Source organism: Planktothrix rubescens CCAP 1459/22 (genome assembly GCA_904830895.1).
GTDB classification, from domain to species: Bacteria; Cyanobacteriota; Cyanobacteriia; order Cyanobacteriales; family Microcoleaceae; genus Planktothrix; species Planktothrix agardhii.
Genome location: LR882958.1, coordinates 4564217 through 4621887 on the forward strand (window position 1 = coordinate 4564217; position 57671 = coordinate 4621887).

Below are 57671 nucleotides of genomic sequence, written 5' to 3' on the forward strand. Positions count from 1 at the left end.
TGTTTTAATTGCCGCAGTTCGGACGTTGACGGCTGAAGGTCAGGAGTCCTTAGAAACGGCGGTTTCTGAACTACAACGCAGTAGCGATCGCCTTTTAGGTAGCCAAATTCGGGCAAATGATTTACAAAGTGCTAGAACAATGGTTTATGAAGCCATTGAGTTAGTTCAAGGAGCAATTAATCGTTTAAGTACCGCTATTGAATTACCGGAATTGGTACAATTAGCCAATCAACAAGAAGTCTGTAATTATGCCCTTGATATTCTGATTCAAGTTAATACCCATAAAGCTGAAATCGATCAGTTATTAACAGATGTCTTGGTCGATTGGCAATTAAACCGACTCCCTCGAATTGATCGAGATATTCTCCGCATTGCCGTTGCCGAATTAATGTATTTAGATTTACAAGAACAAGTTGCAATTAATGAAGCTATTGAACTGGCAAAACGCTACAGTGATGAAGAAAGTTTTCGCTTTATTAACGGCGTTCTGCGTCGATTTGTCGATAAATTAAAAGCTGGGGAACAGGGAACAGGGAATAGGGAACAGGTAATGGGTAATGGGTAATGGGTAATTACGAATTACGAATTACGAATTACGAATTACGAATTACGAATTACGAATTACGAATTACGAATTATGAATGGGTTTTGGGTGATATTCAGCGAGCGAGGACGCTCTCACTGCTTCTGATCCCCCTGCCTTTCTGCTCCTCCACTTTTCAATCCTTAATATTAAAAAAAAAGTATGGTATTTAATTGGTTTCGTCGTCAATTTAATGAAAAAACAGATCAAAATCAAGAACCGGAAACGGAGGTTCAATCCGAACCAGTCAAAGTAGATCAACCTACTGAAACGGCTGATAGTTCGGAAGAAAAACCTCAAATTTCTGAGGATTATTTACAGTGGGCAAAGGCAGCTTATAAAAATATTCAGAAACAACAAGAACCGGAACCGGAAGTTGAACCGGAAGTTGAACCGGAAGTTGAACCGGAAGTTGAACAGACCGTTTTAACCCAGGAAATTCAAGAAGTAGAAACGGAAGCCGACCCCCCCAACCCCCCCTTGTCAATGGGGGGCATTACTGAACCAACAGTTGCACCCGAACTCGTTAGCGCACCTGAAACCAACCTCCCAGAGACAAAAACCCCCCCTGCTCCCCCAGAATCAACAGAACCCCTACCTTTTTGGGCAGCATCAACCACAGAACGCCAAACCCGCCTAGAACGGCTGAAAGAAACCGCCATTGAACCGGAACCCGAAGTCAGCGAAATGGCCTCTGGGGAAGCGGGAATGGTGTTTGATGAGGTCTTTATGTGGTCGGCCCAGGTCTTAGCCGATCAAGGTCGCCGTCCCGATCAAGTCGCCTTAGAAGAAATTACCTGGTTACAGAAACTCTGGAAAGCTTTAGGAAGGACACGGCGCAACTTACTCAACCAATTAAAAGCCATTGTCGGTCAAGGGCCATTAAATCAACAGGCAGTTGATGAAATTGAGTCTATGCTATTACAGGCGGATGTCGGGGTTGCAGCCACCGATCGCGTGATTGAGGCCCTACAAAATAAACTCCGTCAAGAAGCCCTCCCCCCTGAACAAGCGATCGCCTACCTTAAACAAATATTAAGAGGAATTTTAGAAGAACCCTTTTCCCAGGGCTATCCGATTAGTTTCGCACCGGAAAAAGATACGCTCAATATTTGGTTAGTCACCGGAGTCAATGGGGCGGGTAAAACTACAACCATCGGCAAAATTGCCCATTTAGCTCAAAAATCCGGTTATCGTTGTTTAATCGCTGCTGGGGATACCTTTCGGGCTGCGGCCGTTGATCAGGTGAAGGTCTGGGGAGAACGGACGGGTGTGGAAGTCGTGGCGAACCCTGGAAAAAATACCGATCCGGCGGCGGTGGTTTATGATGCCATAGAAGCGGCAATATCTCGAAATACGGAATTGTTAATTATTGATACGGCTGGTCGCTTGCAAAATAAAAAGAATTTAATGGAGGAACTCAATAAAATCCGTCGAGTCATTGATAAACGCGCTCCATCAGCTAAAATTCAATCTTTGTTAGTATTGGATTCTACCTTGGGTCAAAACGGTTTACGCCAAGCCGAAGTTTTTTCAGAAGTGGCTCAATTAAGTGGGGTAGTATTGACAAAACTCGACGGAACTGCTAAAGGTGGTGTTGCCCTAGCTATTGTCCAGCAACTTGGCTTACCGATTAGATTTATCGGAGTTGGGGAAAGTATTGAAGATTTACGCCCGTTTTCCAGCTACGAGTTTATCGAAGCCCTCCTCAGTGGCTAGTTTAATAATTACAAATTACGAATTACGAATTACGAGACAATTAGCTAACTCCTAATTTATTAATCCATTAACTCCTAATTTATTAATTCGTAATTCGTAATTGACAATTCGTAATTGATAATTCGTATATTTATCCCGTGAGGTTTTAGATGACAGCCTTGCCCCTCCCTAAACGCTCCGATCAATTTGCTGACTCGATTACGGGTTCTGCAACACCGGAAACGACGCCAGTTTTTGCCCTCAAGGAAATGGTGGCGCGTTTGCATCGAGAACAGCAAAACGTGAACGAGTTGTTAAGTTCCTTGGGGTATGCCCTGCGTAGCTTCAACAACCTGAATCAATTTTTAGAGTTAACTCCCTTAGTTGCTAGTCGGGTGACGGATTCTGATGGGGGAGCTTTAGTATTATTTAAACCTAATGGACAAGTTCGGTTTCAACGGCTCCATTGTCAGGAAGGACGTCAATGTCAGGATATTCGGCAAGCGATCGAAGCCGTAACCCGACAAATTACCTCGCTCTCATCTACAGGAAGGTTAGAAGACTTATCGGAATCGGCATTACAAACCTATACGGCAAATTTAGATTATCAAGTTAGTCGCTATCTTGGCCCCGAGGTGCAGTTATTCGGGACACCGATTTTGGTGAATAATATCGAGCGCGGACGGTTATATGTTTTTAGTCATGATGTTAATTATGTTTGGACACCAACCCGTCAGAAATTAATCCGTTTAGTTGCTGATCAAACGGCCGTTGCTATTGCCAATGATGAGTTAGCAACTTCCCTACGGGAGAAGGAACGTTTAGATCGAGAATTAGAAATTGGGGCGGAAATTCAGTTACAATTATTGCCTCGAAAATGCCCAACTATTCCGGGTTTAGATATTGCCGCCAAATGTCAAACGGCGAACCGAGTGGGGGGGGATTATTATGATTTTATTCCCTCTAATTTTGACAAACGGGGTGATTATCTTTCTGTCTATACTGATGAACGCTGGAGTATTGTCATCGGCGATGTCATGGGTAAGGGAGTTCCGGCGGGTTTGATTATGACTATGACCAGAGGAATGTTGCGGGCTGAGGTATTAAACCGCCATTCTCCTTCCTTGATTTTGGGGCATTTGAATCAAGTTATGTATGCGGACTTGGAAAATTCTAGCCGCTTTGTTACCTTGTTTTATTCGGAATATGATCCGGCGACTCGAATGTTGTCCTATAGTAATGCGGCTCATCATCCCCCGTTATTATGGCAGATTGCAACTAATAATATTATCAGGTTGGATACTTTGGGAATGTTGATTGGATTAGATGCGAATAGTCGCTATTATGAAGATAAAATCCAACTTTATCCGGGGGATACAATTATTTATTATACCGATGGATTTACGGATGCGATGAATCAACGAGGCGATCGCTTCGATGAGGAAAATCTTAGCCAAGCATTCCATTGGGCGTGTCAGAATTGTAGAAATCCCCAAGCAATTCTGGATTATTTGTTTGAACAAGTTCAACAATTTATTGGTGCAGAAAACCGGAATGGGGATGATATGACCCTCGTAGTGTTGCAAGTTCAATTGAGCAATGGAGGCGATAATGATGATTGTTTTGATGCTGAATCCTCTTGATGGGTTTAATATCCTTGATCACGGTTTAAATTTGTTCGCTCACGGAACAATTTTAGCTCAACAAGTGAATGTAGATATTGTTGGCGATTTCGTCAGAACGTGGAACCATATCGTTAAAAGCGGGCAAATTTGGGCATTTTTTGCTGGTGTTTTTGCGGGATGGGCAATTAGAAGTTTGTTACCCTAAATTGTAGAGTGAGAAATGTTTGGGGGAGTCGTAGCGATCGCCTTTTGTTTGCTAGACTGGGGGCGATCGCGCACTTAGAAATTAGGTGCGATCGCCATTACAAAGTGTTAACTTTCCAGACAATTTATATAGAAATAACTTGAAACTGATTAGACGAAATTAAATTAATATCAATCCCATTTAATCGAGCTAATTCTTCTCCGGTATTGGTTAAACTAATAATAGCGGTATTTCCCTGTTGATTTAGGGTAAGTTGATCGAAGGTTAATTCTTTACTGAGTCCTAGGGAATCTAACTCTGGATTAAAGTCAAGAATTAAGTCACTTCCGCTATTAATTGATAGTACAAATATATCTTGACCTGCTCCTCCAATTAAGGTATCATTCCCGGTATCTCCCCATAACAGATCATTCCCAATTCCTCCTATTAAAGAATCATCTCCACTTCCTCCATAAAGGGTATCATTTCCAGCACATCCATCTAAAATATCCGTACCCTCATTCCCGAATAGCAAATCTTGATCATCTCCTCCACAAATACTGTCATCTCCAATATCTCCAAATAGAATATCTGCACCCTGTTCACCTTTGAGAATATCCTGACCTTGACCTCCAAATAAACTATCATCTCCCGACCCACCATCGAGAAAATCATCTTCTGAATTTCCGAATAAAATATCGTTCCCTTCTCCACCCATTAAGATATCATTTCCTAAGTTTCCAAATAGCAAATCGTCGCCTTCATCCCCTTGTAATGTATCATTCTCTTTGCCACCATAAAGGCTATCATTCCCCAAATTTCCCTGGATAAAATCATTATTGCGATCGCCAAATAGCAAATCATTATCTTCATTTCCGTCTAAAATATCATCGTCTTCTCCCCCATATTGGGTATCGTTTCCTAACCCTCCTCGGAGAATATCTGCTCCTTGATTTCCGAATAATAAATCATTGCCATTTTCGCCATTTAAGTTATCTACTCCCGCCTTTCCTGTGAGGGTATCATCACCTTCAAAACCCGTGATTTGATCATTAAAATTACTTCCAATTAAGTTATCATTTCCTGCTTGACCATCAAAGGTTTGTTCGACAGGATTTTGTGTTTTTAATGGGTCTATATTGGGCGTAGGAAATTGATCACACAGACATTTATCTTCACCAACAGGACTCGGTGTTGGAATTGGAGTTGGAGTTGGTGTTGGTGTTGGACTTGGTGTTGGTGCGGGACTTGGTGCGGGAGTTGGACTTGGACTTGGTGCGGGAGTTGGACTTGGTGTTGGTGCGGGGGTTGGACTTGGAGTCGCAGTCGGACTTGGTGTTGGACTTGGTGTTGGACTTGGGGTTGGAGTCGGAGTCGGACTTGGTGTTGGACTTGGTGTTGGACTCAGAGTTGGTGTGGGAGTTGGAGTCGGAGTTGTAATTGGAGTCGGTGCGGGGGTTACAACTGAAAACTCATAAGCACCACTATCAATAATTGCTGTACCATTTTGATCGCCATCTGTTGGGCGAGGTTGACCGAGTTGATCCGTTGTGGGTGAATTATTGTTATTTCCCGTATCAATAGCGGGACTTCCTGTTAACAACGGATGAATTAACATCCCATTAACTGTTTGCAAATTTCCCAATAAAGCATCAGCAACTAATTTAATATTAGGAGTTGCTTTAGTATCATTGGGGTTTAATTCATTGGTTTGAATATTACCGCCACCATCATTATACACAGTTCCGGTATGGTGTTTAACGTTCCAAGTATTTCCCCCATTATTAGCAACATTTTTGGATAAAATTGTATTTGTTAAGGTAACATTTGTACCGCCTCCCCAAAATCCACCTCCTTGAAATCCGGCATAATTATTGGCAATTGTTGTATTAATAATATTAGTCAAATTAGTACCATTGGCGAGGGTCATTGCACCTCCTAAACCACTATTTCCGTCGGTAGATTCAGATCGATTTCCTGAAAAAGTGCTATTTGTAATGGTAGTAGGAGAGGTTTCACCCACCCATAAACCACCTCCTTGACTATAGGCTCGATTATTAGCAAATGTTGTATTATTTAGGGTTAATTCAGCATTTCCAGAACGTATTCCTCCTCCTAAAGAATCGCCTTTATTATTGGTTTGAATTATATTATTAATAATCGTGCTATTTTCTACAATAATTTTATCGGGAGGATAGGCAAATAGAAATAATCCTCCCCCCTGTCCAGAACCCGTATTTCCATCAAATACGGAGTTATTAATTCTAATAATTCCACCTATTGCTCCTGGTGTAGCATTGGCTCCAGAGGCGTTTGCGCCATCGGTATAAATGGCTCCACCTGCGCCGTGATAGTTACTTGAACCATTTGCAACTGTACCGCCTGGAACAGAAGTATTGTTAATAAATTTGGAATTATCAACAGTTAAATTACCCAATAAATGATTAATTGCACCGCCATTTATTCCTTTATTATTGGTGAATTGACTATTAGTAACTGAGAGAGAACCTGCGCTTTTTGTTGCGATCGCACCTCCCCCCCTTTCACTCCCGCCTAATGTGCCATCATTATTATTAAATTTGCTATTAATAACAACCGTATTACTCTTAAATCCAGTATAGATTCCACCTCCAAATTGAGCGATATTATTATTGATTTCACTATCTTCTAAAGTCAGGTTGGTTGAACCTTGCATCCGAATTCCACCCCCCGCACCCGCTTCATCAATTCCCTGAGCTTTTCCATTAGTGATAATCAGGTTTTTTAGGTTTATATTAGTAGGTTGAAATTGAGGACTAACCTGGAGTTCAAAGACGCGAAATTGATTGTCTCCGCTAATAGTAATTTTACTAGGAGTTACACCTGAAATAAGTCCATCAACGGTAATACTTTGATTGATATTTAATTGACCACTGGTGAGTAAAATAGTCGGGTTAGGTTGATTAGCTAAACTAGAATCAAATTGGATTATATCTCCAGATTGAGCTAGGGCGATCGCTTCTCTTAAAGAACCAATCCCATTATCATTTAAGTTAGTAACAATCAAGTTTGCCATTTTATTTCATCCTCAATTTATAAAATTTTTATAATATTTTATCCTTCAAAATAGTTCAAAAAATTGGTTTATATTTTGAAGGATGAATTTAGTATTAATTAGGATTAAAAGCCAAACTAATAAAATCTTCAGAAGTCAGTAAATTAGGATTAAATCCTTTTAAAGTAGCTAAAACTTCTCCCGTACTTGAAACTTGAATTAAGGTGTTATTGTCAACGAGAGTAAACTGCAATTTTTCAAAGGTTAATCCTCCTGTTAAACCGATAAAATCTTCTCCATCGGTAAAGTCATCAATCCAATTACTACCTTGATTTTCTCCTAAAACAAAAGTATCTTGTCCTTTCCCTCCCCATAATAAATCATCTCCCAAATCTCCACTAATAAAATCATCTCCATCTCCTCCTAAAAGGGTGTCATTTCCTTGACCACCATAGAGAGTATCATTACCCGTTCTTCCCTTTAAGAAATCATCCCCTAAATTACCAAAGATTAGGTCATTATCTTCCCCTCCACAAATCGTGTCATTATCCTGTCCTCCATATATCGTATCGTTTCCAGATCCTCCTTGTAATAAATCATCTCCTTGATTTCCAAATAAAATATCGTTGTCTTCATTCCCAACTAAAGTATCATTTCCTAAATCTCCAAAAAGAGTATCTTCACCTTGATTTCCCCAAACCAAATCATTCCCTTGACCGCCATAAATAATGTCATTTTCATTTCCTCCTTGAAGGTTATCGTTTCCTAAATTTCCCCAAATAATATCCTGACTATCTTCGCCTAAAACAAAGTCATTACCCTGTCCTCCGTAAATACTATCATTTCCCAAATCTCCGGTGATATAATCATCTCCTTGATTTCCAAATAAAATATCATTTCCAAACCCGCCATCTAAATTGTCATTTTCTTCTAAACCATAGAGAATATCATTAGTATCTCGACCTAAAATTCCATCTGCTTCAGGTGTCCCTAACCCATTCGTTTGTTCGGGGTCAAAAATAGTATTGACAACGATATTTTTAGCAGGTGTAATATTAGGAATATCGATACATTGATCTTGTAGTTCAAGTCCGCTCGTTCCCCCTGGTGCTGGAGTCGGTGTGGGAGTTGGAGTTGGTGCTGGAGTTGGACTCGGAGTTGGAATCGGAGTCGTTACGGGAGTTGGAATCGGAGTTGGTGTGGGAGTTGGTGTCGGACTCGGACTCGGAGTTGGTGTGGGAGTTGGAGTCGGAGTTGGACTCGGAGTTGGTGTTGGAGTTGGAGTTGGTGTTGGAGTTGGTGTGGGAGTTGGTGTGGGAGTTGGAGTCGGAGTTGGACTCGGAGTTGGACTCGGAGTTGGTGTCGGACTCGGAGTTGGTGTCGGACTCGGAGTTGGTGTCGGACTCGGAGTTGGTGTCGGACTCGGAGTTGGTGTTGGACTCGGAGTTGGTGTCGGACTCGGAGTTGGAGTTGGTGTTGGTGTGGGAGTTACCACTGAAAACTCATAAGCACCAATATCAATAATTGCTGTACCATTTTGATCACCATCAATAGGGCGAGGCTGACCGAGTTGATCCGTTGTGGGTGAATTATTACTACTTCCCGTATCAATAGCGGGACTTCCTGTTAATAACGGATGAATTAATACCCCATTAATGGTTTGTAAATCTCCTAATAAAGCATCAGCAACTAACTGAATATTAGCAGTTGCTTTAATATCATTCGGGTTTAATTCCGTCGTTTGAATGTTTCCCCCACCATTGTTAAGTTGAGCGGTAACGTGATGGTTTGTATTCCAAGTATTTCCGCCATTAAATGCTTTATTTTTAGATAAAAGTGTATTAGTTAAGGTAACATTTGTTCCTCCAGACGATATTCCTCCACCTAAAAAACCTGCATAATTATTAGCAATTGTTGTATTAATAATACTGGTGGGAGTTGTCCCATTAGCCAGAGTAATTCCTCCTCCAGATCCCCCTTTTCCATCTACAGATTCAGCCCTATTTCCTGAAATGGTACTATTAATAATAGTCATCGGAACCTGTTCCCCAACCCACAAACCACCGCCTTGAATCAAGGCTTTATTATTGGCAATGGTTGTATTTTCAAGGGTGAATTGCCCATTATTTCCCGGTCTAATCCCTCCTCCATAACTATCACCTTTATTGTTAAAAATAACACTATTATTAGTAATCGTGCTATTTTGAACAATCATTTTATCGGGAGAGTAACCATATAAATATAACCCCCCCGCTTGTCCGGCTGCGGTATTCCCATCAAATACAGAATTATTAATCTGAATTGTTCTTAATGTTCCTTCCGACTTAGCTCCATCGGCAAAAATTGCACCCCCATAACCATTAGAAATATTAGCGCCAAGATTGATATTTGCCCCGGGGACAGAAGTATTATTAATAAACTTAGTATTCTGAACATTTAAGTCGCAAATTACACTATAAATAGCTCCGCCATTAATACCTTTATTATTGGTAAATTCACTATCAATAACCGTCAGATTCGTTTGGCTATCAGTGGAAATTGCCCCGCCACCTCGTTCACTTCCTCCCGGTGTTCCATCATTAGTATTAAATTTACTATTAATAATGGTTGTACTGGTTCTATACCCAGCAAAAAGACCACCTCCATACTGAGCTATATTATTATTAACCTGACTATTTTCTAAGGTTAAAGTGTTTAATGTTTTAACTCTAACTCCTCCCCCTGCACCCTCTTGAGCAATACCTTGGGCATTACCATTGACAATAATTAGGTTTTTAAGAGTTGTATTTGTGGGTTGAGATTGAGCATCAGCTTGAATTTCTAAGACGCGAAATTGATTTTCACCACTAATGGTAATTGGAGTTGGAACTGTACCTGGAATCAGTCCATCAATAGTAATACTTTTATTGATATTTAATTGACTACTGGTGAGTTTTATGGTAGGATTAGTTAAACTTGCTAAACTTGGATCAAATTGGATAATATCTCCGGGTTGAGATAGAGCGATCGCATCTCTTAGAGAACCCGCTCCATTATCATTTAAGTTTGTAACAATTACGGCAGCCATTACGAGTTATTCCTAATTTTAGGTATAATTTCCAGACAATTATCTTTTCAATCACAGTTCATAAATATCCGGTTATCTAGGATATTTTTTTTCCATCTTCTAGCCATTTTTACCGAAGGCTAAAGTCAGTAAAATTAGCGATCAAAAATTCCAATAAAATTGGACAGCAAATTTCAACCTTTGATCATTTTGATCTAAGGGTTGAGAAAAACACGATAGTATTATTAGTCTATAAAAGACTAAAACTATATTATAAAATTGAGCAAAACTTTTAATTTCTGAAAAAATCCCATTCTGGTGTTGATAAAGAAGGGATTTAACCTCATTTTTAATAGCAAAAACTATCCTAGAAGTATTTCCTAAGTACAAATTCAGCCAAACGAGGGTTAAATTAAAATTTCCAGAAAAGCACAAGGTTGAAACAGTAGGCATTTTTTAGACTCTCAAAGGGTGCATATTAGTAGATACATCCCCATCATGATTTAGTCAGGCTACACTATATATTTGACGAAAACCCCTGAATTAAAGTTTCCTTATTTTCAAGATTAACAATTAACTCAGATTCACCCTGTCAAAATGAATCGTATCTCCGAGAAATTATGTAGAAAAACCCCAATAAAAAGGAGCGAGTTGTCACCCACTCCCTTAATTTATCGCAGTCGCCCCTAACGGTTAGGACATAGACTGATGGAGCAAACTCAGATTTTCCTCTGTGTTGCGGTATTCTCGGCTCTTCCGATTCTGGCCAAGCTTAATCCCGATTAAAGGCAATCAGCAAGCGTAGAATGAAGATAAATAGGTTGATGTAGGTTAAATACATCGATAATGCGGCGGACAAATACTGTTTGTCGGTGTAAGCCCGGGGAAGCAAATAGAAGTCAACAACAGCCGCCCCCACAAATAATAGAACTCCCAAGCCAGAAATCCCAATTTCCAACCAAGAAGGGGTAATGATTCCAAAGAAACCGAGGACAAATTGGGCTAAAATCACCACGAATAGGGAAATAATTCCTAGACGGATGGTTTTGCTCAGGGCCATACCATCGGATTCTGAAAGGTTAGACCCAATCGAACGCGCCCCGATAAAGGTGACTCCACATCCTAAAGCCGCCACCCCAATTCCAGCCATCCCAACACCACTTGTGCCCAAAGCCAGGGCGACTAGACCTGTGAGAGTATAGCCCGTCAGTAGGCTATAGGTTGCTAATAGGGGTAAAGCCGCCTGATTATTACCCTTGTTGGCGATACCCGAAGCCACAAAAAATAAAGCGATTTGGGCAATGAAGGCGACCCAGAAGGTCGTCATAAACAATCCAGGGTTAGCCGCAGCAACATTCAGACCCCCAAAGGTGCCCAGGGCTGTAAGAATTAACCCGCCTCCCACATAGGGTAAGGCGTTAGCAATCACATTTGGGCCAACAATAGCCTCATTTTTAGCCTCTCGTACAGCTTGACGAAAATTACTGGTACTGGTCATATTGTCCTTCCATAATCAACACTACCTCCTTATAATTTAGCGAACCCTGGGAATTTGGGGTAGATGTTGATTTCCACCTGGTCAAGAAAAACACTTGGGATTCTTTTTCTTCACTTCGGCTTTTTCTGGAGGCCTTGAAATTTAACGGGTGTGGAGGGATTCGAACCCCCGACAGACGACTTAGAAGGTCGCTACTCTATCCACCTGAGTTACACACCCAATCCAGAATCATTTTATCTTATTCCTTGTCAATTTTTAACATAGTTTCAAAAGACTTTTCCTCAAGTCCCTGAAAAAAGCCAAAGGGAAAAATTTCTGATCAAGACTGCCCCTAGTTAAGCCCAGTGCAGGATTATTAATCCCGATGCTCTTTTATTTCCGTCTTGTTAGTGCCTATGTTATGATCAGTGGTGTTTTAAACAGAACTGCAACCCAGATTAATATTAATGCAGACTGTAAGGGTGCAACAAGTGTTATTCATGATCGTACCATAAATAACATTGAGATTGGATCGGGGTGAAATTGCCAGGGGTGCCTTGACTACGCCTTTAAGAATCCAGGTTTGGAGTCTTAAAAATCTCAGTGAATCAGCGCACAGCGAATTTACCGAGAGAGTCAAAGCCGGGTGCCATGACAGGAATAGGTGCAGAAGTGTCATGTTTATATTAAAACGAACGGATGTTGAAATAACCATGGTTCAACACCCTAACCGGGAGCAGCAGATTCCTGTTTTGAATTATCAGGGACAGACATTTCGCCTGATGAAAACGTTTGAAGCCAAACAAGCAGATGATGCCAGGGCTTTATGGCGGGATCTCACTGATAATAAAGGAAAGGCTTGTGTTCTATTAGAAGAACCAGACCGATATAGTGTCTGGGGGAAAGTCCGTTTAGACCAGCTTTTGAAGGAGGGTCACAGCCCAACAGACAGCAAATTGCCGATTCTGACTCAAGCCTGCTTGCTGTTATTGCAAGCGGTTTACTTTGATATTGAAGACTTGCTAGGATCAAAACAAGCGGTTTCCTTTCAAAAAGATTTGACCAAAATTTTTCAAAAGTTCAAGTTTCCCCAAACTGATGATTCCAAGGCTATAGAAATTCTACTGACTGTCAACCCCCTGGAGAGCTTCAAAATTCCCTCTTGGCAAGAAAATCACCTCAGCACCTTGCTGCAAGAACTTTATGAACTGGGAAAAAACTATTTTGGCAATACCAGTTTTGTAGAGGGAATAGAAGAAGTGCTAGAGGATATGGCTGATGATGATCGCGAGCAGTTTGTCAATTGGCTGCATCAGTCATCTTTGAGCAAGCAATGGGTGATGAGTTAACCCAAATATAGACTAGCTGTTCTGACCTAAATATGGGACGCTAGATTAAAGACAATTGTTTGAATGCTGAAGTTAACAACGATTAGCCTCTAAACTTGGTCTTGATTCTTTAAATTGCTAGGTATTTTAATCCTATGGGTAGCACTTCACAAGAAAAGTCCTCCTTATTTGCCACCTTGTTTTCATCACAGGGTATGGTAATTGCCGGGATTGTGTGGGCTGTTCTTGCCTTGTTATTTTTTCTGCTGTTTAGTGTAACGGTACAAGGAGAGGAGTTACCCCTGTGGTACTCCATCGGAACCTATTTTTTTGAATTGGGGGCATTTCTAGCCGCCTCCTTTGTCTGTTATCGAAACTGGCAAAGTCCCCAGATGGTAAGCGGTCGTAATGTTTGGCTCTGTATTGGGTTAGGGGTATTTTTCTACTTTGTCGGGGGTGTCCTGTTTGGAGTGTGGGAACTGGCTTGGCATTTAGATCCGGCGGTTTCCATTGCCGATGGTTTTTACGTTCTCAGCTATCTTTTTCTAGCCTCGGGAATGATTCTAGCCGTCGTCTCTAAACGATTGGATTTAGATATTAATCAGTGGTTAATTTTATTCGGGGTAGCCCTGGTGGGAACTACATTTGGAATGTGGGTTGCCAGTCCTAACTTATTTGGATTACTCGGTTCTCCCGAACCTGTGGCTATTGAACAATCGGTTGCTACTCCTACTGCGAAGGCTCCGGCGATTTCCGGGCCTAAAATTGAAAAATCTTCAGCCCAAACTTCCCCCGAAACAGAATCAGATCAGGAGACTTCTTCTGCCCCTCTATGGGTAGAGGCAATTGATAGTAAACTAGAACCCCTGGCTTTTGGGTTCAATTTGTTCTACATCATCGGGGATGTTTTCCTGTTGATTTTAGCAACGGCCTTGATTTTAGCCTTTTGGGGAGGGCGGTTTTCCCAGTCCTGGCGGATGATTGCCTTTGCCATTTTCTCCCTCTATATTGCTGATATGTATTTCAAATGGGCTGACTCCAGAGGGTCAGGGGACTATGAAAGTGGCGGTTTGTTAGAAGTCTTCTTTGTATTCACGGGGGTTTTATTTGCCGTTGGAGCGATTTTGGAGTATGACATCTCAACCCGTTCTCGTCAAAGTCGCCGGAGCCGACGCACGGCTAAAGGTTAATTGGTGGAATAGTTGAGGTTTCGATCTTAACATGAGGATTCATAGAACTCTCGTTCAATCCTTCTCCGGTGTGTCAATCACACCAAGCCGGGTAGGAAATCCCTTGGCTTTATGTGAACCTTAATCCTTCGATATCAAGTGACTCCCAACTCAATGACATCCACGAAACTTTCCCAATCAGAAAAACAGGAAATTATTAGGCTCTATCAGGACGTGCCAGAGGAAACAACTATTACTCTAGCAGAACGCTATGGAGTCAGTAGCTCAACGGTGAGACGAGTCTTGCAAAGTGCTGTTCCTAAAGATGTCTATGATATTCTGACGACCCAGAAACAGCGTCTTCATCGTGCGGGGAAACGTTCCTCGGAAGATGTAGTTGATGGGGATGAATCTCAAAGGGAAGTTGACTCGCAAACACCCGAACCTATCAGTCGGGAATCTACCCTAATTTTGCCTCGAAAGCGTAAGCACTCATCTACTTTTGATTCGGAGGTGTTGAAGTCCGATGCTTCTAATTCCCTAGAGCCAGATTCTCTAAAAATTTCTTCGTCTAATTATCAGTTATCAATTCCTGGCTTAGAGGGGCTGTTCTCACCTGATCGGCTCGAAGTCAAGGGTCGCGTTTTTGGGGACTATGACCCAGATGAGGATCACGAGGAAGATGGGGAAGACACCAATCGGGATCGAGGAAATGAAGGAGACGATAATGATGATGGTGAAGACTATGGAGACGAGTTTGCAGACGATGAGGGGGATGAAGATGATGATACAGAGCCTCGGGGTCTATTTTCCCATTCTCTGGCCAGTGGAGGTTCTGTACTCGTTAAAATTTTGCCTTTAACAGAAACTGTACTCCCGAGAACCTGCTATTTAGTGATTGACCGATTCTCGGAATTGATTGCTAAACCCTTGAGGGCATTTAGTGAGTTGGGAAGGATTCCAGAGGAAGAAGTCCTAGAACAAACCCTTCCTGTTTTTGATAATCACCGCATCGCTAGTCGTTTTTCTGGACGCAACCAACGGGTATTTAAAGTTCCCGATGGCCGACTTCTGAGAAAAGCGGCTCCCTATTTACAAGCCAAAGGAATTACCCGGCTATTAATTGATGGCCAGGTTTATCGGTTTTAATGGGGATTGATTCACACTCGGTCTATCTATTTGGTTCCTGTTAATAGACCAAAACGAATCAGTCCGGTGTCATAGCCTCGACTCATCAGGGGTAAGGCTAGGGCGGCTTGAATCGTTGTTGGGCCACTCAATAACAAGCCAACGATGGCATTAAGGTTAAAGGCGGAATCGATCACCGTATTCCAAAAGGGAGCAACGGCCTTTGACCAGTCAGCCGTTTGAATATTTTTAAACCCTTGATCCGTTGCGATCGCTTCATATTCAGGCAAAGCAATCACATATGGTAAGGCATAAACCCGATATATTTCTGCTAAATGCCGACGTTCTTCCTCGGTGAGTTGTCCAGCATTTCCCCCCAAGGGACGATGACACCAAGTGGCCATTAATAAGGTTCCGCCCGGTTTCAAGACTCGATAGGATTCTCGCAAAAACTGAATTTTATTCGGGAAGTGTTCGGCACTTTCTAAAGACCATACCAGATCAAAGCTATTGCTCTCGAAAGGCATTTCTAAGGCATCGGCTACCAAAAACTTCGTTTTCTGCTCTAACCGAGCTTCCAAGGCACGTTCTGTGGCTCTTTTAGCTTGGACAGGACTCAGGGTAATTCCAGTAACATCCGCCTGGAATTTGTCCGCTAAATATAACGAACTTCCTCCAATTCCACAGCCGACATCAAGTATTCGAGATCCTTGTAAATCCTCTTGGTCGGAGGGTGTTAGTCCCCAGTTTAGAAATTCTTCAATTAAGTCAATTTGAGCTTGACGGCGTTCTTTTTTCAGGGTTCCATCCAAGCCATAATATCCATGATGCAGATGTTCTCCCCAAATCTCCTCCCACAAACCGGAAGAAGAATCATAGAATTGCTGAATTTGTTGATAGAGTGTTGAATTCATCTGAATCATTAAAAAATTTTACTGACGCCCTTAGAGCAGCATCTCTACAGTATGATTCTACTTATCGCAAATTGCCCGTTTTCAACTAAAAGATTAACCCTAAATTCCCATTACCCATTACGATTACCCATTACCCAAAACCCATTACCCATTACCCATGACAGTATCTCGAACAATTGGTTTAGGTTTCCTGGCGGTAATTGCCCTGGGAACAATTTTACTGATGTTACCGTTCTCCTTGAGTGCCCGAACTTGGGGTAATCCTCTAACGGCCTTATTTACATCAACATCTGCGGTTTGTGTGACTGGATTATCCGTTGTGGATGTGGGCAAATTTTACTCATTTTGGGGTCAGTTTATCATTGTATTGCTAGTTCAGGTGGGAGGATTAGGATACATGACTGTCACCACCTTTTTATTGTTGGTATTGGGTCGAAAGTTTCGCCTCAAGGATAAATTAGCTCTACAACAATCCTTAGATGCTTCAGGAATAGCAGGGGCCGTTCCTTTATTAAAATCTATTGTAGCAACCACCGCCCTATTTGAAATAACTGGAGTTTTTCTATTATTATTGGTATTTGTTCCTGATTTGGGATGGAGTCAGGGATTATGGTTTGCAATTTTTCATAGTGTAAATGCCTTTAATAATGCCGGGTTTGGCTTATTATCTGATAATTTTATTCGCTATGTTCACTCTCCCATATTAAATTTTATTATTACTTTTCTAATTATTTGGGGAGGTATGGGCTATCAAGTAATTCAAGAACTTTACTTATGGATTGGTAATCGCTTGTCTAAATATCCCCTGCGTCGTGATTTTTCGGTTCATTTCCGAGTTGTGACTTCCACAACTATTTTTCTATTAATCTTAGGAACAGTTTTATTATTCTTCACTGAACATCGAAATCCAGGAACCTTAGCACCCCTTAATTTTCCTGATCAAGTTATGGCAGCTTGGTTTCAATCGGTGACGACCCGAACGGCCGGATTTAATACCATTAATAATGGGGAATTGACCGTTGCTGGATTATTTGTAACAATTATTTTAATGTTTATTGGAGCCAGTCCAGGGGGAACCGGAGGAGGGATTAAAACCACAACCGTTAGGATTTTAGCTAATTCTACTCGTTCGGCTTTACAAGGGCGAGAAGAAGTTATTTGTTATAAACGTCAAATTCCACTGCCGTTAATTTTAAAGGCAATTGGGGTTTTATTTGGTTCGTTTATGGTGATCTGTATCTCGGCGATTCTGATCTCTTTAAGCCAACCTAATATTGATTTTGACTCCATTTTGTTTGAAGTCGTTTCTGCCTTTGCCACGGTGGGATTATCTACGGGAATTACAGCCAGTTTAACCCCCTTGAGTCAATTAATTATTATTACTACAATGTATGTAGGACGAGTTGGTGTAATTTTATTAATGTCGGCTATTTTAGGTGATCCGAAACCGACGTCCATTGACTATCCCGAACAAAACCTTTTAGTGGGTTGACACATTTCTTTAAAGATAAATAATATGAACTTTTCATCTTGGAATTTTTTACGCAATCTCAGAAACGAAAAAAAACAATTTGCTGTGATTGGATTAGGTAGATTTGGGAGTGCAGTTTGTTCAACGCTGTACAAAAGTGGTTATGAAGTTTTAGCAATTGATCAAGAAGAAAAACGGGTGATTTCGGCATTAAGTGATCATATTGCGTCCCATGCTTTGCAGTTAGATTCTACTGAAACCTCCGCACTCAGAGAAGCCGGAATTTTTGAATTTGATACGGTTATTGTCGCTGTCGGGAGTTTCTTAGCCGAAAGTATTACCACTACTTTAAACTTAAAAGAAGGCGGTGTGCCGAATGTAATTGCTAAAGCATCTTCGGAAACCCATGTTAAGTTATTAAATAAAGTCGGCGCGGATATGGTAGTGTTTCCTGAACAGGAAATGGGGCAACAATTAGCCCGACAATTGACTCGTCCCCGTTTACTTGATCAGTTTGAACTTGATGCGGAACATAGTATTGTAGAAATGATTGTTCCCGATGAATTTGATGGTAAAACGATTGCTGAATTAGAGCTCCGTCGCCGTTATGGATTAAATCTTTTAGCGATTAAAAATGAAGGGGATAAAATGGAAATAAACCCCCTTTCTAATCGTAAACTTTACAAAGGAACCATGATTGTTGTCGTTGGGTCTAATCAAGATATTAACCGTTTAGTCGGTTAAAACAGATTCCTCAGATTAGAGGTTTGTTGAATTTGTCATCTGTAATTAATTCTCTGGTGGATTCTGTTGAGGGATGATTTTACCTAAACTTAAATCGTCTAAATCTATCCCTCTTAAACCTTTTTGTTCTAGTTGGTTAAATAATCGAGTTAATTGATACCAAACCAATCCGGCCATTAACGCCGTTAAGGGAATAGAAAACCCATAGGCGAATGTTTCTGAAAAGGCAAAAACTTCTAAACATGAAGCCAGAAAAATACAAATTCCCAACCCAATTCCCAGAAAGGGAAACAGTATGGGAAAGCCTCGTAAATTGGCGAGATTACGACTAGAACGATTTTTCGACCATTCTTTTAAAAGTTGTTTGAGATTCACAACAAAAGCCGTACAACAGGTTATTCCAATGAATAAACCCCCAAGGAGTAAAACTAAAGGCGGATTAGCAGAATTATACATAGAGAAGGGAGCAGGGGAGCAGGGGAGGCAGGGGGAGCAGGGAGAGCAGGGGAGGTAAACTCTTTCTATTACCTATTACCCATTACCTATTATTGACACTCTCAGGTCTGAAGACACGCTCGATTCTGCGGACAGAATTAGTTTAATCTAATTCTCGCTACGACTGCCGCATATCGTCTACTGAGTTGATTAAGCGACAAACCTAATCTTCCCGATACTTTTTTTAAAATATTAGCTGCACCATTTAAGTCAGCATTAACAACAAAACCATCAGATGTCCGATAAAGACCACGCTTAATTCTATTCCCAGATGCTTTCCACCCCATCAGTTTTTCACCGTATTTGGGTAGGGAGTCCCCATCTAAGAAACTAGCTTTTGAAGTGTAGGCTTCCTCAGTTTCAATAAACCTAATCCCGTGTAAATCACAAAGTTGTTTTACACGGGATTTTAATTTACCCAAAGGCATTTGAACAAACTTTTGATTATTCAAATTCCCTAAATTTGCATCAACTTTAAACCCTTCATTCCAACCCATCACTAAAGTTCCAATGCCATATTTAAGACAGTGGTTAATAATTAGTTTTGCAGCTTTATTAATCCCGTCACGCATTTGGTGATTACGTTTACGAGTTACACAGTCTAACCAATTATCCCAATATCCTTGGGGTTTACCTTCTTGGCGGGTTGATACCTTTTTATTCCAAAGTTGATTTTTAGCTTTCAAATCTCTAGCATCAATCAAAAAGGAATTCCCTAAAGTATCAACACAAGCTGCCAAATTATCAGCAGTTCCTAAATCAATAGACAACGCTTGGTTAATATCTAACTCATGGTTTTGTTTCTCTACTTCGTAGGATACGTCTAAATAAAAAGCACCATTTTTAGGAAGAATCGTGAACTCTTTAACTTTGGAATAGTCAAGATTTGATGGCATAGGTAAGAAAAATTCAGATACGCCAAACCATCTTTTAACTGTTAATCCCAGAGAAAATCTAAGTTGACCATTAATTAATGCTGGTCTTTGCCCTCCAGAATTAGGATAGGCAACTTTAAATAGTTTAGAACCTTTGAGATAACCGGGAGGTTTAGGTCTAAAATGTAGCTGACTTTTCTTGTGTAAATCTCTCAAATTCTTGAAAGATTTGAATGCTTCTGTTACCGACATTAAAGTTTGCTGCATCGGTGTTGATGGCATTGATTGTGCCAGCAAAGATTTTGATACCGATGGTTCAAAAGCCAGATCAAACTTTCCTGTTAGTAATTTACCTGTCTTAAACAATGTTTGACGGGCAAAATAAATTCCCGTGTTGTACAATTTACCGGATTGTTGACAAAGGTATTCTAGTAACGCACAGGTTTCCAGGTCGGGAGACAACAAGATTTGCTGTACTCCGATTGTTTTACTTGCTTTAGTCATTGACTCGACTATTACGACCATGTTGGTTTTTTTATGATAGCATTACTAAATATTTCTAGGGGAATAAATTCCCCTGGGTCGTGTTTCCTCTGGTGGTCTGAAGACACTGAGTTTCCACATTCCCATCCTTTTCTTATGATAACTGACTAATCGCACTCCAAGCCACATCGAATAAACGATTGGGTTTTAAATCCGGCTGAATTAAAGTCCATAACCGTTGAACTTCTGTGGTATGGAGACGATCATCTTCGGTTAAAGCCGAAATAATTTGACGGCGGAGGAAATCTCCCTCATCAGACATCAAATATTTTAATCCTAATTGAGCCGTAGGTAACAGATCAAAATTCCGATCTGATCGGGCGATCGCAATCATATTTTCTAATCTTTGCCATTGTAATTTACCATCTTTAAACAATACTTCAATTAAACGAAGTCGTAGAGCCGGGGTTTCACCATTTAATAATCGACGCGCCACATAAGGATAGGCAACATCCACAATTTTGAAATCTGGATTTAAACTTAAAGCAATGCCTTCTTGAGTCACCAAAGAACGAATAATTAAGGCAAATTGGGCGGGAACTCGGAAGGGATATTCATACATTAATTCTGAAAAACTATCGGTAATAGTTTTAAAATTAAAATCCTTAACACTCGTGCCAATTATATCCCCCAAGACCATTTCCAAGGCAGGAATAATCGGTTTAATATTAGTTTCAGGAGACAAAAATCCTAATTTCACAAAATCAAGTGCCAGTTGATCATAGTCTTTATTAATCAAATGCACCACGGAATCAACCAAGGTTTCTTTAGTATTCTGTTGTAACTGATCCATCATGCCAAAATCAATAAATGCCATGCGACCATCGGGCAGGACAAATAAATTTCCGGGGTGCGGATCGGCATGGAAAAAACCAAATTCTAATAATTGTTTTAAACCACTGGTTACGCCAATTTCAATCAAGGTATCCCGATCTAATCCCGCGGCTTTAATTCGTTCCGTATCGGTTAATTTAAACCCATTAATCCACTCTAAAGTTAAAACACAAGTGGTGGTGTAACTCCAATAAATCGAGGGAACTTTTACCAAAGGATCATCGGCAAAATAGGTGGCAAAGCGTTCCGCATTCTGACCTTCATTAATATAGTCAATTTCCTCAAATAACTTAACCCCAAATTCATCGACAATTAGGCTTAAATCATGTCCTAAATTCAAAGGTAGCCAAGGAGAAAGCCATCCTGCCGCCCAACGCATTAAATATAAATCTAAGGTTAAAACGGGTAATAAATTCGGCCGTTGTACCTTAACTGCAACTTCTTCCCCAGTTCTGAGTCGGGCATGATAGACTTGACCCAAACTTGCTGCGGCTATAGGTTCGGGAGAAATCTCGCTATAAATTAGATCTAAATCCTGCTCTAATTCTGCTTGAATAATTGCCATCGCCTGATCATGATTAAAGGGCGGCAATTGATCTTGAAGTTTGGTTAATTCCTCTAAAAAATCCTTTCTAATTAAATCGGGACGGGTAGAAAGCGCTTGGCCGACTTTAATATAGGTCGGGCCTAAATCCGTGAGAACGTGGCGCAGGTGGATAGCTCGTTGGGGGGTATGTTCCACGTCCCCATGTTGCCATTTATCCCACAATAACCCCAGAATAAACCCGGTGAAATACCAAATCACCATAATTGTCCGTCCGATGGCTAACCAGGGGCGACGACGATGGTAGCGGGCAATTTCCTCTGGGTCATAGCGTCGTCTGGATTTGACTTGCTGTGGGTTCACGTTTATCGTATTCCTCCTAATGGTGAGATTTTTAGAGTTGGGATCGAAAACAAGAATTGTGAATTTTTTTATCGTTTTGTTACTGAATAGTATACAAACAATCGCGCCCACCGCACGTTTCTAAAACTGCGGAATTTGAGTCAATCCGATACTTTTTTGCTAACGTTTGCTAACAAATACATAAGTTAAGAATTGTCTTAACCAAGGCGTATCAACCAATGCACGAAGGAAAATCCCTCGCGCACCATTTAGATCCCTGTCCATCTTTAATTGGGTAGAATTCGATTTAATCGTTTTCGCTCCACCCAAATTATTGATAATTTCGCCCGTCCATGACACTGTTTTAGAAGTGTAGGCTTCGTTACAATCAATCACAACTTTATGGTTTTCCCAAGATTTCCACTTCAGAAATTGCTTAAACTCATAATGACTTAGAGTCAACATTTGTCTGACAGATTTATTTCTAAGTTTACGTCTTGACTTGGAAACCATCTGTGATGTTTCAAATGTCGGAAGTAAAATCACATCAAAGTTTTCCACTAAAAACTTAGCTGTTTTATGATGTAATTCCTTAACTAAGTTCTTGATTTTACAACGAAGTCTACTAGCTGCTTTTTTAAGATTTTTTTTCTGTTTACACTTAGCTTTGGATAGCTGGGAAACTAATTTGTCTAACTTGAAACATAATTTCTGAATATGTAAGTTAGAGTCTTTACCTAGCCAACCAAAAGATGTTTCAGAAAAAAATGTCATGAATGTGCGAACACCAGGATCTAAGGCAACAACTCTCCCTTGATTCTCGGAATTTAGTTGCTGCACTTCTGTAGCAATGGTCAAGTAATACTCACCATAAATTAGTGTTAATCGACCATCACTAAAATTATCAGGAAGTGCTTCTTTGAATTTACACCCTCCTAATATACTGTGGTAAATTCCACAATCTTTAATTGCGGATTTAGGGATGTAAATTGATTGCTTTACATCCTTGCGACTCCGAAATTTACATCGACGAATCTTACCATCTACCTTAAACCCTTTTTTTGCAGCTTTAACTGAAGCACAAGCATCTTTGATGGCTATTGATTTAATTTGATAAGGGACGGGTTTAGCCCATTCAGGTAATCCGTTTAAGATTCCTGTTTTAATCGCCATCCAGTTGGCTTTTGTGTCAGGTTGCTGCAAATATTTAATGGTTTCGTTGTAGACAAATCTACTAACTCCGAACCATTGTTTGAGCAATTTTTTTTGTTCAGGGTTTAGGTAGATTCGGATCTTCTTTGATTTTTTTGCTGTAGCTTCTGAGTCCGTGCATCCGACAAGAAAAGACGTGAATGATGGAGAGAAGATCGGCTGTGAGTTCGGTTTCTGGGCAGTATATAGGATTTTCGAGAACCACGATGTTGCCACCGTTTTGTTCTGCCATAAACTCGAATAATTGAAATCCGAATCGACATAATCTGTCTCTACAGGCAACAATAATTGTGAGCTTATCTCCTCGCATAAGTCTGACCAGTAACCCTTGCAATCCTTTCCTTTTGAAGTTAAGTCCTGAACCGATATCTCGGACAATTTCTGCATCGGGATAGATTGACTGCATATAGGTAACTTGTCTGTCGAGGTCATCCCGTTGTTTTGTTGAACTAACTCGGCAGTAACAAACAGTGGTAGCGACCACTGTATCTCTGATGTAGGATTCGACATCGTACAGTCTTTGTCCTGCTGGGTTTTTGATGCTTTTGATCTTCCCTTCATCGGCATATTTTCTCAATGTATTGGGATGCAGACCCAGAAATTCGACCGCTTTTCTGAGTGGTATGTATGCCATGGATTAAACTATAACATACATTAGTATCTGTTAACAAAACTTATACTGTTGAATAACCTTCTTTGATGGCGGTAATCACCTGATCTTGCTGTTCTGGAGACAGTTCGGGAAATAGGGGTAAAGATAAGACCTCCTGACAAACTCTTTCAACAATTGGGAGTTGATTCACCTGATAGCCCAAACCTTTATAGACGGGTTGCTGATGCAGGGGAATGGGATAGTAAATCATAGAACCAATTCCCTGTTCTTGGAGGTAGTTTCGCAGGTAATCCCGTCGTTTGAGGGAGGGTAATGGGTAATGGGTAATGGGTAATGGGTAATGGGTAATGGGTATTACCTCCCCTGCTCCCCCTGCTTCCCCTGCTCCCCCTGCCTCCCCTGCTCCCTTCTCCCCTTGTTCTGTTTGTACCCGGATGGTGTATTGATTCCAAACACTTTCACCGAAAGTTATTTCTTGGGGTGTGATAATTTCTGATAGGGGATAGAGTAACTGGTGATACCGTCTGGCAAGGGTTTGCCGTTGTTGGTTCCAGGTATCGAGATAACGCAGTTTGATCCGTAAAATCGCGGCTTGTAGGGCATCTAAACGGCTATTAATCCCAATGGCTTCTGAACTGTAGCGGGTGGATTGACCATGTTCTTTGATCATTCTCATGGCTTGGGCCAGAGATCGATCTTGGGTGGTTACGGCCCCTCCATCGCCACAGGCGCCTAAATTTTTCGTGGGGAAGAAACTAAAACAACCGATATCTCCGATACTGCCGACTTTTTGCCCTTGCCAACTGGCTCCGGTGGCCTGGGCGCAGTCTTCAATTACGGCTAAATGATGGGATTTTGCCACGGCCATTAATCGGGTCATGTCCAAGGGTTGACCAAATAAATGGACGGGAATAATGGCTTTTGTTTTTTGGGTAACAGCGTTGGGAATTTGTGCAATATCGAGATTAAAAGTTGTAGCATCAATATCGACAAATACAGGCGTTGCCCCCACAGCACTGATCATTTCTGCCGTGGCGATAAAGGTAAAGGGGGTGGTAATTACTTCGTCCCCTGGCCCAATATTCAGGGCGCGGAGGGCTAAAAATAGGGCATCGGTTCCCGAATTACAGGCAATGGTTTCCTGAGCCCCAATATATTCTCCAAAGTCTTGTTCAAAGGCTTCGACCGTTGAACCTCCAATGTAACGACCGGAAGCCAAAACCGCTTGCACACAAGCGCTGACTTCATCCTGAATAGTTTTGTACTGTAGGCTAAGATCGAGCGGAGGGACTGTATTCACGTTTGACACCATCAAGTAAAATTGAAATTGGGTTCGCTACTAGAGGAACGTTTTTTTGATTTTCTTAGATTTTACAGACTTGGGGCTTTTCTGGGGACTAATTGCGATCGCAATTGTTGTTCTTCTTGGCAAGGGTCAAAGAGTCACAGTTATTCCCTATGGTTTTTGGCGGTTAAACTGATAGAATTATTCCGAGTTAAATTTTGACTCTGCTACAATAACGTGCAGTTTATTACATTTATTAACTTATGTCTGAATTTCAAGATTTTTTAAGACGAAAAGTTGCTTACGTTGCCATCGGTGAATTCAAACCGGGTAAATTTAAAGAAGCTCAAACATTATTTGAACAAGCCGTAGCCACTTACAAAGAAGGCTTTCAAGGAGCTTATTTACTTCAAGAACCAGGAACCGATAAAGGAATTGCTCTGATTTTCTGGGAAGATATTGGTGATATGGATACTTCCAATAACCATACCGAAGCCTATCAAGCTATTATGAATGAAATGTCATCCCTATTTGTCAAAGCCCCAACCACATCTTTTTATGAAGTCAATAGTGCCATTAATTTAGAACAGTTAGCAGAATCATTACTCAAATAAAATCCTAATCAGTTTCAACAGATTACAATTTCCACACCCGCACTGACGCGATCAGGCGGGTTTTTAAGGTTAAATGGTACAGATTACCACCCCATAGTTCCGGGTTCTCCCTTAAATGGCCCCACAATATTTTGAGTAATCCAACCTCCATAAAAATCGCCAGTTTGGGCTTGGACTAACTCATCTCCCACATAGCAAGCATCCATGAAACTAGCATAAAAACTATAATAATTTTGAATATCAATAAATTCAGGAACCGGAGTCAAATAACTCCAAGCCGCATTAACAGCTTGTTTGTCACCGACTGTAATATTATAATAACTACAACCTCCTTTCCATTCACACCAACTTCTGCGAGAAGTTTGTTGTAAATACTCTAATTTAATATCTTCGGGCGGAATATAATATACCGGAGGATGGCTGGTTTCTAAGACTCGTTTTGCTCCTTGGGTTTCTGCTAGAATAATCCCATTAAATATTACTTTAATCGGTTGGTTGACATCTTCCAAACGAGGGGGACGGGGATAATCCCAAACGGATTCTTGGCCGGGTTCTGGGGGAATAGGGATAGGTAGCATTCTGATAATTTCCTGATTTTGGTTAGCAATTGTATTTTTACATATTTTATTGAAAATTTCAAACTGGCTTTTATAGAATAGCAAGATTAAAGAGCGATCGCCGATTCTTGACTAAATTCAATAAAATTGTTAAAATCAAGATAGTATTGAGGTTGAATTGTATAATGGTAACTAACTCTCCTCCCCTAATCCATCTTGGGAATAAATTAAATTATGACATTGGAATTAAGCAACTCAAAAATGGTAAATATCAAACGTTTGTCTTGAAATATCCTAGTTTAAAAGCATCTGGAAATAGCCGAGAAGAAGCTATTAAGAAGTTATCTCGGCGTCTCCAAGATTTTTTAAAGGATACGGAAATTGTTAATTTAGAAATTGAAGTCCCTAAACGTGAAGATCCTTGGATGAAATTTGCAGGAATGTTTAAAGATGATCCTCAGTTTGATCAAGTTTTAGAAGCTATTCAAGATTATCGCAATCAAATTGATGCCGAGGAGGAATAATCAGGATGAGACTATTTATAACAACGAGCGTGTTTACAACTTCTTTGTGTCTTTGTGTCTTTGTGGTTAAATTAGGCTTAACACTTCTCAAGATACAAGCAAAAACTACTATAAACCTTAACTTTCTGCAATTCGATCTAACCGTTCTCGAATAGCCAAATTAAAGAGCGATCGCACCGACATCCATAACCCAAATAATGATAAAACCAGGACAAAAACCGCCCATCCTTGATAATTTCCAATTAATAAAATCGCCCCCGCAATTAAAGTAAATCCTGTCCAGCAGATATAAATTAAAGTTTTAATTGCTAAATTAATCCGTCTTAAAGCGCGATCGCTTTCCACAGACCTGACCCGAATTTGTAACTCTCCTTCTTCCAAACGTTCTTCTAAACGACGAATTAACACCTCTGATTTACTCGGTTGTTGTAATCTAAACTTAATAAAATCTCGCGCCTGTTTTGCTAATTCTCCGACTAAATTACCTCGTCCTTGAGAAATGGTTAGACTCTTAACAAACGGTTGAGCGCAAGCAACTAAACTATATTTAGGATCTAAATTTCTCGCTAAACCATCCAAGGTAGTTAAAGACTTTAAAATAAACATCATTTGAGCAGGTAAACGGAAGGGTTGTTGCTCAAACATGATATAAATTTCTTCTTTAATTTGATTAAACATTTGAAAATCTACGGGTTTTTCTGTAAATTCTTCTAATAAAAATTTAACCATTTTTCTGACGGGTTTCATGTCAGATACGGGCTCAATTAATCCAATATCAACTAAAGTCGTTAAGACCACATCGGTATCTTTTTTTAACACTGCAAAAAAGGCTTTAATCATCTGATCCTTAGCTAAGGCTTTGACTTCTGCCATCATGCCAAAATCATAAAAAATCAAATTTCCATCAATGCTAACGGCAATATTTCCTGGGTGGGGGTCAGCTTGGAAAAAACCATCCTGAAGAATCTGTTTTAAATAACAACAAATCCCCAACTGATTGATCCGTTTGACATCAATTCCATAGGCAATTAATTGATCTCGATTATCAGCTTTAATTCCTGGTAAATATTGCATAGTTAGTATCTTATGGGTGGTATATTTCCAATATACTTTTGGTACTAAAATCCCCGGATAATTTTTAAAATTTTCTTTAAATCTTTCAGCATTATTACCTTCTTTAATATAATCAATTTCTTGATATAAAATCATAAAAAACTCATTATATAATTCATCCAAATTATAAAGTTTTGACCAACTAAAATGCCGTTGACAAAACTGAATTATGCGCCGCACCGCTTGTACATCTAAATCAAATAATTGTTTTAAACCCGGACGCTGAACTTTAACAATTACATCCTCTCCCGTGTGCAGTCTGGCTTTATGAACTTGTCCTAAACTAGCTGCGGCTAAGGGTTGTTCATCAAAATCTCGATATAATGTAAATAAAGAATGACCTAATTCCGCTTCAATAATAGCGACGGCTTCATCGGTACTAAAAGGGGGAACTTGATCCTGTAGTTTCTCTAATTCTTCAACATATTCTAGGGGTAAAATATCGGCTCTTGTTGATAGAGCTTGTCCTATTTTGATAAAAGTTGGCCCTAAATCTAATAGGGTTTTAACTAACCAAGCAGCACGTTTTTGTTTCTGTTTATTAGTCTGATTTCCTAATGTTTTATCCAACCACAAAAAGAACATAAACGACCCGCAGGCGGTGAATACATCTAATTGTCTTGTTAATGGAGAATATCGAGTTTTTTGCCAACGCAGGGGTTTAGAATTAATGGGTGTAAGCATGGGAAATCTAAGATAAAAATAAATAGAATTGTAATGCTTAGAAATAGGCTTTTATAATCCTAATTTCAAGTTTAAATTGAGAATTTTCGAGCTAAAGAACTGCGAGGTAAAACACGCTGAATTTCTTCAACGGTGGTGGCTCCAGTTGTGACTTTTTCAATGGCGGCAATTCGGAATGATAAAAAGCCTGTTTCATGCAAATAACGATGTAATTCTGTTAGAGTTCCTTCATAGATAATTTCACGAATTCGATCATCAACAGCTAATAATTCTACAATTGCTTCTCGCCCAGAATAGCCGGAATTAAAACAGTTAGAACAGCCTCGACCTTTGCGCCAACTGTCAGTTTTTACATCTTTTAATTCTAACCCTAATAGGTCTAAATCCATCGCCGTTGGGCTATAGGATTCCGCGCAGTGGGGACAAACACGACGGGTTAAGCGTTGTCCCACAATTCCTAATAAGGCATCACTAATTAACCCCGGATCGGGGCCAATATCTTTTAAACGGGGAATGGCACCAATGGCATCATTTGTATGCAAGGTTGTTAACACTAAATGACCAGTTAATGCGGCACGAATGGCGGTATCTGCCGTATCTTGATCCCGAATTTCTCCCACCATAATAATATCAGGATCTTGTCGTAAAATAGCGCGTAATCCAGAAGCAAAAGTCATCCCGGCTCGTTCATGAACTTGAGTTTGAGTAATCCCAGATAAGATATATTCAACGGGATCTTCCACGGTGACAACATTAACATTTTCTGTGGCAACGGCTAACAAACTATTATAAAGGGTGCTGGTTTTTCCTGACCCTGTGGGCCCGGTAAAAATAATCATTCCTTGGGGTTGACAGAGCCAACTTTTATAAATATTTAATGTGGTTTCAGAGAAGCCTAAATCTTGTAATCCAGAGAAAGGATTTTCTTGGGGTAATAATCGAATTACAGCTTTTTCACCCCCGACACAGGGCAGGGTACTAACCCTCATATCGAGGGCAACTTCTAAGTCTTTTCCTGATACATAATTCTCCCCAATTCTGCCATCTTGGGGGCGACGACTTTCGGCAATATCCATATTAGACATAACTTTAATTGCCACAATAACTTTACGTCCAATATCCGAAGGTAAGAGGGTAATATTGCGAAGTAAACCATCAATTCGATAACGAACTCTTAAACCATCTTGGGAAGGTTCTAAATGAATATCACTGGCACGATTTCTTAAAGCTCCTGAAATTAAAGTTTTAATTCGAGTCAGTTGATCCGCGGCTTTTGATAAATATAATTCGGTGGTTTCACTAACATTTTCCGATTCTAATTCTCCCGTTAATGGGTTAATTAATGGGTTAGATGTAATTCGATGGGGATCGAGATGTTGGGCATGATACCAAGCCCGATAACTTTTATCATCAATGGGGATAATTTTAATATCAGAAAAAGTGCGATCGCCCATCATGGTGAGTGCGTCCATGGAGACTTCTACCGGACATCCCAAATAATAACAATTTTGCCATAATAATAACGGAATAACCGGGGGCAAAATATTTTTATCTGGAAATTCACGAAAAAATCTAAAACTAACATCCCGATCCAATAATTTTAGATTCAAAATTTTTTGATCATCGACTAAATTTTTCAATGCTTGTTCACAGTTAATACTCTGGTTTCTCAGTTGTTGCCAAGCGGATAAAACGGGTGTTCTTGCAGTCATAATAGGTTAACAATAGGATCAATATAATCCAATCAAAAATTGAGTCAATAAATACATCAGTTATCTAGTATAATTATACAGGTAAAGTATATATTTTGAACTTAACTCTCCTTCAATCTGTCTTCTTTGTATCGTAAGTACACAATTGACACATAATAAAGAAGGAACTCCCATCGGAAAATTTTATTCGCTCAACAGTTAAGCTTATGAAAAGACGCTCATTTCCTAAAATTTTGGTAATTGGTCTAGTTGTTTTAGGACTCCTGGGAATTGGGGGAGTTTATAAATTATCAGGTCAAAACCCGGCTGCTTTAGTTACAGGTAGCACAAAAACAGCACCAGAGGCGGCAATGTTTGTTCCTCGGACGGCTCCGGCGATGGTTTCATTATTAGTAAATCCTGATCGGTTAGAATCAGTGGGAAAGATTTTAACCTTTTCTCAAAAAAGTAATAATAATCGGATTCAACTTAACTCTATTAAAGAAAGTCTGTTAACAAATACAGGGTTAAATTATGGGCGAGATATTCAACCCTGGTTAGGGAATGAAATCACTTGGGCATTAATTACTCCTGATCTTGATCGATTAGCTAATAATGGTCAACAACCTGGATATCTTGTCGCTTTATCAACAAAAAATTCTCAAAAAAGTCAGGAGATTTTAGATAAATTTTGGCAAAAACAAGTAGATGCGGGTTTAGATATTGTTCAAGATCAATATCGAGGGGTTAAACTAATTTATCGCCGTCCCTTTCAAGGAACAATTGATGATGCACCGACTTTAGTTATGGCTACAATTAATGATCGCTTTGTGTTATTTGCCAATTATCCCAAGGTGATGAAAGAAGCCTTAAATACGGTACAAGCGAATCTGAATTTAAGTCAATCTGAATCCTATCAAAAAGCCTTAAAAGAATTAAAACCTGGGGGAGTGGGATTTGGATTTTTTAATTTAGGAGATTGGCAATTAGTAACTGACCAAACAGACGAATTTATCGGTCAAAAACCAAGTTTAGCCGTATCTTTAGGGATTAATTCTCAAGGATTATTAGCGGAAACCGTGTTAATTGCTACCGTCGAGGAAGATACAACTAATCCATCTCCGGCATTTTCTCAACCCGTAGCAGCATTAAACTATATTAGTTCTAATAGTCCGTTATTAATTGCCGGAAAAGACTTAAATCAACTCTGGAAAGATTTCTCTGCTATTGTTGCAGCTAATAAACCTTTAGAACAATTTATTACCCAACCTATAGACGGAATTAAAACTTTATGGGGTTTAGATTTACCTCAAGATATTTTTAGTTGGGTGACAGGAGAATATGCCTTAGCTGTAGTTCCCCATAGCAATGAAAAATGGGATTGGGTGTTTGTGGCAGAACGTTCAGAAAATGCTAATTCAGCTATTGAAAATTTAGATAAAATAGCAACAGAACAAGGCTATAGTTTGGGATCATTCAATCTTAATAATAATACCCTTTCCGCCTGGACAAAGTTAACCCCGATGGTTTTGGAGAAAAAGGATAAAGCCAAAACTCAAACTAGATTAATTCAAGCAAATGCAAAAGGAGTACATTCAACCGTAGGAAAATATGAAATTTTTACAACTTCTGTAGAAGCAATGGATGAGGTATTGGGATTGTCAAAAACGGAAAATTTGATTACTCAAGATCCTAATTTTAAGGCTAGTATTGAAGTTTTACCTAAAATAAATGATGGTTATTTCTATCTCAATTGGCTAACCAGTCGGAATTTCCTTAATCAACAATTCCCTTTGTTTAAATTAGTAGAACTTTCGGCTAAACCATTTTTTGATAATTTGCGATCGTTTACCATTAGTAGTAGCGATCGCGTCGGGAATATTCAGCACGCAACGGTATTTTTAAGACTGCGTTAAATTCCGTTGTTGGGATGAGTGCCCCTCCTGATGCGCTCAAGCGCAACAACGAGTTTTTAATGGGGGTTATGATACTTCTAGGGTGGGTTTTGCCCACCCGAAAATTTGAAGATTGACATTTTTCTATTCAAGAAATCCGATGCAAGTAACTAAAACATTATTTCAAACTAAAATTCTCAACAATGCTATCCGCAATTTTGCCTTTCCTGATGATTTGCTAAAACGTCATGAAATTCTTCAAAGTTGGATTGAAACCCTCAAAATGGGAACGTTAGAAGAAGTTAAGGAAACGTCTTTACAGGGGGATTTTTTAAAAGATATTTTTCAAGATATTTTAGGCTATCGGTCTGTGATTTCAGGAGAGGGAAAAACCTGGGAAATTCACGCCGAACAAACGATTTCTGATGGGGGTGGATTTGCTGATGGTGCGTTAGGATTATTTACGAATATTGAAGGCAAACTACAGGGAAAAATTATTGCACCTATTGAATTAAAAAGTGCTAAAAACGATTTAGATCGACCTGCACCCGGATGTAAACTTTCTGCGGTTGAACAGGGTTGGCAATATGCTAATTATACAGAAAATTGTCGGTGGGTGATTGTTTCTAATTATCGAGAATTACGTCTTTATCAAATTAGCAAAACTCCGGCTTATTTTGAACGTTTTTTATTAATTGAATTAGAAGCGATCGCAAATTTTAAAAAGCTATATTATTTACTCTGTCGGACTAATTTTCTACCCAAAACCGGACAACAACAATCGGTTATTGATCGATTATTAGCTGATTCCGATACCGCCCAACAAGAAATTACAGAACAACTCTATCAAGATTATCATAATGTCCGAATAAATCTTGTTAATCATTTTCGCTTCACCGGGCCGAAAAATCTCCCAAATCGAGATAATATTTTAATTGAAAAAGCTCAAAAAACCTTAGATAGAATTCTATTTTTAGCTTTTTGTCAAGATCGAGGTTTATTACCGAAAAACACCCTTAATAATGCTCATGATCACAAAGATCCTTATAATCCTCGATTCATTTGGGATAATTATAAATCAGTCTTTTCTTGGGTTGATAAAGGAAATGAAGATCCACCAATTCCTGGTTATAATGGAGGATTATTTGAACATGACCCGTTATTAGATGAACAATTAACGGTTACTGACCCTCTGTGTACACAACTCAAAAATTTAACTAAATATGACTTTGAGACTGAGGTTTCTGTTGATATTTTAGGGCATATTTTTGAACAATCAATTACGGATTTAGAAGCATTAAAAGCTAAAACTCAAACTCAGGAATTTAACCAAAAATCAGGGAAACGCAAAACCCAAGGAATTTTTTATACTCCGGCGTTTATTACTCAATATATTGTGCGGGTAGCTTTGGGTGGTTATCTCAAACAAAAAGAAGATGAATTACGCGATAGCCTCCGGCTGGGCGGAGCCCCTCGCTTTCAATTAAATATTACCACAAAAACCAACAAAAAGCAACAAAAACAGGCAGAAATTCAATTTTGGCAAACCTATCGAGATCAAGTTTTAAAACTAACCAAAGTTTGTGATCCCGCTTGCGGTTCGGGTGCATTTTTAATCGCGGCTTTTGATTATTTATTCCAAGATTATCAACGAGTTAATCAAGCCTTATCTGCCCTGCTCACAACACCAGAAACAGAGTTAGAACGTTTAGATACAATGATTTTAACTCAAAACTTATATGGGGTTGATTTATCGGCGGAGTCGGTCGAAATTACTAAATTATCTCTGTGGTTAAAAACGGCGGAACACGGAAAATCTTTAACGGATTTAGATGATAATATTAAACAAGGTAATTCTATTGTTGCTGATCCTGAATTTACCGATAAACCCTTTAACTGGGAAACAGAATTTCCTGAAGTATTTGCTAACGGGGGGTTTGATGTGGTAATTGGAAATCCTCCCTATGTCCGACAGGAATTATTATCACCAATTAAACCCTATTTAAAACAGCATTATCAATCCTATAATGGGGTAGCTGATTTATATGCTTATTTCTATGAAAAAGGGTTGAATATCCTCAAACCCGCCGGAAAATTATCTTATATTGTTACTAATAAATGGCTAAAAGCGGGTTATGGTGAACCCTTGCGACGGTTTTTTATTGAGAATAGCACTTTTGAGCAAATTATTGATTTTGGACACGCCCCAATTTTTGAGGATGCAGATACTTTTCCCTGTATTATATCTGTTTATAAATCTTCTCCTTCTCAAGCTGAAACAACTGAACTAAAAACCTCTATTCCTGCTGAATTTAATGTTAAACTCTGTCCAGTTCCCAGGGAAAAATTAGCTAATATTAATTTAACTCAATATGTCCAAAATGAAGGTTATGATGTCTCTTGGTCAAGGTTTACAAGTGAATCTTGGAGTTTAGAACGTCCAGACGTTGAGGAGTTAATGAAAAAAATTCAGCGTGTGGGAATTCCTCTCAAAGATTTCGCCGGGGTTAAACCGTTATATGGCATTAAAACCGGGTTAAATGAAGCCTTTTTAATTGATGATGAAACTAAAAATAAAATTGTTCAAGCTGACCCAAAATCCGCCGAAATTATTAAACCTTATTTACGAGGTCAGGATATTAAACGGTGGAGTCCTGAATGGCAAAATTTATGGATGATTTATACTAACTCCGAAGTTGATATTAATTTTTATCCTAGTGTAAAACAACATTTAAGTCAATATAAAGATAAGTTAGAAAAGAGAGCCAGTAAACAAGTTTGGTGGCAAATAGAAGCTTCTCCTACCTATTACCAGAAATTTTTAGACCCAAAACTAATTGTGCAACGCATAGCATTTTATCCCAGAGTAGCTTTTGATAATCAAGGTTTATTTATTAATGATTCAGCTTTAATTATTCCTAGTGATAATTACTGGATATTAGGATGTCTGAACTCTCCTGCTAATTGGTATTTAAGTTTTCGTTATCTACCCCATAAAAAAGATGAAGCATTAGCAATGGATATTCCTTATGTTCAAAATTTTCCCATTGCACCACTGACTAATATAATGTCTGTCGAGTATGAGTCTATAGTCCAAAGATTAATTGAGATCACAATATCTCAGAAAACAGTATATCAAGATTTTTTAACCTGGCTACAAATCCAATATAAAGTTAAAAAAATTACTCGAAAATTAGAAAACTTTGCCGACCTGAATTTTGAAGAATTAATCGAAGAAGTGATCAAACAATTACCCAAAAGTAAATCATCCGACCCCTTGGGAGTCAAAGGGTTAAAATCAATTCGAGAAGCCTATAACGAATATGTACCAGATATTAAAACTCGTAAACAAGAAGCACTAAACCTAGAAAAACGGTTATCCGATTTAGTTAATCAAGCCTATCAATTAACTCCAGAAGAAATTGAATTAATGTGGAAAACAGCACCCCCTAGAATGCCTTTTTATCCAAGTTAATAAAAATAGATTGTACAGTAATAGGCAATCTGGCTATGGGTATTTTTGAGGGAAACTCTGAATCTGATCGGGTTTGGTGGTATGATCGCTTCCTAACCACCTGAAGCACTGCTATACCAGAAATTTGTTTTTGATCGATGCTCAACCGCCAACGTTCGACCGTTAGCGGCCCCGACGTAACAAAACTTATTCTTTTTTCTCAGATAACTTCACTCAAGTCTATACAATAATTGTCGGTACGATTTTTTATCAAATTAAAAAAAAGTTTAACTTAGTGAACGAGGTTAAACTCAGGTCGCGGGAGGGCATTCCGAGACTTAAAACGGACGTGGAGACAGTGTAAGACTACTTTTTCGGTAGCAACAGTCTGCGAAGCGTCAACCCCATTCAGCGACCATCCTAAAAAGGTGGCGTGGCGAGAAATCCCCGTCCGTTTACGGCGAGGAGGATGTCAAAAATGTCTGGTTAATTAGCCAAAATCATTTTAATCTGAAAGATTAAATTGGCAACGACTCAAGCAAGGATAGGGTTGAAAGCGTCCCGGCCAAGGGCGTCGAAACTAATCCGTTGAATGTTTGAGAACAGTACCATATTCCAGGTTCCATACTGTAAAGATTCAGATAGGGAGCGACAGAGATCGAATGAGTATAAAAGCAAGTGGTGGAAGCTCAGTTGCGCGTCCGCAACTCTATCAGACCGTACCCGTTGCAACCATTTCCCAAGCGGAGCAACAGGATCGCTTTTTGGGCAAAAGCGAATTAAGTGAACTGGCAACCTATTTCAGTTCTGGGGCGAAACGTTTAGAAATTGCTCAAATTCTGACACAAAATGCAGAATTGATTGTTTCTCGTGCTGCTAATCGGATTTTCACGGGGGGTTCACCTCTAGCGTTTTTAGAAAAACCTAGCGAAGCGACCGAACTGGTAGCCGTTGGTGGCGGTAGCAGTAATGTCGCCGAAGGCATGAAACTGGGAACGATTTCCTATGCGGAGAGCCGTAGTAACAGCCTGTTGGATGGTTTAAAATCCATTTTTGTAGATGCAGGATCGGGGCCAGCCGTGTTTTTACCCCCCGGTTTCGGGCCAATTAACGTTTCTCGTTATGGCCCTCGGAACATGACTAAATCCCTGCGGGATTTAAGCTGGTTCTTGCGTTATGTAACCTACGCCATTGTCGCCGGTGATCCAAATCTAATCGCCGTTAACGTGCGGGGACTGCGGGAAATTATTGAAAATGCCTGTTCTAGCGCGGCAACTTTGGTAGCCCTGCAAGAAATGCGTCGGGCTGCTTTGGGCTATTTAAAAGCTGACAAAGAAGCTCAAGAAATTGCCCTGCAATACTTTGGGGTGTTAATCACCGAATTTGAAGCTTCCACTCCGGGGACAAAGGTTCGCCAACGTCCTAACAGTAGTGACAAACAGGGGTTAGCACTGCCTCAAATTTACTTCAACGCCGCCGAGCGACGTCAGAAGTTCGTGATGAAACCGGGCCTGTCTTCGACGGAAAAAGAAGATGTGGTGAAAGCGGCCTATCGCCAAGTGTTTGAACGGGATATTACCCGCGCCTATAGCTTGAGCGTTTCCGACTTAGAATCCAAGGTGAAAAACGGCGAAATCTCCACCAAAGAGTTTATCCGCCGCTTAGGGAAATCTCCGCTATACCGGAAAAATTTCTATGAGCCCTATGTGAATAGTCGGGTGGTGGAACTGGCAACCCGTCACTTTTTGGGCCGGGGTTTAAGTTCTCCTGAAGAATTTACCAAATATTTCTCGATTGTGTCCAAAGGCGGTTTATCGGCCTTAGTGGATGCGCTGGTGGATTCAGAGGAATATTCCGATTATTTCGGGGAAGAAACCGTTCCCTATTTGCGCGGTTTGGGTCAAGAAGCCCAAGAATGTCGCAACTGGGGGCCACAAATTGACCTGTTTAATTACAGTGCTCCTTTCCGCAAAGTGCCTCAGTTTGTGACTTTGTTCGCAGACTATAAACAACCTCTGCGGGATCAGCACGTTTACGGGACTGGGAATGATCCCCTGGAAATTCAGTTCGGGGCAATTTTCCCGAAAGAAACCCGCAATCCTAGTAACCGTCCGGCTCCTTTTGGTAAAGATACCAGAAGGATTCTGATCCGCAATGGGGCTGGAATTGATAACCAGTTAAGTAACCCAGCGGCCAGAGGCAACCATCCTGGCTCTTTGGGGCCGAAGGTGTTCAAGCTGGATCAACTGCCTGGGGGCTATATTAGCAGTCGGTTCAAGCGCAGTGGTAGCAGCAAAGGAACCAGTGTTAATTACTCGGAATCCTCTACCCAAACGTTGATTCGTGCAGCTTATCGGCAGGTGTTTGGTCGGGAACTCTATGAGGGTCAACGCCAAACCGTTGCGGAAATTAAGCTAGAAAACGGCGATATTACCGTGCGTGAGTTTATTCGCGCCTTGGCGAAGTCCGATGTGTTCCGTAAGATGTATTGGACGTCGCTGTATGTGTGTAAAGCGATCGAATTTATTCATCGCCGTCTGTTGGGTCGTCCAACCTACGGCCGTCAGGAAATGAATGCCTACTTCGATCTGAGTTCCAAGAAGGGCTTCTATGCTTTGGTAGATGCCATTCTCGATAGTCAGGAATATAACGAAGCCTTTGGGGAAGATACGGTTCCTTATGAACGGTATTTGACTCCGGGGGGTGTTTCTCTGCGGACGGGTCGTGTCGGTGCCTTTGCTGAGAAAAAACCTGTGGGGCGTGATGAAGTTACTCCTCGGTTTATTGAACTGGGTACTCCTGACCAAACTAAGGGTGAGATGGAGTTAGATAATCGTGTTGCTCAAGGTGTCAGCAAGCGACGTGAACAAAGCAAAGTGTTCAAGTTGACGACTACTACTGATAAAGTGGCGCTGAAGACCTTAATTCAAGCGCTTTATCGTCAAATCTTTGAGCGCAATATTGATCCCTATGTGAACAGAAATGAGTTTACGGCTCTGGAAAGTAAGCTGGGGAACAATGAAATTAACCTGAAGGAGTTTGTTGAGGCGTTGGGAAGCACTTCTCTGTATATTAAGGAGTTCTATACCCCCTATCCCAATACTAAGGTGATTGAGTTGGGAACCAAGCATTTCTTGGGTCGCGCACCTCGCAACCAAGCGGAAATTCGGCAGTATAACCAAATCCTGGCAACCGATGGGTTGAAGGGGTTTATTAATGCGATGGTGAACAGTGTGGAATATGCTCAACTGTTCGGGGAAGATACGGTTCCTTATCGTCGTTATCCCACCTTACCTGCGGCTAATTTCCCGAATACGGAACGGCTGTATAACCAATTAACTAAGCAAAACGATGAGTTAGTAGTTCCCAGTTTTGAACCTGTGACTGCGACTGACCGTAGCTAAAATCAGTAATCAGTTATCAGTGTAAGAGTTAATAGTCAAGAGTTAGTTAACTAATAACTAATAACTAATAACAGCTTATATCCCTCTGTGTTTCTATGGAGGGATTTTTATTGCCGAATTATATAGCACTACGCATTACAGTTAAAACACTTCTAAATCCCGGCGCAGCCTGTTCCCTCCCCCCCCAGCCCCCCGTGCACGGGGGGTTTGGGGGGCTGTTCCGGTGTTCCGGTGTTCCCTGCTGTAATTAATATTGGGTTCCCGTCTTCCGATAATGAACCGCCGTAACTCCATCTGAATTCAACACCTGACCCTGATGAACAGTGGCATAAATTACCCAATGATCGCCACATTCCATCCGATTTTTTACCTCACAATCGAGATAGGCTAAGGCATCTTTTAAGATCAAACAACCCGTCGATGTTTCTTCCGTTTCTATGTCAACAAACCGATTTTCTCCGGGTTCAAAACGCTTGAGAAAATGTTTTCGCAGTTGTTTTCCTTCCTGCAAAATATTGAGCACAAAGCGATCGCCAATATGAGTTAAGGGTTCCAAGGCCCGATCCTTAGCCACCGCTACGGTAAACCCAGGGGGGTTGAAGGTCGCCTGGGACACCCAGGAGGCTAACATGGCGCTGTACATCTCCCCCCGACGCCCGGACACGACGCACAACGAACCAACCACACGCCCCAAGGCTTGGGCGGTGCGATCGGCTCCCGCAGAGGTAGCTGTGGGACGAAATGCCCGGCGTTTTTGGGTGCGTTTGAGGGTTTGAGCAAAATCAATCGCCGCCTCTTTACAGGTTTGTAGGGTGACATCCGTGGGGGTAAATTTAACTCGGATGGGTTCAAAACCAAATTTATAACCCGCATCTTTTAAGCGACTTTCTAATAAGTCAATTGCCTCTCCACTCCATCCATAGGAGCCAAATACTCCGGCTAATTTATTCGTCGAAGCTGTATTTAAAATCACTCCTAAAGCGGTTTGAATTTGGGTTGGAGCATGACCTCCTAGGGTGGGAGAACCAATAATAAATCCATCACATTTTTCTAGGGCTTCTTGAATTTCTGAGGATTTGGCATATTCACAATTAATTAATTCTACGGCGATATCAGATTTTGTTAATCCTTTGGCGATCGCTTGGGCTACTGTTGCGGTATTTCCATAAGCTGAGGCATATAATAATGCTACAGTTAAGTCCTGAGATTTCTGTTTTTCACTCCAATCTCGATATAAATTTGTTAGTTCTGTTTTGCCATGTTTAACTAACGGCCCATGACCGGTTCCATAGAATTTAATCGGAGGTAATTCCTTGATTTTATCGAGGTTAGAAAGAACATATTTAGCCTGGGCTGCATGAAGACAGTCATAATAGAACCGTCGATCATCGCTATAAACTGACCAGCCTTCATCAAAGACTTGATCGCCGCAAACGTGCGCCCCAAATAGCTTATCGGAGAATAAAATTTCCGTGGCTTGATCATAGGTTAAAATGGCATCGGGCCAGCGAGGAGTAGGAGTTAAAACAAACTGCAATTGATGACATTGACCTAAATCTAAGGTTTCTTCTCCTTTGATGGTTAAAATTTTTAAGTTTTCAGTTTCAAAATATTCTCGTAATGCTAAAGCAGCCGGATTTGAACAAACGAATGTTATATTAGGTGATAATTCCAATAAAGCCTTTAATGTCGCCCCTCGATTAGCATTAAAGTGACCCAAAATAATATAATTCAACTGTTCCAAATTCACACGAGTTTGTAACGCTTCAATGTAATTTTGGGTAAAGGATTCTCCGGGGGGATCAATAATTGCAGTTTGATCAGCTTCAATAATATAACTATTCGCCGTTGTTCCCCGTTGTAGGGAATATTCAACTTCAAATTTTAACCGTTCCCAAGTGCGCGATCGCACTATTTTTGTGTTATTTCCAATTAAAAAAACTTGAACATCACGCGGTTTTTGATTATCCATAATCTTATATTAAAAAAAGTTTTTTTGATCTCTCTTGAGCCTTAAGCATCGATCCCCCCTGCATCCCCTGCCCTTATTAAGCAGGGTTAGGGGGGATTAAGGGGGATTAATAATGATTTCCGACTTTGCGATGGTGAACCGCAGGTAGCACATCAGGATCACTGACTCGTCCATTATCAACGGTGGCGTAAACAATCCAATGATCACTTAACTCCATCCGACTTCGGACTTGACATTCTAAATAGGCTAAGGAATCTGTTAGAATCGGACTGCCATTATTAGCAGTTTGGGTATTAATTCCTTCAAACCGATCCGCACCAGGAGTAAATCGTTTTAAGAAGTGTCTCATCAGTTTTTGATAATTACTTTCTGCCAAAACATTCAGCACAAATTTATCATCAACCTGCATTAACGCTTCAATGGCTCGATCCTTAGCAACGGCAATGGTTAATCCTAATGGTTGAAAACTTGCTTGAGTCACCCAGGAGGCTAACATCGCACTACTAACTTCTCCTTTTTGAGCCGTAATAATATACAATCCACCGCTTAAGCGTCCCATGGCTTTATCTAAGTTACTATCCAGGGATTTCATCTGCTTAACGGTTTTATCTCGACTCAACCATTGTCCGATATCTGTACCCGCTTCATCGCAGGTTTGATAGGTGGTATCATGGGGAGTTTCCGTAATCCGAATTGAAGGAAAGACTTGCTTTAATCCAGCATCATTGAGTTTAACTTGCAACGGATATAAGGATAAATCATTTCCGCCTCCCGACTCATATAAACCGTAGGATTGTTTATTATGAGCCGATGCAATAATAGTATTAATTGTTTCTTCTGCCAGTTCAGAACCTAAACCAGAAACCGGGGGCATTCCGATTATAAATCCCGCAGAACCCATCACTAATTCCCGCACTTCTGTCGCTTCAGCCTTGCGTAAATCCATCATTTCTACGGCAACACCTGTTTTTGTAATGCCGTGGGCGATGGCTTGGGAGAGGCGATCGCTATAGCCATAGTCGGAGAAATAAAACACCGCTACAGTGGTTTCAGATTTAGTTTGTTCGTGACTCCATTGCCAATAACGTCCTTTTAGTTCTTCTAAATTATGCCGTAATAATGGGCCGTGTCCCGTGGCAATAGTGGTAATTTCTCCTAAAGGTTCCATGCGTTTCATCGCATTAATTACCGAACGAGCATTAGGAGCCATTAAACACTCATAATAAAAGTGAAAATCTGGTTCAAGTGCCGCTAAGTTTGTATCGTAGGTTTGATCGGAACAATAGTGCATTCCAAACGCATCGCAAGTAAATAAGGTTTGGCTTTTCCGATCAAAGCTAAAAATTGTATCCGGCCAATGTAAATTCGGAGCAGATACAAATTCTAAAACATGATCATTTCCTAAATCTAAGGTATCGCCATTTTTAACTAATTTACGTTCAAAGGGGGTATGGGTTAAATTTTCTAAAAATTGAATTGCTACCTTCGACCCCACAACCGTAACATTGGGAGCAAGTTCTAGGATATCTTTAACTAGGCCACTGTGATCGGGTTCGGTATGACTAATAATTAAATAGTCAATATCCGCAGGATTAATTAATCCTTTGAGTGTGTCTAAATATAGTTGCCGGAATTTGGCATGGGATGTGTCAACCAGGGCTATTTTTTCCCCGCGAATGATAAATGAATTATAGGTTGTACCGTTTTGCAGGCCAAATTCTATATCAAATCTTTCCCGATCCCAGTCCAGGGAACGAATAGCAGTGGTATCAGCAGCAATCTCTTGAACTTCAATTGTTAAACGATTTTGTTTTACACGATCAGTGAGGGCTACCATTCATGACCTCCCTAGATAATTGGTTATGACTTTGACTTGTTTCCCTATTGTGACACGGATTAATCGTAAAGATTTATTAAAAAACCTATCACCCAGTTCAGCTTTACAAAAGTAAAGCTGTTGATGGTTGGCGAGTATCCTCGCTCCCCTGGCTTTTCCCGCGCCCATCTTTACAAAGCCTTAACAATTGCTAACAAATTTTTACACAATTCTTGAATAGGGGGCTTGACCCCTCACCCAAAAAAAGTTATATTGTGGTATGTAGATGCACCCTGATGGTAGGGAGAGTGGCTAAGGCGACTCTCTCTTTCTTTTTGTTCTTTGATGGTAGACCGTGAGGCAGGTTTATAAGTAGTTGCACAAAATAAATTACCTAGTTGAGAGAGGGAACACCGGAACAGCCCCCCCAAACCCCCCGTGCACGCAGGGCTAGGGGGGGAGGGAACAGGGTAGAGGATGTGTAATTAATTTTGTTTAGGTACTTATAGAACTTGCCCATATCCCTATCCCATGGCGGAACGTCCCTGTTTTCCCAATTTAAAGAATACAAAATAACCCAAATAAAGAATATAAACAGCTAAACCCACTAAAGCAAAAAAGCCTAAAAATTGAGGGGTCAAATTAGGACTAAAAGTTTGTCTATATAACCAGGGAGGGTCTAGCCAAATCCGACAAGTCGCATCGGCGATTAAATTTTTTTGACCTTGAGAAAATCCACAATGTACAACCGGAATTAAAGCGATCGCACCCAAAAGATTATAAACCGTTGCCGCCCAACGCCAAGAAGTAAAGATTAACTTCAGACCCGAATTAGGCATTTCTGAAACTTCTTCATTCAGATCCACCCAAAACCAGAGGGAAATCGGAATTAAAACCCGTGCCATAATAGAAGTCAGAAAACCAATCGGGAGGGCAGCAATCATTAAATACAAACTAATGATCAACAAACTAGCAACACGAAAATAGGTGATCATTAAGCGTTGAATAGCTTCAGCTTTCTGAACAAAAGCCCAAATAAAGATCACAAAGGGAATAATTAGTGCAAATATAACCGCCAGCCTATAGTCCGTCCAGACCAACGGTTGTAACCAGGGAGATTCGACGGCTAGTAAACAATTAAACATCCTAAATTATCAAATCCAATTAACAAAAATTAAGCAACTGGGTTAACTAAAGTTAACTCCCAGTTGCTGATCAATTAACAAAGACTATAAAAACCCAAAAAACAACGGATTAGTCTTCATAAATACGACATTCATCCGCACCAGGGTTATCGTTGCAATAGACTTCAAAAGAGTTTTTGGGTTTTTTTTGTTTTTGGTGTGAAGCTTCAGCTTGTAATTCTTCTACAGCATCCCAAGCTGCTGCACACTCTTTAGAGTTCGAGCCAGTGACATCACAGACTGTGCGGGCTCCCTCTACTTCTTTCTCGATGACTTCGTTGATGTCGTTCATAAACCTTTCGTCCAATCCAAATCTACTAAGTACAGGTTCCAATTATACTTTAGAACATTTTTCAACAGTTCAGTCAACCCAGACAGTAACATTCATTGGATCTGCTGTATTCCACACAATCTGCTATCTTAGCACAAGAGAGCCGACTATTGAGGGAGGGCGAAGATGGCAGAATCAACAACCAAACCTATGCGCTGGGTCAGTGCTTTATCTGAACGTCCTTCCTTGGAATCGGCGGTAAAAGAAGTTGTGGAAATCGCTCAAGATGCCTTACGAGCTTCTCCAGACCTAGGTTTAGTCTTTATTTCCTCGGCCTTTAGTAGTGAATATTCCCGACTGATGCCCTTACTCCAAGAACATCTCAATCTTCCCATGCTGATCGGTTGTGGTGCAGGGGGTGTGATTGGCATGAATTCCGATTACCAGGCTGAGGAAATTGAGGGAGAACCCGCTCTGAGTCTCACTTTAGCCCATTTACCGGATGTTGCAATTCATCCGTTTCATCTATCGGCCGATGATTTGCCTGATTTGGATAGTTCCCCGGATCAATGGGTAGAATTAATTGGAGTTAAACCCGAAGATCAGCCCCAATTTATTCTGTTAGTTGATCCCTACTTTGGTCAAATTAATGATTTCCTGCTGGGTTTAGATTACGCCTACCCGGGTTCGGTAAAAGTGGGAGGAGTGGCCAGCACTGGAGCCATGGGTGGGGCTACAGGGGTATTTTCCGGTTCCAAACGCTATTCTGAGGAAATTGTTGGTTTGGCGTTGTCTGGTAATATTGTGATTGAAACCATTGTTGCTCAAGGTTGTCGTCCCATTGGCCATCCCTATCGCGTGACCCAAGCTGAACGCAATATTGTTTTAGAAGTGGAAACTCCATCGGCAGATTCTGAACCAGAAACCAAGTTTTCCGTTTCTGTGCGCTTATCTCCCCTAGAAGCATTGCAGGATCTGGTACAGGAATTAAGTGAAGAAGATCGACAACTGGCTCAACATTCGTTGTTTGTTGGGGTGGTGCGGGATGAATTTAAACAGAAATTGGAACCGGGAGATTTTTTAATTCGGAATTTAATTGGGGTTGATCCCCGGGCTGGAGCGGTGGCCATCGGCGATCGGGTTCGTCCCGGCCAACGGATTCAATTTCACCTCCGAGATTCTCGCACTTCCGCAGAAGATTTAGAATTATTAATCGAACGTTATCAACGACAGGCTTCTTCTTTTCCCCAAGGAGTAACCAATGCTGGGGCATTAATGTTCTCTTGTTTGGGACGGGGAGAAGGGCTTTATGGGGAACCTAACTTTGATTCCCGACTATTCCGGCGGTATTTTAATATTCCCCTGAGTGGCTTTTTCTGCAATGGTGAAATTGGCCCGGTGCGAGATACTACGTTTCTACACGGTTATACCTCGGTTTTTGGAATTTGTCGGCAAAAAAATTATTAATTAATATCAATTCAATTTTTGTAAAAACCGAGTTTTTGAAGTTTATGCAGGAAAATTCACAACAGCTTTTTGTTTTGACCCAATTGTTTAAGGTTGGTATTGATCGGGCGGATATGATGTTAGAAACTATCTGCCGATCGCCGATCAAGTTAAAGTTACTATCTGTAGATTTATTCCCCCCGCTACAGTTACCGATGCAGTTGGAAAAACGATTGGGTTCTAAGAATTTAAAATCGGTAGGAATGGCATTTACAGGGGAGTTTCAAGGAAATACTCAACTGATATTTCCTAAACAAACTGCGGCAATATTAATTGATTTGATTGAAAGTGAAGATCGGCGCAAATTAGATAAAGAGGCTTTTGAAAAAGCCATTTTTAGCGAAGTAGGAAATATTTTTTATAATGGGATTATGGGAGTGATTAGTACCCTCTGTGAATATGGAATTACCTATATGATTCCTAAATATAAAGAAGGAGATCTGAGAAATCTATTGTTAGGGAGTTTATCTCCTAAATATTCAATTGCTTTGATCGGAAATATTGAAGTATTCCCAGATCGAAATTTAGTCTTCTGGTTTCAATTTGATACCTTGGAAAAACTACTAGAAAAAAGCGATAACCTGGGGGATTATTTTGATGTTTAGAATAGGGAATTACGAATTACGAATTACGAATTACGAATTACGAATGGGTAAGAAAAGAGTTTAGCCTGTGGGTTTGGGTTTTAGACTCCTTTGAATCCTGTTTTTATTTCTTGTTCTAAAAGATTAGATTGAGCTTGGGGAGATTTTTTTATTAAGCCAATTTGGGTTAAAACAATTCCAAAAATAATTACTATACCCCCCATATATTGAGGCGTTGTAGGAGTTTCTCCCAAGATAAAATAAGCCGCTAAAATTCCTGCTAATGGACTAAAAGAGCTAATCAAAGAAATGTCCGAAGCCGTTGTATTTTTCATTCCCTGAAACCAGCAAATTTGACCCCCTACTACAATTACTATTCCATAAACTAACATCCATTGCCATAGAAAAGGAGAGAAAACATCCATAAAATGTTGTGATCCAAATATGTGCATAGCCACTATAAAAAAAATAATTGTTCCCGTGACTGTACGGAAAATGGTAAAAATTCCTAACGGGATTTTTCGCAGTTTAATTTTACTAATAATACTCGAAATAGCCAGGGCGATCGCTCCCCCAAGAATCATTAATTCAGGAATCCCGATCATTAAACGTCTTCCCATTTCTATCATTCCCGATTCAGGGGGTTGAAGAATAATCGTCAAAGCCACTCCAATAAAGGAAATTACTGCACCCAGAATGACCCAAAAATTAACTTTTTCCTTGAGAATAAAAATTGATAATCCCAAGCTTAAAGCGGGTTCAATTCTGCCAATTAAAACCACATTATTAACGCTAGTTTGTTCCAATGCTGAAAAAATTAAAGCTGGGGCGATCGCACTAGATAAAATAGCAACGGTTAACAGACCTAACCAATCAGATACTGAAAGTTTTTTGATGTTGTTTACCGTCCATTGTTTCCTATAAATCAGTAATAAAGCCAATAAAGCACAAACATTCCCCACAAATAAAACATTACAAAAAGCAATAGGATTTCTCCCATTGATTAAATGTTGTCCACCCAGATCCGCTAGTTTGCTCACAATTGCATTAGAAGTGGCAAAAATAATAATAGCTAAGGCTAAATAACCCCGACCCGTCATTAAATTTTTATTCATCTGCTTAATTGTAGAGGATCTAAACTTTAAGATAAAACTAACTGTGCAAAATTATCAATTTGATCTGTAGCACTAAATTCTTCAAAGTAGCGACGCACAGACGGCGGAAAAACCTCAAAATTAAATTGAGTATCTCCGTTGGCGATATCTGCCCAAAAATAACGCAAATGGGGAACTAATTGTTCGGCTTCTTGAATCGTTAATCTTAACGGTGGATTGGTTAATAGTTTCATCATAAAGGGAAAAGAATGTTCCCCCATCCATTCCCGTGATTTTACGGATAAATCTGGCCAATCTTCAACGGCGGTAATTCGATGGGATTCTATCTTTAAAACGGGTTTTCCCTGAGCATTTGTATGAACACAAATCACGCGATAGGGATGGGGATAACTAACTAATGATCCTGTGGTAATATCATAAATTCCTTGCCATTGGGCAATATCTTGAACGTGCAAATGTCCGGTAAAAACTAACTGTACCCCCGCCTGTTTTAAAATCTCTAAAAAACGCGGAGCATTTTCTAACATATATCTTCGCCCCAAGGGATTCGTCGCCTGTCCTGGTAAATGTTCAATCACATTATGATGAATCATCACAAAAACCAATTGATTTTTGACTTGAGATAATACCTGTTCTAACCACTCTAACTGTTCTGACTTTAAACAGCCTATTTGATTGCCATTAACATCAAAATGATTGGAATTTAACCCAATTAATTGTAACCCGGGTAAAATTTCCTGGGTATAATCTAAACTTTGATGGTTTTCATAGCCAAAAGCTCGATAATATTGGGGAAATTCCTTCAATCCAATGGAATTTTTATGGCTTTCTAAGGCTGGAATATCATGATTGCCAGGAATTACATAAACTGGATAGGGCAGTTGGCTTAATCGTTGACTTAACCATTGATGATTTTCCCTTTCTCCATGTTGAGTTAAATCTCCGGGTAAGAGTAGAAAATCTAAATCTAATTCCCCTAAATGGTCTAATGCCAATTCTAAAGCGGGGATACTCACTTCCACTAAATGGAAACGATGGGGATGATCCCAAATTGTTTGAGGCAGAGCAATATGCAAATCACTGACAATGGCAAATTTAAAATTTAAGTTCATAAACAAATTGATAAAAGGGCTAACAAAAAAGGTATTACTCGACGCAATAATTGACAAAATTAAGGCATATCTAAAAGTTCATGATTTTATTAAATTGGATGAACTTTGATCTCTTTACTAAAAGAATACAGCGAAATTAATCCCATTTTTTAAACAATATTAATAATATTAACATTACTTCATTATTTTCTCCAGTAACGGTCGAATATTTTTATTTTTACAGATAAAATTTAATCAGCCTAAAAAGGGGTATGTTTGTACATTTCAATACAGAAGCAACGGATTTTTAGGGATAAACAATCTGTATATGTACTCATTTCTTAAATAACTCTAACATAAAGTTGGAATTCTTTAAGAAATGTAATACAATAGTTAAATAATTGTTAAGGATTTTCAGCAGTATTATCAATGCACAAAGACTATTACGGCTTGTTAATCTCCACCCTCAGTTTTCGCCATCGCTGGAAATGGCAAATTATTCTCCCCTATGGCGAATATTTGACCTCCGACGAGGACTACGCCTCCGCAGAAGAAGCACTTCGGGAAGGAAAATCTTGGTTAGAACGGAAGTCAGCGTTTAATGCCATTAATAGCTGTCTGGCTCAGTTTTATAGTGCAGGGGTGCTCAATCCTTCGGAATACAGCAGTCTGATAGATTCTCTGCGGGGAATTACCGAAAGCTGTTCATCGGATTAAATCGGTTTGAATTCATTAATCCAACCTGTCCGAAAATGACCGATTTGATTGGCTTGCCAAATTTGACTACTATTAATATCTAAACCCGTTAACTAACCTTAATACTAATACTTTGCATATTTAGTTATGTACAATAACGGGGGTTCCCACCGATGCCCACTCAAATAACCATTTGGCATGATTCACAGCCACATTGGTACAACCGTGAGTAACAGGTGTACCAAATAAATTATGCCAATAGGCTCCATGAATAGCCATGCCCCCATCGTAGTACATTGTATAGGGAACATCGGGAACATCATAATCCGGGCCGGTCATGCGAGTTGTTTCATATTTGGTATAAACTTTAAAGACTCCGGTGCGGGTGGGAGTGTCCGCTTTTCCGGTGGAAACAATTACTGCATAAACGGGTTGATTTCCTTCCCAAGCTATTAACCTTTGTCCAGATAAATCTATTAAAATCCAACGTTCAGAAGATTGCTGTAATCCTATCATATTACGCGCAATCAGGTTGTGTTGTTCATTGGCGATCGCTAAATTTACTGGGGAAAATCCGGTGATTAATGTTAATATTGTCGCCGTTACCATTATTCCCAAAAAACTTGATTTTGTTCTGGGAAAATGGGGTTGTTTGACCGGATCAAACCTGAAATCAGAGAGGGATTGAATTAGGGGGTTGAGCGTTTTCATAATCTACTCCTCTTGTTTAACTTAATTTAGATCAATGGGTGTGATTGTTAAATTCAATTATAGGGAAATTTCCGAGAACTGTTGTAGGAGGGTTTGAGTTTTTTTGGTGATCGCTTGCCAATTTTGTTCTATGATTAAATCAGGTGGAAATAAATCTCCGGCGAGTCCCACCGCGATCGCTCCCGCTTGAATAAACTCAACAGCATTGTTTAAAGTTACCCCCCCTGTGGGAATCAAGGGGATATTTCCCATCGGCCCTTTGATACTTCTAATATAATCTACACCACCGACCGCAGAAATAGGAAATACTTTAACACAACTAGCCCCTGCTTGCCAGGCGGTGATGATTTCGGTGGGGGATAATGCCCCCGGAATTATGGGAATTTCCGCTTGTTTTGCCACCTGAATCATATCATGGTTGGTATGGGGAGAAAATAGGAATTGCGCCCCGGATGCGATCGCATTCTGCACGTCTTCAATGGTGAATAATGTTCCAGTTCCGATCAAACATTCTGGCAATTCAGACCGTAATTCCGCAATTAATTCTGGGGCTTGATCGCTATTCCAAGTAATTTCAATTAACCCCATGCCTCCGGCGGCGGTCGCCTGAGCCATTTGTTTTCCGAGTTGCCTTTGGCGAGTGCGGATAACGGCGATCGCTCGATATTTTTTTAACCAAGATAACCAAAGTTCAGAATTCACTTTTAAATTAAAATATCCTTAAAATTGATAAACAATATCACCCAATTTATTATAGCAGGTTTAAGATTTATTATTCCCTATTCTCGGCTATAAAACTTAAAAATCTATGTTAAAAACGGATATTATTTTAAAATTAACCTCTGAGCCGGAATCAGTATTATAGTAGGGAGCAGGGGATGTAAAATCTTTCTATGACCCATTACCCATTACCCATTACCCATTACCCATTACCCATTACCCATTACCCATTACCCATTACCCATTACCCATTACCCATTACCCATTACCCCTATTACATCCGTTCCAAGACAGAAATTCCTAACAAAGATAACCCTAATTTTAAGGTTTTTGCAGTTAAATCACATAATGCTAAACGAGAAGTCCGTTGAGGTTCTCTGGCTTTCACGACGTCACATTGTTCGTAAAATTGATTGAATTTTTGGCTTAATTCAAACAAATATTGACATAAACGGTTAGGTAATAAATCTTTAGCAACTTCCTCTAAAATTGCCTGTAATTGCAACAGATGTTTGGCTAAAACCAGTTCTTCCTCTGCTTCTAAAACCAGTTGAATATCGGTTTCTAACTTTTGCCAATCAATATTTCCCTTACGACTAATTCCTTGAATTCTTACATAGGCATAGAGCATATAGGGAGCCGTATTTCCTTGTAATGATAACATTTTATCAAAACTAAAAATATAATCACTGGTGCGATTTTGGCTTAAATCTGCATATTTGACCGCACTTAAACCCACTATCTCTGCAACATGATCAATAAACTCTTGGGTTTCGGTGCGTCCTTCAGCTTTGATGCGGGTTTCTAAATCATTTTTAGCATAATTAACCGCCTCATCTAATAATTCCCTTAAACGCACGGTTTCCCCAGAACGAGTTTTTAATTTTTTGCCATCTTCCCCTTTCACAACTCCAAAAGCAACATGAACTAATTCGACATTTTCTGGTATCCAACTCGCCCGTTTTGCTACTTGCCAAAACTGCATAAAATGGTTAGATTGTCCAGCATCGGTAACATAAATAATTCGAGTCGCTTTCTCAGTTTCAATTCGATGTCTTAAGGCAGCTAAATCCGTTGTAGCATAATTATAACCGCCATCGGATTTCTGCACAATTAATGGTAAAGGTTCTCCTTCTTTATTAGTAAAACCTTCTAAAAAGACACATTTTGCTCCCTGATTTTCGACTAATAATCCGATTTTGTCTAATTCTTCAACAATTTGGGGTAAAAATTGATTATAAAAAGATTCTCCTCTTTCAGTTAATTTAATCCCTAAATCATCATAAATTAACTGAAATTCTCGCCGAGATTGTTCACATAATAATTGCCACGCCCGACGGCTATCTTCTGCCCCTGCTTGTAGGCGTACAACTTCTTGGCGGGAGGTTTTTTTAAAGGTTTCATCCTGATCAAATCTAACCTTTGCTTGACGATAAAACTCTACTAAATCCCCTAAAACTAAAGCATCTGCTGTGGTTAGAGCTTCAGGATAGACTTCTCTTAAATAGGTAATTAACATTCCAAATTGAGTTCCCCAGTCCCCAACATGGTTAAGACGTAAAACCTCATGTCCTTGAAATTCTAAAACCCTAGCAATACTATCTCCAATAATCGTAGATCGTAGATGTCCGACGTGCATTTCTTTAGCAATATTCGGACTAGAAAAATCTACAATCATTTTTTGCTTAGGGTTAACTTTAGGAATATTTAAACGTTCATCCCCTAATATTTGTTGTAATTGTATTTGTAAATAGTCGGTTTTTAAACGTAAATTAATAAAACCAGGGCCAGCAATTTCAGGAGTTTCGCAAATTTCATCAATAATTAAATTGTCTATAATTTGAGTTGCGATCGCTCTAGGATTACTTTTTAAGGGTTTAGTTAAAGACATCGCCAAATTACATTGATAATCACCAAATTTAGGATTAGTTGATGCAACTACCATCGGATCAATTGTGGCAAAATCTTCACCAAATGCCGCTACTAACGCTTGATTAAATTTAATCTTGAGAAGTTCTACTGTAGATGTCATGATTAACGCTTTCGGTTTAAGGCTTAATTTAAGGATATCCTTGCCTATTGTACCTTAAAGAGAGTTGATTCTATCAAAAAACTAGAGTTTGAGGAATTTGTCAACTTCAGTCCTCGTTAAACTAAAATTACAGACTTAATTAATATAAGGCTGATAAAGGTGCATTCCTGTGAAATATATTCGTTGTTCTCTGGTTAGCTTAAATTAGAACTATCTGATACCGACTTGTCCTAAAAACTCAAACAGAACTGAATTAATAAAACTCAGGGCTAAAGCTCCAATTACAGCGCTCCAAAAGCCCCAACGTAAACGAAATCCCACCACCAGTTTAGCAGCTAAAGCAAACATGGCTACGTTGATAATAAATGAAACAAAAGATCCGGAAAAAATTAACGTTATGGGTAAGGAAATGAGTTCTAAAATTGGGCGAATCAGAGCATTAACAATTCCAAAAACTGCCGCCGAAATTAAGGCTTTTTTGAAATCATTAATTTCAACTCCAGTAAATTGACTCAGTAAAGCAATCAAATATAAGCTGACGGCTGTTACTAACCAAGCGATTAACAAACTAACCAACATTTTGAGAACTCCAATATTTCTATAACGCCTAATTTTAACCCTAATTCATCACAATCTGAAGATAAAATTATAAAATCTTTATTTTTCCTTAATAAAATTTAAGATAAATTCACCCCGCACCTGCTACCAGTACGGGGTTTACCGTCAGAAATTAAACATTAAATCGGAATAACAGTACATCTCCTTCTTGGACAATATACTCTTTCCCTTCACTGCGAACTAATCCTTTTTCCTTGGCGGCGCCCATAGAACCAGTCGCCACTAAATCCTTATATGCTACGGTTTCCGCCCGAATAAATCCTCGTTCAAAATCAGAGTGAATAACTCCGGCGGCTTGGGGTGCGGACATTCCAGCTTTAATTGTCCAGGCGCGAGTTTCTTTCGGGCCAGTGGTTAAATAGGTGCGTAATCCTAATAATTCATAAGTGGCTCTAATTAAGGATTTTAAACCTCCTTCTTCTACTCCCAAAGAAGCCAAAAAGTCAGCCCGTTCTTCTTCCGACAAATCCACTAATTCCGATTCTACCTGTGCCGAAATAATCACTACTTGAGCATTATCAATTTTTGCCACTTCCCGGACTTTTTCAACTTGGGCATTTCCTGTTGCTAAATCATCTTCTGAGACGTTTGTTGCATAAATTACAGATTTTTGAGTGACTAAACCCAACCCTTTTACTGCTTCTAGTTCTTCTTCAGTTAATATTGCTTGACGGGCGGGTTTTCCTTCATTTAATAAAACTGCAATTTTTTCTAAAGCGGTGACTTCAAATTGCGCTTCTTTGCTGGTTTTGGCTTGTTTGCGGGCGCGGTCGATGCGTCGTTCAACTTGAGATAAATCTGATAAGGCTAATTCTAAATTAATAATATCAATATCTCGCAAGGGATCAATTGAACCCGAAACGTGAATAATATCATCATCTTCAAAACAGCGAACGACATGAACAATGGCATCTACTTCTCGAATATGGGATAAAAATTGATTCCCTAACCCTTCTCCTTGACTCGCCCCTTTGACTAATCCAGCAATGTCTACAAATTCAATTCGAGTGGGGATAATTTGTTCAGACTTGGAGATTTTTGCTAATACATTTAACCGTTCATCGGGAACTCCGACAACGCCGACATTCGGTTCAATAGTACAAAAGGGAAAGTTCGCCGCCGTCGCCTTAGCATTGGCAACTAAAGCGTTAAATAATGTCGATTTACCAACGTTGGGAAGTCCAACAATTCCGGCTCTTAGCATGGGTTCGATGGTTGAGTTAAACGTTCAATAGACTATCAATTTATGATTATAAACCTTCTGGGGACAAATTCAACAAAGCTGTATCTAAATTTAAAGAAGTTTCATCTTTAACTTGTTTCATTATTAAGATAAAATGAATGTACTGTATCTGCATTGTTTACCACAAAGACACAAAGACACGAAGAAAGAAAGAAGAATAATTAATGGGATATGGGTTGTGGTAATGGTATGGTTTAATCATAACATAGAAAACCCTCATCAGTCCCTTGCCTGACTAAAAACTACTATCAACTTAGAATGACTCTTTTATCGGTTCCTTTGTGTCTTTGTGGTTACTTCTACATACAATAGTTAAAATATGGATAATTCTCTTAAAATAGCAGATTTATTTTCTGGAATAGGTGGGTTAAGATTAGCTTTTGAAAGGGCTGCTTATCAATGTGTGTATTCTTGCGAAAAAGATCCCGCTTGTCAATCTGTCTATTTTAATAACTTTGGAGAAAAGCCAGAGGCAGATATTAGATATCTCCGAAAATCCCCAAATGCCATCTATCGCTAATTTTTGAACCTCTAGCACTCCTGTGCCGGGTTCTCCCAAAGTAACGGATTTATAGGCTTTTTCAGTTACATTAATAATAATTAATGAATTTTATCTCTGATATTCAATCATTTTTTACAAGAATTATGGGCAATTCTTAGATGATAATACAATCGCTCCTATTCGCCATCTTATTAGTCCACATACTGTCAAGATTACTGCTTCATAATTTTCCCTCTTTAACCGAAATCTTTCTGAAGCAACTCGATAAATTTTTATCAGTCTTATTAAATGTTCGACTACAATCCTTTGTTTGGCTTTTAACCGATTTTCTTCTCGATGTTCAAGCGATATTTCTTGATTTCTCGGTTTCTTATGTGGTGTATTAATTGCTGTTTCCCCTACATAAGCTTTATCCCCTCTGTATTTTTGATTGTTCCCCAATTCCTCGCTTCTTTCTCTCCACAATTTTAGATCGCTTGTTGCTCCGGTATAACCCACTACTACATCCACTATTTCTTTCCCATTTGGCATGACAATCACTTGATTTTTAAACGTATGTGTTTTTTTCTTTCCTGAGTAATATTTTTTCTGCTCTTCATTGTCTGTTGGTCTTTGCATGGGCTGTTCATAGCTATCTACTATTAACTCAAATTCCAGCAGAATTTTTTCTACCCACTCCCAATCACTCTCGTTTTTTTTTACTTGCTCAACTAAACTCGCTGGTAGTAATTCTCTGAAGATTTTTATCCAGTTATGGAAAATATCATTCGCTGTTGATTCACTCACTTCAAACTGTAACCCTAACATTTGAAATGTGGGCATCTGATGCAGATAAATTAGAGTTAGTAATATTTGTTCATCCACAGATAATTTCTGGCGACGACCCCCACCTGCTTTAATCAACCTGATTTTAGTTTTTTCTTGTTCCTGTCGTTTTTCTTGTTCTAATAACTCCGCAGCTTGAATGAGTTCTATCAACTGTTCATATTCCATCCCTAATAGCCTTTTTGCTTGCTGGGGATTCTTGTCCAGATACTCTCTTAAGTTACTCATCTCTTATTGGGGTAAAATCCAATTTTACCATCTTGCTATCCTTCCCAATTTATATTTTGGAGATGTCTATTACTAAAATTGATTATAATAATCTTCCTGAATTTGATCTATTAACCGCCGGATTTCCCTGTCAACCCTTTAGTATTTGTGGAAAACGTCAAGGGTTTCAGGATACTAGAGGAACCCTATTTTTTCATATTTGCGAAATTATAGAAGTCCATCATCCCAGGGTTATTGTCTTGGAAAATGTTAAGCATTTGTTACATCATGATCAGGGAAAAACCCTCAAGACTATTTTATATTCTTTAGAAGATTTAGGCTATTCTGTTGATTATAAATTATTGAATGCTAAAGACTTTGGACTTCCTCAAAATCGAGAACGGGTAATTATTATCGCTTGCAAAGATCAAAAATTTTCTTTCTCAAAATTGCCAAGGGTTTATCCTGTTCCTAAATTAAGGGATTTTTTAGATAATACGGGAAAATTTGAATACTTAAACCCTGAAGAATATACGTTAATTGAGGGTTACAAACAACAGTCATCGGGTTTAATTTTTGTAGGATATCGAAATAAAAATATTTGGAAAAAAGGGATTAGACCCAATACAGAACATTTATCTAGGGTACATCACCAACCGAATCGAATTTACTCTATTGATGGAGTTCATCCCACTATTCCATCCCAGGAAACATCGGGACGTTTCTTTATTTATATTCCCGAAGAAAATCGAGTTCGTAGGTTAACTATTCAAGAATGTTATAGAATTATGGGGTTTCCTGATACGTTTAAATTGCATCCCAATTTGGGAGAATGTTATAAACAAATTGGAAATTCTGTTTGTATTCCCCTATTTCAAGAACTTGCTATACAGATTAGAGAGCAAATTTTTCGTTTTTCTGATTATCAGTATTTATCTGGAATTAGATCAATATAATTATTAATAGGCTTTACCATTGTCAACATGGCTTTAGATATGCGCTTAAGCGCAACAACGAAGTTATTTATAGATTATATTCAAGCAATCCGATTCCAGATGTATCTCTTACCAATTAGGAGGTAAACCGTATAATTCTAAAGTTTCTTCATCTTGTAATAATTCCTGAGTCGGACGCTCTACGACGATTTTTCCTTGAGCTAAAATTAAGGATCTATTGGTAGTTTTTTTAATCCAATTCAGATCATGGGAAGCAACTAATATTACTTCTAAGGGTAACTCAGATAATATGGTAGCTAATTTTTTACGCCAAGCGGGATCTAAACCGTTTGTTGGTTCATCTAAGATTAAAATACTGGGTTCTAATGCTAAAATTGATGCTAATGCAGCTAGGCGTTTTTGTCCTCCTGATAATTCATGGGAGGAGCGATTTTCATAATAGATTAACCCGAATTGTGATAAAACCAATCGGGCTTTTTCTTTTGCTTCTATCAGAGACATTCCATAGTTACGCAAACCAAACATCACATCTTCTAAAATAG

45 protein-coding genes and 1 tRNA gene (2 of these 46 running past the window's edge) are annotated in these 57671 nt (G+C 39.6%); 19 read left to right on the forward strand and 27 right to left on the reverse strand.

The features are described 5' to 3' along the window. The 4 genes from nusB to NMG86_RS20955 form a co-directional block, all read left to right on the forward strand. Positions 1 to 565 carry the 3' portion of a transcription antitermination factor NusB gene (gene nusB, locus NMG86_RS20940; RefSeq protein WP_026785283.1) on the forward strand. The gene continues 95 nt to the left of window position 1, outside the view, so 565 of the gene's 660 nt are visible here — the last part of the coding sequence; the start codon falls outside the window, past its left edge; the stop codon is at positions 563 to 565. Positions 566 to 745: 180 nt separating this feature from the next. Then, complete coding sequence (gene ftsY, locus NMG86_RS20945) at positions 746 to 2302, forward strand: signal recognition particle-docking protein FtsY (protein WP_026796425.1); 1557 nt, start codon at positions 746 to 748, stop codon at positions 2300 to 2302. Positions 2303 to 2451: 149 nt separating this feature from the next. Beyond that, positions 2452 to 3924, forward strand: a complete 1473-nt coding sequence (locus NMG86_RS20950) for a GAF domain-containing SpoIIE family protein phosphatase (RefSeq protein ID WP_026796426.1) — start codon at positions 2452 to 2454, stop codon at positions 3922 to 3924. Then, positions 3893 to 4111 (forward strand): hypothetical protein, encoded by a 219-nt coding sequence (locus NMG86_RS20955; RefSeq protein ID WP_141295269.1) that lies wholly within the window; start codon positions 3893 to 3895, stop codon positions 4109 to 4111. The genes NMG86_RS20950 and NMG86_RS20955 overlap by 32 nt, the downstream gene beginning before the upstream one ends. A gap of 124 nt (positions 4112 to 4235) precedes the next feature. On the opposite strand, the gene NMG86_RS20960 is transcribed toward NMG86_RS20955, so the two are convergent. The 4 genes from NMG86_RS20960 to NMG86_RS20975 all read right to left on the reverse strand — a co-directional run bounded on the left by NMG86_RS20960 (position 4236) and on the right by NMG86_RS20975 (position 11887). Beyond that, positions 4236 to 7145 (reverse strand): choice-of-anchor Q domain-containing protein, encoded by a 2910-nt coding sequence (locus NMG86_RS20960; RefSeq protein ID WP_043939045.1) that lies wholly within the window; start codon positions 7143 to 7145, stop codon positions 4236 to 4238. A 94-nt stretch (positions 7146 to 7239) separates the two neighbouring features. Beyond that, complete coding sequence (locus NMG86_RS20965; RefSeq protein WP_043939044.1) at positions 7240 to 10191, reverse strand: calcium-binding protein; 2952 nt, start codon at positions 10189 to 10191, stop codon at positions 7240 to 7242. A 751-nt stretch (positions 10192 to 10942) separates the two neighbouring features. Continuing rightward, the gene (locus NMG86_RS20970; protein WP_026796007.1) at positions 10943 to 11668 is read right to left on the reverse strand and encodes a Bax inhibitor-1/YccA family protein; all 726 of its coding nucleotides are present in this window, start codon (positions 11666 to 11668) and stop codon (positions 10943 to 10945) included. A 145-nt stretch (positions 11669 to 11813) separates the two neighbouring features. Continuing rightward, positions 11814 to 11887: transfer RNA gene (locus NMG86_RS20975), tRNA-Arg, on the reverse strand. 437 nt (positions 11888 to 12324) lie between these two features. Here NMG86_RS20975 and NMG86_RS20980 point away from each other — a divergent pair. From NMG86_RS20980 to NMG86_RS20990, 3 genes are all read left to right on the forward strand, one after another. Then, positions 12325 to 12996, forward strand: coding sequence for an Npun_F0813 family protein (locus NMG86_RS20980; RefSeq protein ID WP_026785279.1), 672 nt, complete (start codon positions 12325 to 12327; stop codon positions 12994 to 12996). Between the two features lie 134 nt (positions 12997 to 13130). Continuing rightward, positions 13131 to 14165, forward strand: coding sequence for a hypothetical protein (locus NMG86_RS20985; RefSeq protein WP_026796427.1), 1035 nt, complete (start codon positions 13131 to 13133; stop codon positions 14163 to 14165). Between the two features lie 153 nt (positions 14166 to 14318). Further along, positions 14319 to 15293: a hypothetical protein gene (locus NMG86_RS20990; protein WP_026796428.1), complete on the forward strand. Its 975-nt coding sequence runs from the start codon at positions 14319 to 14321 to the stop codon at positions 15291 to 15293. A 26-nt stretch (positions 15294 to 15319) separates the two neighbouring features. On the opposite strand, the gene NMG86_RS20995 is transcribed toward NMG86_RS20990, so the two are convergent. Continuing rightward, positions 15320 to 16186: a methyltransferase domain-containing protein gene (locus tag NMG86_RS20995; protein WP_026785276.1), complete on the reverse strand. Its 867-nt coding sequence runs from the start codon at positions 16184 to 16186 to the stop codon at positions 15320 to 15322. Positions 16187 to 16343: 157 nt separating this feature from the next. On the opposite strand from NMG86_RS20995, the gene NMG86_RS21000 reads away from it, so the two are divergent. Both NMG86_RS21000 and NMG86_RS21005 read left to right on the forward strand, forming a co-directional pair. Continuing rightward, positions 16344 to 17678, forward strand: a complete 1335-nt coding sequence (locus NMG86_RS21000) for a TrkH family potassium uptake protein (RefSeq protein WP_026785275.1) — start codon at positions 16344 to 16346, stop codon at positions 17676 to 17678. 24 nt (positions 17679 to 17702) lie between these two features. Further along, complete coding sequence (locus NMG86_RS21005) at positions 17703 to 18401, forward strand: potassium channel family protein (RefSeq protein ID WP_026785274.1); 699 nt, start codon at positions 17703 to 17705, stop codon at positions 18399 to 18401. A gap of 45 nt (positions 18402 to 18446) precedes the next feature. Here NMG86_RS21005 and NMG86_RS21010 read toward each other — a convergent pair whose 3' ends face one another. The 6 genes from NMG86_RS21010 to NMG86_RS21035 all read right to left on the reverse strand — a co-directional run bounded on the left by NMG86_RS21010 (position 18447) and on the right by NMG86_RS21035 (position 25159). Further along, complete coding sequence (locus NMG86_RS21010; RefSeq protein ID WP_026785273.1) at positions 18447 to 18857, reverse strand: hypothetical protein; 411 nt, start codon at positions 18855 to 18857, stop codon at positions 18447 to 18449. Positions 18858 to 18994: 137 nt separating this feature from the next. After that, entirely contained in the window at positions 18995 to 20275 is a 1281-nt protein-coding gene (locus tag NMG86_RS21015; protein WP_087882103.1) for an RNA-guided endonuclease InsQ/TnpB family protein, read from the reverse strand. A 133-nt stretch (positions 20276 to 20408) separates the two neighbouring features. Further along, the gene (locus NMG86_RS21020; RefSeq protein WP_026796430.1) at positions 20409 to 22055 is read right to left on the reverse strand and encodes an ABC1 kinase family protein; all 1647 of its coding nucleotides are present in this window, start codon (positions 22053 to 22055) and stop codon (positions 20409 to 20411) included. 159 nt (positions 22056 to 22214) lie between these two features. Next, on the reverse strand, positions 22215 to 23294 hold the full coding sequence (locus tag NMG86_RS21025; protein ID WP_238558203.1) for an RNA-guided endonuclease InsQ/TnpB family protein: 1080 nt from the start codon (positions 23292 to 23294) through the stop codon (positions 22215 to 22217). Positions 23295 to 23304: 10 nt separating this feature from the next. Further along, positions 23305 to 23880: an IS607 family transposase gene (locus tag NMG86_RS21030; RefSeq protein ID WP_081695655.1), complete on the reverse strand. Its 576-nt coding sequence runs from the start codon at positions 23878 to 23880 to the stop codon at positions 23305 to 23307. A 40-nt stretch (positions 23881 to 23920) separates the two neighbouring features. Continuing rightward, entirely contained in the window at positions 23921 to 25159 is a 1239-nt protein-coding gene (locus tag NMG86_RS21035; protein WP_199918576.1) for a DegT/DnrJ/EryC1/StrS family aminotransferase, read from the reverse strand. Between the two features lie 248 nt (positions 25160 to 25407). On the opposite strand from NMG86_RS21035, the gene NMG86_RS21040 reads away from it, so the two are divergent. After that, complete coding sequence (locus NMG86_RS21040) at positions 25408 to 25758, forward strand: hypothetical protein (protein WP_026785270.1); 351 nt, start codon at positions 25408 to 25410, stop codon at positions 25756 to 25758. An 83-nt stretch (positions 25759 to 25841) separates the two neighbouring features. On the opposite strand, the gene NMG86_RS21045 is transcribed toward NMG86_RS21040, so the two are convergent. Continuing rightward, positions 25842 to 26336: a DUF427 domain-containing protein gene (locus NMG86_RS21045; protein ID WP_026796433.1), complete on the reverse strand. Its 495-nt coding sequence runs from the start codon at positions 26334 to 26336 to the stop codon at positions 25842 to 25844. A gap of 164 nt (positions 26337 to 26500) precedes the next feature. Between NMG86_RS21045 and NMG86_RS21050 the strand changes: the two genes are divergently transcribed. Continuing rightward, on the forward strand, positions 26501 to 26839 hold the full coding sequence (locus NMG86_RS21050) for a hypothetical protein (RefSeq protein WP_043939043.1): 339 nt from the start codon (positions 26501 to 26503) through the stop codon (positions 26837 to 26839). Positions 26840 to 26956: 117 nt separating this feature from the next. On the opposite strand, the gene NMG86_RS21055 is transcribed toward NMG86_RS21050, so the two are convergent. Together NMG86_RS21055 and NMG86_RS21060 are read right to left on the reverse strand one after the other, a co-directional pair. After that, on the reverse strand, positions 26957 to 28636 hold the full coding sequence (locus tag NMG86_RS21055) for an ABC1 kinase family protein (protein WP_026796435.1): 1680 nt from the start codon (positions 28634 to 28636) through the stop codon (positions 26957 to 26959). 71 nt (positions 28637 to 28707) lie between these two features. Next, positions 28708 to 30348, reverse strand: coding sequence for a GspE/PulE family protein (locus NMG86_RS21060; RefSeq protein ID WP_087882104.1), 1641 nt, complete (start codon positions 30346 to 30348; stop codon positions 28708 to 28710). Between the two features lie 206 nt (positions 30349 to 30554). On the opposite strand from NMG86_RS21060, the gene NMG86_RS21065 reads away from it, so the two are divergent. The 3 genes from NMG86_RS21065 to NMG86_RS21075 all read left to right on the forward strand — a co-directional run bounded on the left by NMG86_RS21065 (position 30555) and on the right by NMG86_RS21075 (position 39080). Continuing rightward, the gene (locus NMG86_RS21065; RefSeq protein ID WP_026796437.1) at positions 30555 to 32243 is read left to right on the forward strand and encodes a DUF3352 domain-containing protein; all 1689 of its coding nucleotides are present in this window, start codon (positions 30555 to 30557) and stop codon (positions 32241 to 32243) included. 139 nt (positions 32244 to 32382) lie between these two features. Beyond that, entirely contained in the window at positions 32383 to 35697 is a 3315-nt protein-coding gene (locus NMG86_RS21070; protein WP_026796438.1) for an Eco57I restriction-modification methylase domain-containing protein, read from the forward strand. 641 nt (positions 35698 to 36338) lie between these two features. Beyond that, positions 36339 to 39080: a phycobilisome rod-core linker polypeptide gene (locus tag NMG86_RS21075; RefSeq protein WP_026796439.1), complete on the forward strand. Its 2742-nt coding sequence runs from the start codon at positions 36339 to 36341 to the stop codon at positions 39078 to 39080. 247 nt (positions 39081 to 39327) lie between these two features. On the opposite strand, the gene NMG86_RS21080 is transcribed toward NMG86_RS21075, so the two are convergent. The 4 genes from NMG86_RS21080 to NMG86_RS21095 form a co-directional block, all read right to left on the reverse strand. Continuing rightward, the gene (locus NMG86_RS21080) at positions 39328 to 41052 is read right to left on the reverse strand and encodes a diflavin flavoprotein (RefSeq protein ID WP_026796440.1); all 1725 of its coding nucleotides are present in this window, start codon (positions 41050 to 41052) and stop codon (positions 39328 to 39330) included. A 106-nt stretch (positions 41053 to 41158) separates the two neighbouring features. After that, positions 41159 to 42889 (reverse strand): diflavin flavoprotein, encoded by a 1731-nt coding sequence (locus NMG86_RS21085; protein WP_026796441.1) that lies wholly within the window; start codon positions 42887 to 42889, stop codon positions 41159 to 41161. 503 nt (positions 42890 to 43392) lie between these two features. Beyond that, the gene (locus tag NMG86_RS21090; RefSeq protein ID WP_026785260.1) at positions 43393 to 44013 is read right to left on the reverse strand and encodes a DUF3177 family protein; all 621 of its coding nucleotides are present in this window, start codon (positions 44011 to 44013) and stop codon (positions 43393 to 43395) included. Between the two features lie 109 nt (positions 44014 to 44122). Then, the gene (locus NMG86_RS21095; RefSeq protein ID WP_026785259.1) at positions 44123 to 44344 is read right to left on the reverse strand and encodes a Calvin cycle protein CP12; all 222 of its coding nucleotides are present in this window, start codon (positions 44342 to 44344) and stop codon (positions 44123 to 44125) included. 189 nt (positions 44345 to 44533) lie between these two features. Here NMG86_RS21095 and NMG86_RS21100 point away from each other — a divergent pair, with 189 nt between their 5' ends. Both NMG86_RS21100 and NMG86_RS21105 read left to right on the forward strand, forming a co-directional pair. Beyond that, positions 44534 to 45790: an FIST signal transduction protein gene (locus NMG86_RS21100; RefSeq protein WP_026796442.1), complete on the forward strand. Its 1257-nt coding sequence runs from the start codon at positions 44534 to 44536 to the stop codon at positions 45788 to 45790. A 44-nt stretch (positions 45791 to 45834) separates the two neighbouring features. Then, a complete protein-coding gene (locus NMG86_RS21105; RefSeq protein ID WP_026796443.1) occupies positions 45835 to 46434 on the forward strand; it encodes a hypothetical protein in 600 nt (199 codons plus the stop codon). Positions 46435 to 46514: 80 nt separating this feature from the next. Here NMG86_RS21105 and NMG86_RS21110 read toward each other — a convergent pair whose 3' ends face one another. Further along, positions 46515 to 47528 carry a DMT family transporter gene (locus tag NMG86_RS21110; RefSeq protein ID WP_043939041.1) on the reverse strand — a complete coding sequence of 338 codons (1014 nt, stop codon included), beginning with the start codon at positions 47526 to 47528 and terminating at the stop codon, positions 46515 to 46517. Between the two features lie 26 nt (positions 47529 to 47554). Next, positions 47555 to 48640 carry a metallophosphoesterase family protein gene (locus NMG86_RS21115; RefSeq protein ID WP_026796445.1) on the reverse strand — a complete coding sequence of 362 codons (1086 nt, stop codon included), beginning with the start codon at positions 48638 to 48640 and terminating at the stop codon, positions 47555 to 47557. 408 nt (positions 48641 to 49048) lie between these two features. On the opposite strand from NMG86_RS21115, the gene NMG86_RS21120 reads away from it, so the two are divergent. Then, positions 49049 to 49336 (forward strand): hypothetical protein, encoded by a 288-nt coding sequence (locus NMG86_RS21120; protein WP_026785254.1) that lies wholly within the window; start codon positions 49049 to 49051, stop codon positions 49334 to 49336. 120 nt (positions 49337 to 49456) lie between these two features. Here the strand turns inward: NMG86_RS21120 and NMG86_RS21125 are convergent, their stop codons facing one another. From NMG86_RS21125 to ychF, 5 genes are all read right to left on the reverse strand, one after another. Then, on the reverse strand, positions 49457 to 49924 hold the full coding sequence (locus tag NMG86_RS21125; protein ID WP_043939540.1) for a L,D-transpeptidase: 468 nt from the start codon (positions 49922 to 49924) through the stop codon (positions 49457 to 49459). A 159-nt stretch (positions 49925 to 50083) separates the two neighbouring features. Then, entirely contained in the window at positions 50084 to 50728 is a 645-nt protein-coding gene (locus tag NMG86_RS21130; RefSeq protein ID WP_026796447.1) for a bifunctional 4-hydroxy-2-oxoglutarate aldolase/2-dehydro-3-deoxy-phosphogluconate aldolase, read from the reverse strand. 292 nt (positions 50729 to 51020) lie between these two features. Beyond that, a complete protein-coding gene (argS, locus tag NMG86_RS21135) occupies positions 51021 to 52778 on the reverse strand; it encodes an arginine--tRNA ligase (RefSeq protein ID WP_026785251.1) in 1758 nt (585 codons plus the stop codon). A gap of 210 nt (positions 52779 to 52988) precedes the next feature. After that, positions 52989 to 53357: a phage holin family protein gene (locus tag NMG86_RS21140; RefSeq protein ID WP_043939039.1), complete on the reverse strand. Its 369-nt coding sequence runs from the start codon at positions 53355 to 53357 to the stop codon at positions 52989 to 52991. Between the two features lie 151 nt (positions 53358 to 53508). After that, positions 53509 to 54600: a redox-regulated ATPase YchF gene (gene ychF, locus NMG86_RS21145; RefSeq protein WP_026796449.1), complete on the reverse strand. Its 1092-nt coding sequence runs from the start codon at positions 54598 to 54600 to the stop codon at positions 53509 to 53511. Between the two features lie 358 nt (positions 54601 to 54958). On the opposite strand from ychF, the gene NMG86_RS21150 reads away from it, so the two are divergent. Then, complete coding sequence (locus NMG86_RS21150) at positions 54959 to 55159, forward strand: DNA cytosine methyltransferase (protein WP_026798787.1); 201 nt, start codon at positions 54959 to 54961, stop codon at positions 55157 to 55159. Positions 55160 to 55282: 123 nt separating this feature from the next. On the opposite strand, the gene NMG86_RS21155 is transcribed toward NMG86_RS21150, so the two are convergent. Further along, positions 55283 to 56194, reverse strand: a complete 912-nt coding sequence (locus tag NMG86_RS21155) for an IS5/IS1182 family transposase (RefSeq protein ID WP_026788241.1) — start codon at positions 56192 to 56194, stop codon at positions 55283 to 55285. A 62-nt stretch (positions 56195 to 56256) separates the two neighbouring features. Here NMG86_RS21155 and NMG86_RS21160 point away from each other — a divergent pair, with 62 nt between their 5' ends. After that, complete coding sequence (locus tag NMG86_RS21160) at positions 56257 to 57129, forward strand: DNA cytosine methyltransferase (protein ID WP_081694403.1); 873 nt, start codon at positions 56257 to 56259, stop codon at positions 57127 to 57129. A 108-nt stretch (positions 57130 to 57237) separates the two neighbouring features. Here the strand turns inward: NMG86_RS21160 and NMG86_RS21165 are convergent, their stop codons facing one another. Further along, positions 57238 to 57671, reverse strand: the 3' portion of a protein-coding gene (locus NMG86_RS21165; protein ID WP_026796450.1) for an energy-coupling factor ABC transporter ATP-binding protein. The gene runs 304 nt beyond the window's last position; 434 of the gene's 738 nt are visible here — the last part of the coding sequence; its start codon lies beyond the right edge, outside the window — the gene reads right to left on this strand; it ends in the stop codon at positions 57238 to 57240.

Coding starts and splice junctions, on each gene's coding strand:
- NMG86_RS20960 (WP_043939045.1), bottom strand. CDS start 7,145: ATGGCAAACTTGATTGTTACTAACTTAAATGATAATGGGATTGGTTCT.
- NMG86_RS21090 (WP_026785260.1), bottom strand. CDS start 44,013: ATGTTTAATTGTTTACTAGCCGTCGAATCTCCCTGGTTACAACCGTTG.
- NMG86_RS20980 (WP_026785279.1), top strand. CDS start 12,325: ATGTTTATATTAAAACGAACGGATGTTGAAATAACCATGGTTCAACAC.
- ftsY (WP_026796425.1), top strand. CDS start 746: ATGGTATTTAATTGGTTTCGTCGTCAATTTAATGAAAAAACAGATCAA.
- NMG86_RS20970 (WP_026796007.1), bottom strand. CDS start 11,668: ATGACCAGTACCAGTAATTTTCGTCAAGCTGTACGAGAGGCTAAAAAT.
- NMG86_RS21105 (WP_026796443.1), top strand. CDS start 45,835: ATGCAGGAAAATTCACAACAGCTTTTTGTTTTGACCCAATTGTTTAAG.
- NMG86_RS21055 (WP_026796435.1), bottom strand. CDS start 28,636: ATGCTTACACCCATTAATTCTAAACCCCTGCGTTGGCAAAAAACTCGA.
- NMG86_RS21065 (WP_026796437.1), top strand. CDS start 30,555: ATGAAAAGACGCTCATTTCCTAAAATTTTGGTAATTGGTCTAGTTGTT.
- NMG86_RS21040 (WP_026785270.1), top strand. CDS start 25,408: ATGTCTGAATTTCAAGATTTTTTAAGACGAAAAGTTGCTTACGTTGCC.
- NMG86_RS21115 (WP_026796445.1), bottom strand. CDS start 48,640: ATGAACTTAAATTTTAAATTTGCCATTGTCAGTGATTTGCATATTGCT.
- NMG86_RS20950 (WP_026796426.1), top strand. CDS start 2,452: ATGACAGCCTTGCCCCTCCCTAAACGCTCCGATCAATTTGCTGACTCG.
- NMG86_RS21095 (WP_026785259.1), bottom strand. CDS start 44,344: ATGAACGACATCAACGAAGTCATCGAGAAAGAAGTAGAGGGAGCCCGC.
- NMG86_RS21100 (WP_026796442.1), top strand. CDS start 44,534: ATGCGCTGGGTCAGTGCTTTATCTGAACGTCCTTCCTTGGAATCGGCG.
- NMG86_RS21045 (WP_026796433.1), bottom strand. CDS start 26,336: ATGCTACCTATCCCTATTCCCCCAGAACCCGGCCAAGAATCCGTTTGG.
- NMG86_RS21075 (WP_026796439.1), top strand. CDS start 36,339: ATGAGTATAAAAGCAAGTGGTGGAAGCTCAGTTGCGCGTCCGCAACTC.
- NMG86_RS21010 (WP_026785273.1), bottom strand. CDS start 18,857: ATGTATAATTCTGCTAATCCGCCTTTAGTTTTACTCCTTGGGGGTTTA.
- NMG86_RS21160 (WP_081694403.1), top strand. CDS start 56,257: ATGTCTATTACTAAAATTGATTATAATAATCTTCCTGAATTTGATCTA.
- NMG86_RS21050 (WP_043939043.1), top strand. CDS start 26,501: ATGGTAACTAACTCTCCTCCCCTAATCCATCTTGGGAATAAATTAAAT.
- NMG86_RS21150 (WP_026798787.1), top strand. CDS start 54,959: ATGGATAATTCTCTTAAAATAGCAGATTTATTTTCTGGAATAGGTGGG.
- NMG86_RS20995 (WP_026785276.1), bottom strand. CDS start 16,186: ATGAATTCAACACTCTATCAACAAATTCAGCAATTCTATGATTCTTCT.
- NMG86_RS21080 (WP_026796440.1), bottom strand. CDS start 41,052: ATGGATAATCAAAAACCGCGTGATGTTCAAGTTTTTTTAATTGGAAAT.
- NMG86_RS20990 (WP_026796428.1), top strand. CDS start 14,319: ATGACATCCACGAAACTTTCCCAATCAGAAAAACAGGAAATTATTAGG.
- NMG86_RS21005 (WP_026785274.1), top strand. CDS start 17,703: ATGAACTTTTCATCTTGGAATTTTTTACGCAATCTCAGAAACGAAAAA.
- NMG86_RS21110 (WP_043939041.1), bottom strand. CDS start 47,528: ATGAATAAAAATTTAATGACGGGTCGGGGTTATTTAGCCTTAGCTATT.
- NMG86_RS21070 (WP_026796438.1), top strand. CDS start 32,383: ATGCAAGTAACTAAAACATTATTTCAAACTAAAATTCTCAACAATGCT.
- NMG86_RS21125 (WP_043939540.1), bottom strand. CDS start 49,924: ATGGTAACGGCGACAATATTAACATTAATCACCGGATTTTCCCCAGTA.
- NMG86_RS21140 (WP_043939039.1), bottom strand. CDS start 53,357: ATGTTGGTTAGTTTGTTAATCGCTTGGTTAGTAACAGCCGTCAGCTTA.
- argS (WP_026785251.1), bottom strand. CDS start 52,778: ATGACATCTACAGTAGAACTTCTCAAGATTAAATTTAATCAAGCGTTA.
- NMG86_RS21155 (WP_026788241.1), bottom strand. CDS start 56,194: ATGAGTAACTTAAGAGAGTATCTGGACAAGAATCCCCAGCAAGCAAAA.
- NMG86_RS21015 (WP_087882103.1), bottom strand. CDS start 20,275: ATGACTAAAGCAAGTAAAACAATCGGAGTACAGCAAATCTTGTTGTCT.
- NMG86_RS21085 (WP_026796441.1), bottom strand. CDS start 42,889: ATGGTAGCCCTCACTGATCGTGTAAAACAAAATCGTTTAACAATTGAA.
- NMG86_RS20985 (WP_026796427.1), top strand. CDS start 13,131: ATGGGTAGCACTTCACAAGAAAAGTCCTCCTTATTTGCCACCTTGTTT.
- NMG86_RS21030 (WP_081695655.1), bottom strand. CDS start 23,880: ATGGCATACATACCACTCAGAAAAGCGGTCGAATTTCTGGGTCTGCAT.
- NMG86_RS20955 (WP_141295269.1), top strand. CDS start 3,893: ATGATGATTGTTTTGATGCTGAATCCTCTTGATGGGTTTAATATCCTT.
- NMG86_RS20965 (WP_043939044.1), bottom strand. CDS start 10,191: ATGGCTGCCGTAATTGTTACAAACTTAAATGATAATGGAGCGGGTTCT.
- NMG86_RS21120 (WP_026785254.1), top strand. CDS start 49,049: ATGCACAAAGACTATTACGGCTTGTTAATCTCCACCCTCAGTTTTCGC.
- ychF (WP_026796449.1), bottom strand. CDS start 54,600: ATGCTAAGAGCCGGAATTGTTGGACTTCCCAACGTTGGTAAATCGACA.
- NMG86_RS21060 (WP_087882104.1), bottom strand. CDS start 30,348: ATGACTGCAAGAACACCCGTTTTATCCGCTTGGCAACAACTGAGAAAC.
- NMG86_RS21000 (WP_026785275.1), top strand. CDS start 16,344: ATGACAGTATCTCGAACAATTGGTTTAGGTTTCCTGGCGGTAATTGCC.